Annotated in this window: 36 protein-coding genes and 2 pseudogenes (1 of these 38 cut by a window edge); 14 read left to right on the top strand and 24 right to left on the bottom strand. The window is 74.6% G+C overall.

The annotated features are described in order from the left end of the window. The first annotated feature begins 31 nt into the window (after positions 1–31). From IE98_RS43005 to IE98_RS0124495, 5 genes and pseudogenes are all read left to right on the top strand, one after another. A pseudogene (locus IE98_RS43005) lies at positions 32–1,678 on the top strand (amidohydrolase). A 345-nt stretch (positions 1,679–2,023) separates the two neighbouring features. Then, entirely contained in the window at positions 2,024–2,968 is a 945-nt protein-coding gene (locus tag IE98_RS0124510; RefSeq protein ID WP_030272382.1) for a hypothetical protein, read from the top strand. A 115-nt stretch (positions 2,969–3,083) separates the two neighbouring features. Further along, a complete protein-coding gene (locus IE98_RS49375) occupies positions 3,084–3,227 on the top strand; it encodes a hypothetical protein (protein WP_159401041.1) in 144 nt (47 codons plus the stop codon). A gap of 97 nt (positions 3,228–3,324) precedes the next feature. Beyond that, a complete protein-coding gene (locus tag IE98_RS0124500; protein WP_030272380.1) occupies positions 3,325–4,002 on the top strand; it encodes a DUF6445 family protein in 678 nt (225 codons plus the stop codon). A 126-nt stretch (positions 4,003–4,128) separates the two neighbouring features. Beyond that, positions 4,129–4,905: a polysaccharide deacetylase family protein gene (locus tag IE98_RS0124495; RefSeq protein WP_030272378.1), complete on the top strand. Its 777-nt coding sequence runs from the start codon at positions 4,129–4,131 to the stop codon at positions 4,903–4,905. Between the two features lie 77 nt (positions 4,906–4,982). On the opposite strand, the gene IE98_RS0124490 is transcribed toward IE98_RS0124495, so the two are convergent. From IE98_RS0124490 to IE98_RS0124445, 10 genes are all read right to left on the bottom strand, one after another. Further along, positions 4,983–6,731 (bottom strand): discoidin domain-containing protein, encoded by a 1,749-nt coding sequence (locus IE98_RS0124490; RefSeq protein WP_052390913.1) that lies wholly within the window; start codon positions 6,729–6,731, stop codon positions 4,983–4,985. Positions 6,732–6,888: 157 nt separating this feature from the next. Continuing rightward, positions 6,889–7,905, bottom strand: coding sequence for a LacI family DNA-binding transcriptional regulator (locus tag IE98_RS0124485; RefSeq protein ID WP_234443656.1), 1,017 nt, complete (start codon positions 7,903–7,905; stop codon positions 6,889–6,891). Positions 7,906–8,096: 191 nt separating this feature from the next. Next, positions 8,097–9,152 (bottom strand): LacI family DNA-binding transcriptional regulator, encoded by a 1,056-nt coding sequence (locus IE98_RS0124480; RefSeq protein ID WP_030272371.1) that lies wholly within the window; start codon positions 9,150–9,152, stop codon positions 8,097–8,099. A gap of 430 nt (positions 9,153–9,582) precedes the next feature. After that, positions 9,583–9,948, bottom strand: a complete 366-nt coding sequence (locus tag IE98_RS46700) for a hypothetical protein (RefSeq protein ID WP_078661255.1) — start codon at positions 9,946–9,948, stop codon at positions 9,583–9,585. Continuing rightward, the gene (locus IE98_RS43000; protein WP_052390911.1) at positions 9,936–10,532 is read right to left on the bottom strand and encodes a Rieske 2Fe-2S domain-containing protein; all 597 of its coding nucleotides are present in this window, start codon (positions 10,530–10,532) and stop codon (positions 9,936–9,938) included. The genes IE98_RS46700 and IE98_RS43000 overlap by 13 nt, the downstream gene beginning before the upstream one ends. Further along, positions 10,529–11,146, bottom strand: coding sequence for a 4Fe-4S dicluster domain-containing protein (locus IE98_RS0124465; protein ID WP_030272366.1), 618 nt, complete (start codon positions 11,144–11,146; stop codon positions 10,529–10,531). The genes IE98_RS43000 and IE98_RS0124465 overlap by 4 nt, the downstream gene beginning before the upstream one ends. A gap of 4 nt (positions 11,147–11,150) precedes the next feature. After that, on the bottom strand, positions 11,151–13,448 hold the full coding sequence (locus IE98_RS0124460) for a molybdopterin oxidoreductase family protein (protein WP_030272364.1): 2,298 nt from the start codon (positions 13,446–13,448) through the stop codon (positions 11,151–11,153). Further along, positions 13,445–14,530, bottom strand: a complete 1,086-nt coding sequence (locus IE98_RS0124455; protein ID WP_030272362.1) for a hypothetical protein — start codon at positions 14,528–14,530, stop codon at positions 13,445–13,447. The genes IE98_RS0124460 and IE98_RS0124455 overlap by 4 nt, the downstream gene beginning before the upstream one ends. A 122-nt stretch (positions 14,531–14,652) precedes the next feature. After that, a complete protein-coding gene (locus tag IE98_RS0124450) occupies positions 14,653–16,611 on the bottom strand; it encodes a hypothetical protein (protein ID WP_052390910.1) in 1,959 nt (652 codons plus the stop codon). Positions 16,612–16,734: 123 nt separating this feature from the next. Next, entirely contained in the window at positions 16,735–18,813 is a 2,079-nt protein-coding gene (locus IE98_RS0124445) for a SpoIIE family protein phosphatase (protein WP_030272357.1), read from the bottom strand. Between the two features lie 151 nt (positions 18,814–18,964). Here IE98_RS0124445 and IE98_RS0124440 point away from each other — a divergent pair, with 151 nt between their 5' ends. Next, the gene (locus IE98_RS0124440) at positions 18,965–20,638 is read left to right on the top strand and encodes a SpoIIE family protein phosphatase (protein ID WP_052390909.1); all 1,674 of its coding nucleotides are present in this window, start codon (positions 18,965–18,967) and stop codon (positions 20,636–20,638) included. Positions 20,639–20,684: 46 nt separating this feature from the next. Here IE98_RS0124440 and IE98_RS0124435 read toward each other — a convergent pair whose 3' ends face one another. Then, positions 20,685–22,766, bottom strand: a complete 2,082-nt coding sequence (locus tag IE98_RS0124435) for an MDR family MFS transporter (RefSeq protein WP_043174995.1) — start codon at positions 22,764–22,766, stop codon at positions 20,685–20,687. Positions 22,767–22,869: 103 nt separating this feature from the next. Here IE98_RS0124435 and IE98_RS0124430 point away from each other — a divergent pair, with 103 nt between their 5' ends. Together IE98_RS0124430 and IE98_RS0124425 are read left to right on the top strand one after the other, a co-directional pair. Beyond that, on the top strand, positions 22,870–23,397 hold the full coding sequence (locus IE98_RS0124430) for a 2'-5' RNA ligase family protein (RefSeq protein ID WP_030272349.1): 528 nt from the start codon (positions 22,870–22,872) through the stop codon (positions 23,395–23,397). Positions 23,398–23,463: 66 nt separating this feature from the next. Then, positions 23,464–25,035, top strand: a complete 1,572-nt coding sequence (locus tag IE98_RS0124425; RefSeq protein ID WP_052390908.1) for an ATP-dependent DNA ligase — start codon at positions 23,464–23,466, stop codon at positions 25,033–25,035. A 9-nt stretch (positions 25,036–25,044) separates the two neighbouring features. On the opposite strand, the gene IE98_RS0124420 is transcribed toward IE98_RS0124425, so the two are convergent. Then, entirely contained in the window at positions 25,045–25,992 is a 948-nt protein-coding gene (locus IE98_RS0124420) for a pseudouridine synthase (protein WP_030272343.1), read from the bottom strand. Positions 25,993–26,109: 117 nt separating this feature from the next. Here IE98_RS0124420 and IE98_RS46695 point away from each other — a divergent pair, with 117 nt between their 5' ends. Next, a complete protein-coding gene (locus IE98_RS46695; RefSeq protein ID WP_159401040.1) occupies positions 26,110–29,829 on the top strand; it encodes a SpoIIE family protein phosphatase in 3,720 nt (1,239 codons plus the stop codon). Between the two features lie 129 nt (positions 29,830–29,958). Continuing rightward, complete coding sequence (locus tag IE98_RS0124405) at positions 29,959–30,246, top strand: hypothetical protein (protein ID WP_030272341.1); 288 nt, start codon at positions 29,959–29,961, stop codon at positions 30,244–30,246. An 82-nt stretch (positions 30,247–30,328) separates the two neighbouring features. On the opposite strand, the gene IE98_RS0124400 is transcribed toward IE98_RS0124405, so the two are convergent. The 5 genes from IE98_RS0124400 to IE98_RS0124380 are packed head-to-tail and all read right to left on the bottom strand — an operon-like array spanning position 30,329 to position 36,147. Further along, on the bottom strand, positions 30,329–31,096 hold the full coding sequence (locus IE98_RS0124400; protein WP_030272339.1) for a 3-oxoacyl-ACP reductase: 768 nt from the start codon (positions 31,094–31,096) through the stop codon (positions 30,329–30,331). A 5-nt stretch (positions 31,097–31,101) separates the two neighbouring features. Next, complete coding sequence (locus IE98_RS0124395) at positions 31,102–32,466, bottom strand: aldehyde dehydrogenase family protein (protein ID WP_030272337.1); 1,365 nt, start codon at positions 32,464–32,466, stop codon at positions 31,102–31,104. Between the two features lie 53 nt (positions 32,467–32,519). Next, entirely contained in the window at positions 32,520–33,218 is a 699-nt protein-coding gene (locus IE98_RS0124390) for a gamma-glutamyl-gamma-aminobutyrate hydrolase family protein (RefSeq protein WP_030272335.1), read from the bottom strand. After that, complete coding sequence (locus tag IE98_RS0124385; protein ID WP_030272333.1) at positions 33,215–34,573, bottom strand: glutamine synthetase family protein; 1,359 nt, start codon at positions 34,571–34,573, stop codon at positions 33,215–33,217. The genes IE98_RS0124390 and IE98_RS0124385 overlap by 4 nt, the downstream gene beginning before the upstream one ends. After that, complete coding sequence (locus IE98_RS0124380) at positions 34,570–36,147, bottom strand: amino acid permease (protein WP_078661251.1); 1,578 nt, start codon at positions 36,145–36,147, stop codon at positions 34,570–34,572. The genes IE98_RS0124385 and IE98_RS0124380 overlap by 4 nt, the downstream gene beginning before the upstream one ends. A gap of 219 nt (positions 36,148–36,366) precedes the next feature. Here IE98_RS0124380 and IE98_RS0124375 point away from each other — a divergent pair, with 219 nt between their 5' ends. Beyond that, entirely contained in the window at positions 36,367–37,098 is a 732-nt protein-coding gene (locus IE98_RS0124375) for a FadR/GntR family transcriptional regulator (protein ID WP_030272329.1), read from the top strand. 77 nt (positions 37,099–37,175) lie between these two features. Here the strand turns inward: IE98_RS0124375 and IE98_RS0124370 are convergent, their stop codons facing one another. The 4 genes from IE98_RS0124370 to IE98_RS42990 form a co-directional block, all read right to left on the bottom strand. Then, positions 37,176–38,336 (bottom strand): acyl-CoA dehydrogenase family protein, encoded by a 1,161-nt coding sequence (locus tag IE98_RS0124370; protein ID WP_030272327.1) that lies wholly within the window; start codon positions 38,334–38,336, stop codon positions 37,176–37,178. Positions 38,337–38,344: 8 nt separating this feature from the next. Continuing rightward, positions 38,345–39,538, bottom strand: a complete 1,194-nt coding sequence (locus IE98_RS0124365; RefSeq protein ID WP_052390907.1) for a CaiB/BaiF CoA transferase family protein — start codon at positions 39,536–39,538, stop codon at positions 38,345–38,347. A 168-nt stretch (positions 39,539–39,706) separates the two neighbouring features. Then, on the bottom strand, positions 39,707–40,216 hold the full coding sequence (locus tag IE98_RS0124360; protein WP_052390906.1) for a YbaK/EbsC family protein: 510 nt from the start codon (positions 40,214–40,216) through the stop codon (positions 39,707–39,709). Positions 40,217–40,393: 177 nt separating this feature from the next. Further along, entirely contained in the window at positions 40,394–41,404 is a 1,011-nt protein-coding gene (locus tag IE98_RS42990; protein WP_199922955.1) for a DUF6777 domain-containing protein, read from the bottom strand. Positions 41,405–42,162: 758 nt separating this feature from the next. Here IE98_RS42990 and IE98_RS0124350 point away from each other — a divergent pair. Continuing rightward, positions 42,163–43,530 (top strand): streptophobe family protein, encoded by a 1,368-nt coding sequence (locus IE98_RS0124350; protein ID WP_063748997.1) that lies wholly within the window; start codon positions 42,163–42,165, stop codon positions 43,528–43,530. A 337-nt stretch (positions 43,531–43,867) separates the two neighbouring features. On the opposite strand, the pseudogene IE98_RS0124345 reads toward IE98_RS0124350, so the two are convergent. The 3 genes and pseudogenes from IE98_RS0124345 to IE98_RS0124335 all read right to left on the bottom strand — a co-directional run. Next, positions 43,868–44,708, bottom strand: a pseudogene (locus IE98_RS0124345) (serine/threonine-protein kinase); the annotation flags it as partial. Next, a complete protein-coding gene (locus IE98_RS0124340) occupies positions 44,705–45,235 on the bottom strand; it encodes a hypothetical protein (protein ID WP_043174992.1) in 531 nt (176 codons plus the stop codon). The pseudogene IE98_RS0124345 and the gene IE98_RS0124340, both read right to left, overlap by 4 nt. A 6-nt stretch (positions 45,236–45,241) precedes the next feature. Beyond that, positions 45,242–47,593 (bottom strand): FHA domain-containing protein, encoded by a 2,352-nt coding sequence (locus IE98_RS0124335; protein WP_030272314.1) that lies wholly within the window; start codon positions 47,591–47,593, stop codon positions 45,242–45,244. 192 nt (positions 47,594–47,785) lie between these two features. Here IE98_RS0124335 and IE98_RS0124330 point away from each other — a divergent pair, with 192 nt between their 5' ends. Both IE98_RS0124330 and IE98_RS0124325 read left to right on the top strand, forming a co-directional pair. Further along, positions 47,786–48,061, top strand: coding sequence for a hypothetical protein (locus IE98_RS0124330; protein WP_030272312.1), 276 nt, complete (start codon positions 47,786–47,788; stop codon positions 48,059–48,061). Then, a protein-coding gene (locus IE98_RS0124325) for a PQQ-binding-like beta-propeller repeat protein (RefSeq protein WP_234443654.1) crosses the window boundary here: on the top strand, positions 48,042–48,936 show its 5' portion. Its footprint extends 503 nt past the window's final position; only the first 895 of its 1,398 coding nucleotides appear in the window; its start codon is at positions 48,042–48,044; its stop codon lies off the right edge, out of view. Before IE98_RS0124330 ends, IE98_RS0124325 begins: the two co-directional genes overlap by 20 nt.

Genomic DNA, 48,936 nt, shown 5'->3' with positions numbered 1-48,936 from the left:
CCGGCCCCCTCCCCCGCCCCCTGGAGCCCCCATGCCCGACCGCACCGCCGATCTCGTCCTGACCGGAGGCCCGGTCCACACCGTCGACCCCGCCCGGCCGTTCGCCACCTCGGTCGCCGTCCGGGACGAGCGGATCGTCGCGGTCGGGCACGACGAGGTGCACGACCTGATCGGTCCCGGCACGGAGGTCGTCGACCTGCACGGACGCCTGCTCGTCCCCGGATTCCAGGACGCCCACGTCCACCCCGTCGGCGCCGGGGTCGAACTCGGCCAGTGCGACCTCGGCGGCGCCACCGGCGTGGCCGACCTCCTCGACCGGATCCGCGCCTGGGCCGACGCCCACCCCGACCGGCCCTGGATCACCGGCGGCGGCTGGTCGATGGAGGCCTTCCCCGGCGGCACTCCCGACCGGACCCTGCTCGACCGGATCGTGCCCGACCGGCCGGTCTTCCTCGTCAACCGCGACCACCACGGCGCCTGGGTCAACACCCGCGCCCTGGAGATCGCCGGAGTGACCGGCAGGACACCCGGTCCCGCCGACGGCCGCATCGAGCGGGACGCCGACGGCGAACCCGGCGGCATGCTCCAGGAGGGCGCCATGGAACTGGTCACCCGGCACGTCCCCCGCGTCACCCTCGACGAGCAGGTGGCCGGACTGCTGCGGGCCCAGCAGGTCCTGCACTCCCACGGCATCACCGCCTGGCAGGACGCCCTGCTCGACGAGCACGCCTCGACGGCCGACCCCGCCCCGGCCTACCGGCGGGCCGCGCTGGACGGCCTGCTGACCGCCCGGGTCCGCGGCGCCCTCTGGTGGGACCGCAAGTCCGGCCTCGGACAGCTCGACCGGCTGCTGGAACGCCGCGACACCTTCACCGTCGGCCGGGTCAGGGCGCACACCGTCAAGATCATGCAGGACGGGATCGCCGAGAACGGCACCGCCGCCCTGCTCGGTCCGTACCTCACCACCTGCGGCTGTGCCTCCGACAACACCGGGATCTCCTTCGTCGACCCGGCGGAGCTCACCCGGATCGTCACCCGGCTGGACCGGGAGGGCTTCCGGGTGCACTTCCACGCCCTCGGAGACCGGGCCGTGCGGGAGGCGCTGGACGCCGTCGAAGCCGCCACGGCCGCCAACGGGCGCCGCGGCAACCGCCACCACCTGGCCCACCTCCAGGTGGTCGACAGCGCCGACGTCCCGCGCTTCCGCGAACTCGGCGCGACCGCCAACATCCAGGCCCTGTGGGCCACCCACGAACCCCAGATGGACGAGCTGACCATCCCGTTCCTCGGCTCCGAACGCGCCGCCCGCCAGTACCCGTTCGGGGACCTGCTGCGCAGCGGCGCCGTGCTGGCCGCGGGCAGCGACTGGCCGGTGTCCAGCCCCGATCCGCTCGCGGCGCTCCACAACGCCGTCAACCGGCAGGAACCCGGCAGCGGCCGGCCGGTGTTCCTCCCCTAACAGCGCATCTCCCTGCACGCGGCACTGACCGCCTACACCGCGGGCAGCGCGTACGTGAACCACCTGGACGACACCGGCGTCATCGCCCCGGGCCGGCTCGCCGACCTCACCGTCCTGGACCGCGACATCTTCGCCCGCCCCGTCGAGGAGATCGCCCGCGCCCGCGTCCAGCAGACCTTCGTCGGCGGCCACCGGGTCCACGCAGCACCCGACGCCTGACCCACCCCCGGCACGCCCCGCCGCACACCACTCCGGCGGGCGTGCCGGGTCCCCCCGCACGGTCCCGGCGGTCAAGGTCCGCACAGCACCTCACCACCCCGGCGGAGCCTGCCCGGCCCGGCCGGACGACGCCCGGCGCCGGCCGCGCTGCACCGGCGCGGGCGGACGCGACCGCCCGACCCGGGGCGGCGGTTCGGCACGCCTCGATCCGGAAGGTCCGGCACATCCGGCAGGTCCGGCCGGTCCGCCGGTCGGCCGGTCGGCCGGTCGGCCGTGGACGGGGGCGAACCAGTCCGGGCCGAGGGGCTGTCGAAACCCCGCGCCGTGCCTCTAGGCTCCGCCGGCATGCCGATCTTTGGACGACGCAGAACCCCCGCCCCCCGCCTCACCCCCGAGCTGGACGACAGCGATCTCGGCCGCGTGCTGGCACAGTTGACGGAGCCTCAGTTCCACGGCCGACTGGAGCTGTCCGCCGTCCTGGTCGAGCAGGCGCTCCGGGACGCGGGGGCGGACTGGGACCGCCGGACCCTGCGACTGTCGGTGCTCGCCGAGGCGGCCTCGCCCGCCCTGGTCCAGGTGTGGCGACGGCAGCGGCCGCGGGAGGCCGACCCGCTGGTGTTCGACGCCTGGGTGGCCCTGGCGCAGGCCCGTCGGGAGGGCCGGGCAGGCGACCACCGGAGCCTGGTGCGCCGCTGCCACGACGCGGCCGGGGCCCGCCCGGAGGACCCCGCCCCGTGGCTGGCGCTGCTGGGCGTCCTGCGGCTGCTGCGCCGTCCGGCCGAGGAGGTGTATCCGGTCTGCCGCGAGATCGGTGCACGCGACCCGTGGAACCGCACCGCGCACCTGGAGATGCTCGGCTACCTCTCCCCCGCGGAGTGCGGTTCCCACGCGCAGGAGCTCGACTTCGTCGACGCGGTCCGGGCCGCCGCGCCGGCCGGCTCCCCGGTGGCGGGGCTCGAACTGGCGCTGCTGCTGGGCCGGTACCGGGCCGCCGTGGACGCCGGTGGGGTGGGGGCGCTGGGTGCCCGACGCCGCTGGGACCGGGCGGACGCGGCAGCCGCGCTGGACCGGGCCCGGGGCTGGACCGAGCCGGGCGCCCTCGGCCACGCCGACGCCGTGGCCGACCTCAACGTCCTCGCGTACGACCTGGTCCGGGCGGGCCGTCTCCAGGAGGCGGCCGGGGTCTTCGCGTCCATCGGCCCGACGGTCACGGCCTGGCCGTGGCGGCTCGACGGTGAGCCGCTGCAGCAGTTCACCTACCGGCGCGACCAGGTTCTCGCACCCCGGTGACCCCGACCGGGGCGCGGCACCCGGTCGACCTCGGAGCGAGGCCGCTCGCGCCCACGCCTCCGCCCCGCCCGAGGACCCCTTTGACCCGGGCCGCGCCGCCCGCGAGCACGCTCCGGTGACCGCCGAGACCACCCTCGCCGGGGCCGACGCGGACCTCCGCGCCGGGACGCTGTTCTGCGCCGGGTTCGCCCTGGTCGGCCCGGCCCTGCTCGGCCTCACCGGGCTGGGCGCCGTCACGGCCGTGCGGTGGCTGCTCTGACGCGGCGTCCGCAGACCGGCGCCTTGAGCTCGGCTTGACGCACAATTGACCTGATCACGGGCGAGCGCCGCCGAGGCCCGTCGCTACCGTCGGGGCCATGTCACCCCTCCCCCGGACGCCGGCGATCCCGGTGCTGCCGTACCGCAAGCCGACCCGTGGCCGCGACTACTGGGTCTTCGACGACGTGCTGCCCGACGCGGAGGCCGTCCGGGCCCGCACGCTGGCCCGCGAGGACTGGAGCGAGGGGTACCCGCACAAGCCGGAGACCTGGCCCGGCCTGCGCACCATGCCCGGCCTGGAGCCGGACGAACTCGCCCACGTCGAGGCCCTGGTGATGCAGGCCACCGGTGCCCGCCGGATCTGGCCGGAGACCGGCCCGGGCGGCGCCACCGTCAACCACAACTGCATCCAGGTGGTCGGCCGGGACGAGTGCGAGCCGCGTCCGCACACCGACTCCCGGCTGGTCTGCCGCTACGCCGCCGTGCTCTACCTCAACCCCGCGGCCCCCAAGGACTGCGGCACCAGCTTCTACCGCCAGCAGATGCCGAACGGCGCGCTCGGCGGCAACATCGTCGCGGCCCCGCACAACAACCTGGTCGACGCCCTGGGCACCCGTTTCGTCCCCTCGAACGCCTTCGTCGAGGACGTCGCCGTCCCGCACCGCTTCAACCGGCTGCTGCTCTACAGCGCCAACATCATCCACACCGCGACCGGTTACTGGGGCAGCACCCTGGAGGACAAGCGGATGACCGCGGTCTTCTTCTGGATGGCCTGACCCCCGGGCCGGCACCGACCAGCACCCGGCCCCGCACGGACCCCGACCGCATACCCGGTATGTAAGGTCCCCTAGGGTCTTCTCGAACGCGTCCCCGTCCGGGGCGCGCCCGAGGGGAGGGGCTCCATGCCGTCGGCCAGGAAGAGGCTTCGCGGGCGCACGATACCGGCTCTGCTCACGGCGGCGGCGACCGCCCTGGCGGTGAGCGGCTGCGCCTCGTACGACACCACCACGCCGAAGGAGTCCCGCGACCGGGCCTCGGAGGTCTCCCGGGACGCCGCCGTGCCGGGCGTCGACTGCCGGAAGGCCACCTGTGTGGCGCTGACCTTCGACGCCGGCCCGAGCGAGTACACGCCGAAGCTGCTCGACGTCCTCAGGCAGGAGAACGCGCACGCGACCTTCTTCATGCTCGGCAAGAACCACGTCGAGAAGCACCCGGAGACCGTCCGGCGGATCGTCGCCGAGGGGCACGAGCCGGCCAACCACACCTGGACGCACCGGATCCTCACCGACATCGCGCCGGACGAGGCGCGCAAGGAGATCTCCCTCACCCAGGACGCGGTGCAGCGGATCACCGGCGTGCGGCCGGTGCTGATGCGTCCGCCACAGGGCCGCACCGACGAGGACGTGTCCAGGATCTGCGCCGAACTCGGCGTCGCCCAGGTGCTGTGGAGCGTCACCGCCAAGGACTACGACACCGACGACTCGGCACTGATCCGGCAGCGGGTGCTCGACCAGGTCCGCCGTGACGGCATCATCCTGCTGCACGACATCTACCCGGGCACCGTCCCGGCCGTGCCGGGCATCCTCGCCGAACTCCACCGCCGCGGCTACACCGTGGTGACGGTCTCACAGCTGCTCGCCCCGGCGTCCCCGGAGCCCGGCGCGGTGTACCGCCCCTGACGGCCGGCCGGGCGGCGCCGGCCCGGACCTCGCGACGAGGCCCGGGCCGGCGCCCGCTCCCGCCGGCGCGGGGCGACCTACTGGTACACGCGGACGTAGTCCACGAGCATCTTCTGCGGCAGCACGGTGGTGGCGTCCGGCGCGCCCGGCCAGTCACCGCCCACCGCGTTGTTGAGGATCAGGTAGAACGGGTGGTCGTACACCCAGGGGCCTCGGGTGGTCTCCAGGGCGGTGCGGTCCACGGTGAAGAAGGCGTTGCCGTCCACGTAGAACGTCATGTGGGCGGAGTCCCAGTCCACCGCGTAGGTGTGGAAGGCGTTGGCGAAGTCGGTGCCGGCCAGCGTGTACGGCGAGCCGTACCCGCCCGCGCCGTTGTAGGCGGGCGCGTGCAGCGTCGAGTACACCGAGTCGGCGACCTTGCCGACGTGCTCCATGACGTCGATCTCACCCGAGTACGGCCACGGCGTACCCGTCTTGAAGTTGGAGCCGAGCATCCAGAACGCCGGCCACAGGCCCTGGGTGCCGGTCACCTTGATCCGCGCCTCGGCGTGGCCGTAGGTGAAGTCGAAGTGGCCCGAGGTGTTGATCCGGCCCGAGGTGTACTGGCAGACGGTGCTGCCGGAGAGCGGGTCGCGCGGGCAGGCCGATCCGGGAGTGACCTCCTTGCGGGCCTCGATCACCAGGTTGCCGGTGCCGTCCTGGTACAGGTTCTTGTTGCCGGTGGTGTAGTACTCCAGCTCGTTGTTGACGCCCGCGCCGGGGTCGTTGGTCCACTTGCCGGCGTCCGGCGCCGTGCCGTTGGAGCCGTTGAACTCGTCGCTGAAGACCAGCCGGCCGGCCGGGAAGGACGGGTTCGGCGGCAGCGGCGGCGGGGTGACGGGGCTGCCACCGGTGCCGAACACCTGGAACTCCCAGAGCGAGTAGCCGTACTGGCTGACCCGGGCGGTGCCGTACATCCGGACGTAGCGGCCGGTTCCGTTCAGGTTGGAGATCGTCTCCTTGAAGCCCTTGCCGGTGGTCGTGGACCAGATGTCCGTCCAGTTGACGGCGTCGCCCGAGACCTGCAGCTTGTACGCGGTGGCGTAGGCCGGGTCCCACTGCAGGACGACCTTGTGGACGGTGGCCGTGGCACCGAGGTCGATGTAGATCCAGCCCGGGTCGCTCCAGGCGGAGGTGGCCCAGCGGGTGGCCGGGTCCTGGTCGACCGCCTTGCTCGGCGTGCAGTTGCCGCAGCCGCCGTCGTTCTGGCTGCTGGAGGCCACCGCGGGCTTGTCGTAGGAGAGTTGGACGTCACCGCCGCCGGTGCCGCCGCCCGGGGCGCCGTAGACCTGGAACTCCCAGAGCGAGTAGCCGTACTGGGTGGCGCGGGCGGTGCCGTACATCCGGACGTAGCGGCCGGTGCCGTTGACGGTGAGGTTCTGGGTGCCGCCGGTGCCGCTCGCGGTGGTGTAGACGTCCGTCCAGGTGCTGCCGTCGGCCGAGGTCTGCAGCTTGAAGCCGGTCGCGTAGGCCGCCTCCCACTGCAGGACGACCCGGCTGACGGTGGCCGTGGCGCCGAGGTCGACCTGCAGCCACTGCGGGTCGCCGAAGGCGCTCGACCAGCGGGTGCCGGCGTTGCCGTCGACGGCGGCCGAGGCGGGGAAGGCCACGCCGTTCTCGGTGGAGGAGGCGGTGACGGTCTTGCCCTGCGAGAGCAGGCTCTCCGCCGCCGGGGCGGCCGGCGCGAACGGTACGAGCAGGGCGCCGAGGGCCAGGACGAGGGCGGTGAGCAACCGGGTCAGCACCCGGTGGGGGCGCGCCGCGGCGGCCGGTGGTGCGGTGGTCATGGGGAACTCCAGCTGGGTGGGGGTGGTGCGGAGTCGGTACTGCGGTGCACGGGTGGGGCGGTGCGGCCGGCGCGGGCGGTCCGCGGGCCGGCGGCTGCGTGCGGGTGTGGTCCATGGCCGTCCTCGGGGTGGGGTTGGGACGGGCGGGCGGTCGCGGTCAGGCGGAGTCGCGCAGGACCAGCGCGGTGGGCAGCACCAGCGCCGGTCCGACCTCCTCCCCTGCGGCCAACCGCTGCACCAGGCGGACGAGTTGGCGGCCGAGCTGCTCGATGGGCTGGTGCACGGTGGTGAGTGCGGGTTCCGCGGTGCGGGCACAGTCCACGTCGTCGAAGCCGACCACGGCGACGTCCTCGGGCACCCGGCGCCCGGCCCGGCGGAGCGCCTCCAGCGCCCCCACGGCCATCAGGTCGGAGGCGGCGAACAGGCCGTCGATCCGCGGCTCCTCCGCCAGCAGCCGGGCGGTGGCGGCCCGCCCGCCCTCGACGGTGAAGTCGGCCTCGGCGACCAGCGGACGGCGGTGCACCCGGCCGGTCTCCCGCAGGTAGGCGCCCAGCCGGTCCTGCCCGGCCGGGGTGGACGAGGGCCCCGCGACGGTGGCGATCCGGGTGCGGCCGATCTTCTTCAGGTACCGGACGGCGGCGGCCGCGCCGCCCGCGTTGTCTACGCCCACATAGGGCAACTGCACATCGCCGTAGGCCCGTTCGCAGCAGACCACGGGGACGCCGGTGCCGGCGAGCAGACCCGGCAGCGGGTCGCGGTCGTGCACCGAGGCGAGCACCACGCCGTCCACGTGACCGCCCCGCACGAACTGCTCGATCCGCCGCCGGCCGGCCGCCGACCCGGCCAGCAGGATCACCAACTGTTCGTCGGAATCCTCGAGTTCCGCGGTGGCCCCGTGGATCAGCGCAGGGAAGAAGCCCTCCGAGAAGACCTGCCCCGTGCCCTCCGGCAGCACCAGCGCGTAGGAGCCGGTGCGGCGGCTCACCAGCGAACGGCCGGCCTGGTTGGGCACGTACTGCAGGTCGGCGACGGCCCGCAGCACCGCCGACCGGCGGCGTTCGCTGACGGGGTGCGACCCGCTGACCACCCGGGAGGCGGTGGCCCGGGACACCCCGGCCCGCTGGGCCACGTCCTCCAGGGTCGGCCGGTGCCACTCCGGGGCGATCAGGTCCACGAGCCGTCCTCCTCAGGACCGACGATGTCGAGAGAGCGCTCTCTCACCAGCGCCACGAGAGTGCCCCCGAAAAACCTCCGGTGTCAATGGGCGTGCACCTGACTACTGCCCAGAATCGAGAAAACGCTCTCCGAGTCGGGCGCACCTCAGGGGCGCGCGGGTGATCCCACCACGGCCTCCGAGGACACCCCTCAGGCGGACTGCCGCACGACCAGCGTCGGCCGGAACACCACCATCGGCATCGTCTTCGCCGGCTCCGCGATCTGCCGCAGCACCAGCCGCGCCATCTCGGCCGCCATGTCCTCCACCGGCTGCCGCACGGTGGTCAGCTGCGGGTCGCACGCCAGCGCCGCGCTGCTGTCGTCGAACCCGACCACCGCCACGTCCTCCGGCACGCGCCGTCCGCTGCGCGACAGCACCGGCAGCGCCCCGAGGGCCATCAGGTCGGAGGCGATGAACACCGCGTCCAGGTCCGGGTCGCACTCCAGCAGTGCCCGCATCGCGGTCGCCCCGCCGTCCTGGGTGAAGTCGCCCTCGACGTGGACGGCATCGCCGCGGCCGTGCGCGGCCAGCGCCTCGCGGAAGCCGTCGAGCCGCTCGCGGCTGGCCGGCATGTCCAGCGGTCCGCTGATCGTGGCGATCCGCTGCCGCCCGAGGCCGACCAGGTGGTCGACGGCCAGCCGTACGCCCTCGCGCTGGTCCACGTCCACGTAGGCGATCGAGGCGGAGGAGGCCGGCCGGGAGGCCAGCACGGCGGGGATGCGCGCCTCGGTGAGCCACTGCGGCAGCGGGTCCGCGGCGTGCGAGGAGACCAGGATGACGCCGTCGACGTGGCCCTGCCGGAGGTACCGCTGCAGCTGGCCGCGCGACTCGGCGTCGTCCGCCAGCATCAGCACCATCGCCATGCCCTGCGGGCGCAGCACCTGGATCACGCCGCTCACGACCCGGCCGAAGTGCGGGTCGGTGAACATCCGGCCGACGAACGGGTCGAGCGGCTGGCCGCGGCGCTCCGCCTCGGACACCACCAGCGCCACCGAGTTGGTGCGCCGGGTGACGAGCGAGCGGGCGGCGGAGTTCGGCACGTAGTTGGTCGCGGCGACGGCCTCCTCGACGATCCGGCGCAGCTCCGGGTCGACGGTGGACTTGCCGTTCACCACGCGGGAGACGGTCGCCCGGGACACGCCGGCCACCTTCGCGACGTGCTCCAGTGTCACGGGTCTGGTCGAGGGAGGCAGATCGGTGGTCACGCTGCCAGTTATACCCCGTGGGGCGCGGCGGCCCGCCCCCGCCTCCCGAACCGGCCGTTCGGGTGCCGCCCGGCCGGCCCGGCCGCGCCGTCGGCGACCGGCCCACGGGCCGGATCGGCGTCCACGGGCTCGACGACCTCCGCCGGCGGCTCGCCGTCACCGCCGGGTGGCCGGTGAACGCGGCGGTGACCGCGCTGGACGAGGCCTGCGGGACGGTCTGGGCGGCCCTCCGGTCGGGCGGGCTCGTCGCGCTCGACGCCGTGGCCGGCGCGGTGCTGCTGCGCACCGCCCTCACGGTGGACGGCGTCCGTGTCTCGCCGCTCTCGCTGGCCGCGACCGCGGCGGGACGGCCGGTCGTCGGCACGGTGGACGGGCGCATCCTCGACCGCGCTGCCCGGCTGAGCCCGCCGCCCGGCCGTCCCGGGGCCGGCTACCGGTCCTGGCGCGGCGCGTACCACCAGACGCCGAGCACCACCAGGAAGGAGAGCGCGGAGAACCCGGTGCACCACCAGGCGGTACCGGTGCGGCCCTCCATCCAGGCGTCGGTGGCCACCGTCAGGGCCCAGAGCTGGCCGATCACGACGGTGCAGGCCAGGGCGACCCGGGCGCTGAGCATCGCGGAGCGCTCCGGCTCGTGCTCGCCGCCCGCGCCGGGCCCGGGGCCGGGGGCGTGCACCCGCGGGTCGGCGTAGCCGCTGGTCGCCCGGATCTGTGGATAGCGTTCGTGCAGCGGCCGGTTGAGGCCGGGCTGCTCGCTGCCGGCGTGGTACTCCCCGGGGGCGGTCACGAGCCGCAGCCGATCCGGTCGGCCAGGTCCGGGTCCTGTTCGCGCAGCCCGCGGCAGAGACCGGCCTGCGGCTCCTCGCCGGAGCGGGCGGTGCCGACGGCCCAGACCGCGCCACGGGCGTCCTCGACCAGCAGCACCCTGGGCAGCGGCCGCGGCGGCGGTCCGGCCGTCACCTCGCCGGTGCGGATGTCGAACTCGCCCTCGTGGCAGGGGCAGTACAGGTCGCCGTCGCGGCCGTGGTCGGGGCGGCGGACGACACCGCAGGCGAGGTGGGTGCAGATCGTCGACCAGCCGACCAGGGTGCCGTCGGAGAGCCGGGCGGCAATCGCCCGGTCGTCCTCGCCGGGGTAGGAGAAGGAGACGGCCTGGCCGCGGCCCATCCGGTCGGCGATCCGCAGCGGGGTGGCGGTGCCGTCGCCGTGCCGGGGCAGCACGCCGGCGGCGACGACGGTGGAGCCGACGGCGAGGCCGCCGGAGACGGTGGCGACGATCCGCAGGTAGTCGCGGCGGGTGGTGAGGGAGTCGGCGGAGATCCGGTCGACCAGGGACGCGTGTTCGAGCGATGCGCCCTCGGTGTCCGTCGGGTCGGTCATCGCGCCGCTCCGTTCCCGGGCGCGGGGCGCCCGTTGACCTCGACGAGCGGCAGCAGTCCGCCCGGGACGGGTGCGCGGCGCTCGGCCGGCACGACGACGGCGACGCCGGTGGCCACCTCGGCGGTGCCGAAGGAGAAGTGCGTGGAGACCTCGACGCCGGGCCGCTCGGCCTGGAGCTCCTCGACCGTGCCGTAGAAGAGGGCGCCGGTCGGGCAGACGGTGGCGCACATCGGGGCCAGGCCGCGGGAGGTGCGGTCGTAGCAGAGGTTGCACTTCATCTGCAGCTTGGCGTCGAGGTCGATCTTGGGGACGCCGAACGGGCAGGCGTTGACGCAGTTGGCGCAGCCGATGCAGCGGGTGGGGTCGGCCTCCTGGACGACGCCGTCGGCGGTGATCAGGATCGCGTCGGCCGGGCAGACCTGCGCGCAGGGCGCGACCGGGTCCTCGCAGTGCATGCAGAGGGTGGGCAGCGAGGCCACCGAGTGGCCCTCGTCGGGATAGTCGAGGTGGATCATCGACTTGCCGCGGTGCGAGTCGCACTCGCGGCAGGCGGAGACGCAGGCCTGGCAGCCTATGCAGCGTCCGGGGTCGATGAAGACGGTCCTGCCGAGCATCCGGTCATCCCCTCTCGGCGGTGCCGCGTCCCTGCGGGGCGGTCGGCGGCAGCGGGTCGGTGCGCGAGGCCTGGGCCTCGGGGTAGGCGGTGCGCCCGGGCGCGACGGGCGGTGCGGGCACCTCGTCGAGGGCCTCGGCCCGTTCGATCCGCACCGCGCACACCTTGTACTCGGGGATCTTGGAACGCGGGTCGAGGGCGTCGATCGTCAGCTGGTTGGCGGCGACGGGGTACGGCCAGTGGTAGGGCACGAAGACGTGGTCGGCCCGGATCGCCTCGGTGACCAGGGCGGGCAGCACGGTCGCGCCGCGGCGGGTGACGACGCGGACGGCGTCGCCGGTGCGGAAGCCGTGCGAGGGGTGCACCTCGACCCAGGGCCGCGGGGTCTGCTCGACGAGTCCGCCGAGCCGCCGGGTCTGGTTGCCGGAGAGGTAGTGCGCGACGGTGCGTCCGGTGGTCAGCGTCATCGGGTACTCGTCGTCGTACGGGTCGGCGGGCGGGTGCCACTCGACGACCTGCAGGTGGACCTTCCCGTCCGGGTGGTAGGTGCGGCCGTCCTCGAACAGCCGCGGGGTGCCGGGGTGGTCGACGGAGGGGCAGGGCCAGGCGATGCCGCCGGTCTCCTCCAGTCGCTCGTAGGTGATGCCGTGGTAGTCGACGACGGTGCCGGCCGAGGCACGGCGCAGTTCGTCGAAGACCTCGCGGGAGCCGGCGAAGCGGAACTTGTCGCCGGCGCCGAGGCGTTCGGCGAGTTCGCAGAGCACCCGGGTGTCGGTGAGCACGCCGGGCGGCGGGTCCTGGGCCTTGTTGTGCTTGACCACCCTGGCCTCGGCGTTGGCCATCACGCCCTCGTCCTCGGCCCAGGTGGTGACCGGCAGCACCACGTGCGCGTCGGCGGCGGTCTCGGAGAGGAAGAAGTCGAGCTGGACGTGGAAGTCGAGGGTGCCGTACCCCTCCTTCACCACGGAGTGGTTCGGCAGCGAGACGAAGGGGTTGTTGCAGACGCCGAGCAGGCCGCGGATCTCGCGGCGCCGCATCTGGTGCACCATCTCCATCATCGAGGTTCCGGCAGGGGGCAGTTCGGTCTCGTCGATGCCCCAGATCGCGCTGATCTGCCGGCGGTGCTCCGGGTCGAGGATGGAGCGTCCGCCGGGCAGCAGGTCGGCCTTCTGCCCGTGCTCGCGGCCGCCCTGGCCGTTGCCCTGGCCGGTGATGGTGCCGTAGCCGCAGCCCGGGCGGCCCAGGTTGCCGGTGGCGGTGCAGAGGTTGATGACGGAGAGGCAGTTCTCGACGCCCTGGGTGTGGTGCTCGATGCCGCGGGCGTGCCAGGCCATGGCCCGCGGCGCGCTGCCGAACAGCCGTGCCACCTGGACGACCTGTTCGGCGGGGACGCCGCAGATCTCCGCGGCCCGCTCGGGGGTGTACGCGGCGACGGCCGCCCGGACCTCGTCCCAGCCGGTGGTGTGCCCGGCGAGGAAGGCCTCGTCGGTGAGGCCCTCGCGGACGACGGTGTTCAGCACCGCGTTGAAGAAGGCGGAGTCGGTGCCGGAGCGCAGCGCCACGTGCACGTCGGCGGTGCGGGCGATCGCGGTCTGCCGCGGGTCGACGACGATCAGGACGGCGCCGCGGTCCCGGGCGCCCCACACGTACTGGGTCATCACCGGGAAGCACTCGCCGACGTTGGCCCCGGCGATCAGCAGGCAGTCGGTCTGCAGGATGTCGGCGAAGGGGTTGGCGGCGCGGTCGATGCCGAAGGCCAGTTTGTTGGCGCCGGCGGCGCTGACCATGCAGAGCCGGCCGTTGTAGTCGACGTGCCGGGTGCGCAGCGCGATCCGGGCGAACTTGCCGACCAGGTAGGTCTTCTCGGAGAAGAGGCTGGCGCCGCCGAGCATGCCGAAGGCGTCCCGGCCGTGCTCGGCCTGGATCGCGCGGATCCGTTCGGCAACGTGGTCGAGGGCCTCGTCCCAGCCGACCTCGCGGAAGGGCTCGTCGCGGGAGCGGCGCAGCAGCGGGGCGGTGAGCCGGTCGGGGTGGTTGACCTGCTGGTAGGCGTTGATTCCCTTGGGGCAGAGCCGCATCCGGTTGATGTCGTGGTTGCGGGGTTCGACGCCGAAGACCTTGCCGCCGGCGACGCGCAGGTACATGCCGCACTGGACGCCGCAGAAGCAGCAGTGGGTGGGCACCAGGGTCTCGTCGCCGAGGTCGGCGCGCCAGCCGGCCGCGGGCAGGCCGCCCGCGTCGCGGAAGCCGCGGGTGCCGGGGGGTGCGATCACGGGGTCGATGCGGCGGGCGGAGTCGGTCACCGGAAGCCCCGTTTCACCTGGGAGAGGTAGGCGCCGCCGCGCAGCACCCGTTTGCAGCGGGGGCAGGTCTCCGCCCAGCTGTCGAAGTCGAGGTGGAGGTCGCGCATGGTGCCGCGGAGGTTGGCGATGTACGCGGCGGTGTCGATCGGCCGGCCGCAGTTGCGGCAGTGCAGGATCTCGCCGTCGGTGCGGGAGACCAGTTTGAACAGCTGCATGCCGACGGCGGCCGGGCGCTGCACGATGTGGAAGAACTTGCCGAACGGCAGGTAGACAAGGGTGAGCACGACGGACGCCATGTGCAGCACGGACAGGAACTGGTAGCCGCCGCCCTGGAGGGCGATCTCGGAGAAGGTGAGCAGCAGTCCGGTGACGGAGACGGTGATCAGGGCGAGCAGCGGGACGAGGTCGTAGCCGAAGCGCTGCCCGGTGACGGCCTGCCGGTCGCGCATCCGGCGCCACAGGAAGTAGCCGCTGCCGCCGATCACCATCACGGCGGCCAGGTCGAGTCCGTGGTAGAGCGCCCAGCCGAGGGCGCTGTCGTAGGTGAAGCCGAAGACCTCGATGCCCCACAGCCGCATCCGGTAGCCGGGGCCGTCCGGGCCGACGGCGGTGAAGGTGAACCAGCCCCAGGTCAGCGGGAAGGTGATGGCGGCGGCCAGCAGGCAGCCCCAGAACAGGAGTTGGTGGGCGGCCCAGCGGGCGTGCGAGCGGGCGCCGAGGAACTTCTGGACGCCGAGGTAGGTCACGGCGAGCCGGGGCAGGGCGGTGGGCAGCCGGCGCAGGTTGTGCCAGGACAGGGCGGCGCGCCATCCCTGGCGGAACAGGCGGGCGGCCGCGGGGGCGGAGATCCAGACGGTGTAGCGGTGGACGACGCCGAAGGTCAGGAAGACGGTGGCGACGGCGTAGGGCACCAACGCGGAGTCGAAGTCGCGCAGTCCGCGGCTGCCGAGCACGATCGCGAGGATCAGCAGGACGCAGGCACCGCTCGCGGCGAGGGAGGCCCGCAGGGCGACCCGTCCCGGTGCCGCCGGCTCGGGCGGCGGCGCCGGCGGTGCCGCCTCCGGCAGGCTGGTCGTGGCCACCCGGGCCTCCCGTCGTCGTGTCCGGCCGTGTCCGCAGGGATCCCGACGACCGTATGCGGCGCGGGCGTTCGCGGCCCGCCGGGGCGGCCGGGCGGGTGAGCGGCGGCGGAGCCCGCGGGCCGTCAGGGCAGCGGGCGGACGGGTGTGCCGTCGGCGCGGGCGCCCTCCACGGTGGGCCGGTCCGGGCCGGGCCGGTCGACCACCAGGGTGCGGTCGCGGACGGAGCGGTCGGCGGCGCCCGGCTCGTGCACGGTGAGGCTGACGACGCGGCGGCTGGCGGCGACGAGCAGCAGGTCCTGCCCGTCGGGGGCGTGCCACCTGCTCCAGGCCACGGCGTCCTGGTCGAAGCGGCTGCAGCCGCGGCCCTCGGCGTAGCCCGTCCTGGCGGCGTCGGTGCCGGGCAGCAGCAGTTCGGTGGCGGCGGAGCCGGTGCCGTTCCAGCGGTCGGTGCGCAGGCAGACCCAGGTGGCGGTGCCGGCCAGCTGGGGCAGCGGCTGGACGGCGAAGGCCCAGGCGTTCAGCGCCTTGACGCCGGCGGCACGCTCGGGGAGGGCGCAGACGGTGCGCGCCCAGGTGGTCAGTGCCTCCGTCCCGGTGGCCTCGCGGGGTGCGCGGGGTGCGCGGGCGGCGCCGGTGGCGGGCGGCGGGGTGTAGGTGAGGTGGGCGGGGGCGAGGCCGCCGAGGTCGGCGAGCAGGAAGGCGTGGTCCTCGGCGACGTCCCGGGAGGAGCGCAGTTGCAGGGCGGTGAGGTCGGGGCAGCTGCCGGCCGGGGGTGCGGGCACCGGGTCGGTGACGCCGTCGCGGCGGCCGAGCGGGCGGGCGGGCGTGTCCGGGGCGCGGAGGCTGCGGAGCGAGGCCTCGGCGACCCAGGGGGCGAGCAGGTAGCGGACGGCGTCGCCGGTGCGGTGCAGCACCAGGGCGGCGGCGGTGGTGACGTCGGAGTCGTCGGCCCGGGCGAGCTGCAGGCCGCGGCCGTCCGTCCAGCGGGCGATCCGGCCGCCGTCGGAGAGCAGGACGACCTCGTCGCCGTCGACGGTGCCGGCGTAGAGCAGGTGCGGCGGTGCGGCGGGCGGTCCGCCGGCGGTGCCGGGTTCGAGGCCGGCGGGGGCGGCGCCGTCCCAGGCGGCGAGGGCGCGGCCGAGCAGGGCCCGGTCGCCGGTGCGGTCGCCGCGGGCGGGCCAGGCGGAGTGGTCGAGCCGGGCGGTGCGGCGCCACAGCCCGGGGTCGGCCCGTACGAGCGCGTCGGGGCGGGGCGCGGCGGCGACCCGGTCGGGGCTGCCCGGCAGCCGGAGCGCGGGTGCGCGGGACTCGTGCCGGACGAGCTGGACGCCCGCGGCGAGGGGCAGGAGCAGCAGCGCGGCGGCGGCGACCCGGGCGGCCCGCCGGCGGCGGATCAGGTCGCCGGGCTGGACGCGGACGGTGCACGGGTCGAAGCGCTCGCCGTCCCCGTGCCCGGCGAGTTCGGCGGGGACGGCGACGGCCTCGCGGCGGGCCCGGTCGGGGCGGGTCTCGCCGGCCCGGAGGAGGAGGGCGCGGACTTCGGCGGGCGGCAGGCCGTCCACGGCGCGCAGCGCGTAGGCGGCGCGTCCGGCGGGGCTCAGCGCGGCGAGGGCGCGGTCCAGTGCGACGGCCTCGGGGCCGCCGTCCACCGTGGTCAGCCGCAGGCCCCAGACCTGCGGCAGCAGCCGGACGGCCCGGTCGCCGGGCCGGTGGGCGGCGGCGAGGGCGCGCCGCACCACGCGGTCGCGCAGCTCCTCGTAGAGCTCCTCGGCCGGGCCGCGGCGGGCGGCGGGGTGCCAGGGCGGTCCGGCGAGGGCGCGCTGGGTGACGGCGTGGGCGCGCAGCAGGCGCCGGCGGCGGTCGGCCCCGGCGGGCAGCACCAGGTAGGCGATCCGGGCGAGGCGGCGGTAGTTGACGACCAGGACCTCCTCGGCGTCGCTGAGCACCGCGGCCCCGCGCGGCGGGCCGCCGGGGAGCGGCCCCGGAGGCTCTGCGGCGGCCGGCTCGGTCGCGTCCGGCTCGGGCGGGCGGGGCGCGGCGACGGGCCGCGGCGCGGGGCGGCGCAGGGTGGGGCGGTCCATGGGAGCGGGCTCCGGTGGCTAGGGCTTGTCTGACGGTCCCGTCGCGCGCGCGGCGGAGTGGTCGGACGGGCCCCGCGGTCCGGGCGGCAGCCGGGGTGGACTGCAGATCATCCAACGAGTCGATCATGCGATGGTTGCGGCCCGCACCGGGTCGGGGACGGGCTGCTCGGACCAGACGGTCTTGCCGCGTCCGCCGTACCGGGTGCCCCAGCGGCGGCTCAGGTGCATCACCAGGAACAGGCCGCGGCCGCCCTCGTCCCCGCTGCGGGCGAGCCGCATGTGCGGGGCGGCGGAGTTGCTGTCGGAGACCTCGCAGAGCAGGCCGCGGTCGCGGATCAGCCGCAGCCGCACCGGCCCGCGGCCGTAGCGGATCGCATTGGTGACCAGCTCGCTGACGATCAGTTCGGTGTCGGCGGCGATCGACTCCAGCCCCCATGCGGCGAGCTGCTGGGCGACGAGGGTGCGCGCGGTGGAGACCACGGCCGGGTCGGCGGGCAGCGTCCACAGGGCGACCCGGTCGCTGCCGAACAGCTTCGTCCGGGCGAGCAGCAGCAGCGCGTCCTCGTCGAGCCGGTGCGGGACGGCGGCGTACGCGACGTCGTCGCACAGCTCGCGCAGGCTGCGGTCGGGGTGGGCCAGCAGCCGGCGCAGCCGGTCCCGGGCGGACCGGTCCGCGGCGTCGGGGCCGGCGGTGAGGCCGCGGGTGTGCAGGGCGAGCAGGCTGCCCTCGGGCAGTTCGACGGAGACCGCCTCGTAGCCCTCGCCGCCGCCGCGGCCGAGCGCCGGGCCGACGGGCACCTCGAAGTCGAGCAGGCCGCCGTCGCGGGCGATCGGCACCAGCGGCGGGTGCCCGGCGGCGGCCGCGCTGCACCGGCCGGTCACCGGGTCGTAGACCAGGTAGAGGCAGCTGGCGGCGACGGGCGGCTCGCCCGGCTCCGGGACGGTCTCCTCGGCCAGCCGCCGCACGGTCTCGTCGAGGACGCCGAGCAGTTCGTCGGCCGGGAGGTCCTGCCGGGCCAGGGTCTGCACGACGGTGCGCAGCTGGCCCATGGTGGCGGCCGCCTCGACGCCGCGTCCCACGACGGTGCCGCAGACCAGGGCGACCCGGCCGCCGGAGAGCGGGACGACGTCGAACCAGTCGGCCCCGGCGTCGCCGGACAGGTGCAGGTAGGCAGTGTCGACGGCGGGCAGGTCGGGCGGGCGGACGGGCAGCAGCCTGCGCTGCAGCGCGGTCGCGATGGTCCGCTCGTGCAGGTACTGCCAGGCCCGGTGGACGCTGAGCGTCGTCCGGTCGGCCAGCTCCCCCGCCAGTTCGAGGTCGTCCTCGTCGAACGGCGTCTCGGTGGTCGTCCGGATGAAGGCGGCGAGACCCAGGGCGGTGCCGTGCACGGTGAGCGGCGCGACGATCAGCGAGCGGGCGCCGGCCTCGGCGAGCCGCTGGGCGCGCAGCGGGTCGGCCGCGAGCAGCGGCTCGTCCGGGGTGAGCCGGGCGATCAGCCGGGGGTGGTGGTCGTGCAGGCTCTGGGTGAGCACGGTCGGGAACTGCAGCGAGGTCAGCTCGCCCTTCGGCGTCGCGCTCCGGAAGTCCTCGACGGAGCGCAGCACCACCCGGCGCAGCGGCGCGTCGGCGGCGACCGGGCCGGGCTGCAGCCGCTGGCCGCGCAGCACGTCGTCCAGCAGGTCGACGATCACGATGTCGGCGAAGCGCCCGATCACCACCTCGGCGAGCTCGCCGACGGTCGCGGAGGCGTCCAGGGTGGAGCCGATCAGCCGCTGCGCGTCGTGCAGGATCGACAGCCGGTCGGCGGTGGCCTGCTGCTCGGTGACGTCCTCGACCATCACGGCGAGTCCGAGGACCCGGCCGCCGGGGGCGCTGAGCCGGAAGACCGACAGCGAGACGACCATCCGTCGGCCCGAGGCGTGCGGGAGCGTGCCGGAGACCCGGAAGCCCCGGACCGAGTTGCCGGTCGCCAGGACGGACCGGGCGACCTCGGTCAGCTTCTCGTGCGGGAATCCCGGGGCGAACTCCTCCACCGTCCGGCCGACCACCGCGTCCGGCGGCATGCCGCGCATACCGCGCGCGGCGCTGTTGAAGCGCACCACCCGCAGATTCGGGTCGAGCACGAACAGGCCGGCCGGGGCACGGGTGAAGAGTGCCTCCAGCAGAGCGGCGTCGGTGCGGTCGCGGTCGTTCGGCTGCACAGGTGCACCCCTCTCCGGGCCTAGGGCTCGCTCTCCACCTTGTCAGCGCGCGGCCGCGCGGCAAGTCGGCACCGGGCCGGGTGCGGATGCAGCAGCCCGGCCCGCCCGCGACGATGGAGGGCAGACCTGCTGCCGGAAGGCGGTGACGCCCGTGGCCGACGACCGTGTGTGGCGCGCCCTGCCGTCCCCCGTCCGCGAGCTGCTGGAGGGCACCCCCGGCGCGGTCGGCGTCCTCGACACCCAGCTGCGGTACGTGTACGTCAACTCCGCCCTGGCCCGGATGAACGGCGCCCCGGCCGCCGACCACATCGGCCGCACCATCGCCGAGGTCGTGCCCGGCATCGACGCCCGGCTCGACGTCCTGCGGGCGGTGCTCGCCGACGGCGTCCCCCGCGAGACCACCTCCAGCGGTCAGACCCGGGTGCCCTCGCCGCTCGCCCGGCGCTACTTCCACGGCGCCTACCACCGCCTGGAGGTGGACGGCACGGTCATCGGCATCGCCGGCATCGTGCTGGAGGTGACCGCCTCCCGGCAGCAGCAGAACGAACTGGAGCGGGCCCGGGAACGGCTGTCCATGCTCGACAGCGCCTCCACCCGGATCGGCACCACCCTCGACATGGACACCACCTGCGTCGAGCTCGCCCGCTTCCTCGTCCCCGAGCTCGGCGACGCCGCCTCGGTGGACGTGCTGCCGCCCGAGGAGGCCCCCTCCGGGCAAACCGTGCCGGGCGTCCTGCGGCTGCGCCGTGCCTCCCTGGTCGCCGTGCCCGACCTGGAGGAGACGGCGGCGGCCCTCGGCAAGGCCGGCGAGCACATCGACCACCAGCCCGGCTCGGCCGCCCGTCGCGCGTTGGAGACCGGGCGGCCGGTGATCGAGAACATGCCGACCGACGACCGGCTCGGCCGGGCCGCGGCGCACCCGGACCGGCTGGCTGCGCTGCGCCGCGGCGGGGTGCACTCCGGCCTGGTGGTGCCGCTGGTGGCACGCGGCCGCGCCCTCGGCACGGTCACGCTGATCCGGGCCGGCGAGTCGCCGCTGTTCACCCCGGAGGACACCGTGGTGGTGTCGGACCTGGCGCTGCGGGCCGCCGTCAGCATCGACAACGCCCGGCGCTTCACCCGCGAGCACGGCATCGCCCTCGACCTGCAGCGCGCCCTCCTCGCCGAGCCCGGCGCCCCCCACCCGGGCCTCGAAGTGGCCTTCCGCTACCGGCCCGCCGGGGCGAGCGCCCTGGTCGGCGGCGACTTCTACGAGACGGTGGCCCGCCCGGACGGCAGCACCCTGCTGGCGATCGGCGACGTGATGGGGCACAGCCTGGAGGCCGCCGTCGAGATGAGCCACTACCAGGCGATGCTGCGGATGGTCGCCGCCGGGAACCTGCCGCCGGGCCGCGTCCTGGACCGGATGGACCGGCTGACCGCGCCGCTCGCCACCGGCCGCCCGGCGACCTGCCTCGCGGTGGTGATGTCCCCGCGGACCGGCACCTGCACCTTCGCCAGCGCCGGGCACCTGCCGCCCGCCCTGGTCGCGCCCGACGGATCGGTCCGGCTGCTGCAGGTCGAGCCGGGGCCGCCGCTGGCCGCCGGGTTCGGCGGGTACCCCGAGGCGACGGCGCAGTGCCCGCCCGGCCACCACCTGCTGCTCTACACCGACGGCCTGGTCGAGCGCCGCGACGAGGCCATCGACGACTCGCTCGCCCGCCTCACCCACCTGCGCCTCCCGCCGCACGCCGGCGGCGAACAGCTCCTCGACGCCGTCCTCACCGGTCTCTCCCCCACCGCCGACGACGACGTCGCCCTGCTGGCGGCCACCCTGCGGGACTGAGCGGCCCGGCACTCGGGCAGGCGGCCCCGCACCATGAGGACGGTTCCTAGCGCTTGCCGGCCCCCACCGTGTCGCCCGGTTCACGGGACGGGAGGCCCTCGGTGAGGTCCTCCGCGATGAGGCGTTTGGCGATGGTGTGGACGGCGGCGCGGAGTTCGGCGCTGCGGGGGCGGCCGGCCTCCTGTTCGAGCTGGTCGTTGAGCCACTGGGCCCAGGCGCCGCCGATCAGCTCGGCCTCCCGCTGCCCCGCCTCGGTGTGCATGAAGTAGCCGTTCACCCGGGTCAGCCAGCCCTCGCCGACGGCCCGGTCGAAGACCGGTTCGAGCACCTCGCCGGGCAGTCGCCGACGGGCCGCGATCAGGGTGAGCGAGGCGTGGCCGACCGTCCGGGTGAAGAGCTCGACCTGCATGACGGCCCAGGCCACGGCGATGTCCAGCCGGGTGCCGGAGCGGGCGACGACGTCCCGGGCGGTGTCCTGGTCGGTGCCGCGGATGATCTTGGCGACGGAGAGTTCGAGCACCCGCGCCGAGTCCCCGGAGACCGGGGAGGCGAAGCCCTCGCCCATGTCGGTGGAGGAGGCCCGGGTGGAGTCGCGGAGCTTCACCTGCTTGAGGAAGAGCGCGACGACGAAGCCGACCGCGGCCACCGGCACCGTCCACAGGAAGACGGTGTGCAGGGCGTCCGCGTAGGCGTCGACGATCGGCGCGGCCTGGTCGGCGGGCAGCGCGTGCAGGTCCTTCGGGTTCTGCGCGGCCTGCGCCAGGACGGCCGGGTCGGCGCCGGTGAGCCGGACGGAGGTGGCGATGCCGTCGGCGAGCCGGTCACCGAGGGTGTTGGTGTAGATGGTGCCGAAGACGGCCGTGCCGAAGGAGCTGCCGAGGGTGCGGAAGAACGTGACGCCCGAGGTGGAGGTGCCCAGGTCGGCGTAGTCGACGGTGTTCTGCACGGCGATGGTGAGCACCTGCATGCACAGGCCGATGCCCGCGCCGAGCACCAGCATGGAGAGCGACTGCTGCCAGCTCGGGGTGTCCGCGTCCATCAGCGACAGCAGGTACAGGCCGACGCCCATGACGGCCGAGCCGACGATCGGGAAGATCCGGTAGCGGCCGGTGCGGCTGACCATCGTTCCGCTGAACACCGAGGCGATCAGCAGGCCGAAGACCATCGGCAGGGTCCGCACCCCGGAGATCGTGGCCGAGTCCCCGTCGACGTACTGCAGGAAGGTCGGCAGGAAGGTCATCGCGCCGAGCATCGCGAAGCCGACGATGAAGCTCAGCACCGCGCAGACGGTGAAGACCGGGTTGCGGAACAGCCGCATCGGCAGCATCGGCTCGGCGGCCCGGGTCTCGACCCAGCAGAACAGGCCGAGGGCGGCGGCCCCGCCGACGAACAGGCCGAGGATGACCGGCGAGCTCCAGGCGTACTCGTTGCCGCCCCAGCTGGTCGCCAGGATCACCGCGCTCGCGCCGACCGCGACCAGGGCGATGCCCAGGTAGTCGATCACCGGGCGGCCGGGGGCCCGCACCGAGGGGATCGTCCGGGCCGCGGCGAGCACCACCACGATCGCGATCGGCACGTTGACGTAGAACGCCCAGCGCCAGGTCAGGTGGTCGGTGAACAGGCCGCCGAGCAGCGGGCCGATGACGGTGGCCACACCGAACACCGCACCGATCGCGCCCTGGTACTTGCCGCGTTCGCGGAGCGGGATCACGTCGGCGATCAGCGCCATCGAGGTGACCATCAGGCCGCCCGCGCCGACGCCCTGCATGGCCCGCCAGGCGATCAGCATCAGCATGTTGGTGGACAGGCCGCACAGGAACGAGCCGGTGATGAAGACGACCGCCGACACCTGGAAGACCAGCTTGCGGCCGAACAGGTCGCCGAACTTGCCGACCAGGGCCGTGGTCACCGTCTCGGCGAGCAGGTACGAGGTGACCACCCAGGACATGTGCTGGGCGCCGCCGAGGTCGGAGACGATCGTCGGCAGCGCGGTGCCGACGATCGTCTGGTCGAGGGCGGCCAGCAGCATCCCGAGCATGATCGTGACGAAGACGACGTTGCGCTGCCGCCGGTCCAGGACGGGCGGCGCGGCGGCCGGGGCCGGCGGGCTGCTCTCGGTGGTGGTCACTCTCGCATGGTCGCCCGGCGGACGGCCGGGCGCCCGCGTAGGGCCGCCGCGGCGGTGAACCCCCGTCGGCGGGGGCGCCGCGGCCTGGCCGTAGCGTGGGCGCATGCAGACCGTCGAGCTGACCTGCGCGCCCGCCCTCGACGCGGCGGTGCGCGGGGTCTGGCAGCAGCTCTCCGGGGCCGGCCTCCCGAGCCTCGCCCACAACACCCACCCCGGGCACCGGCCGCACCTCACCCTGGCCTCCTGCGGGGCGGCGCCCGAGGGGGCACTCGACGCGGTGGGCGAACTGCTGGCCGAGGCGCTGCCGCTGCCCGTCCGGCTGACCGGCCTGCTGTCGTTCTCGGCGCGCAGCCGCCGACGGGTGCTGAGCTGGGCGGTGGTCCCGACCTTCGAACTGGTCGACCTGCACCGCCGCGTCTGGCTCCTGCTGGACGGCGCCGCGGACCCCAACCCGCACTACCTGCCCGGCCGCTGGGCCCCGCACATCGGCCTGACCCGCCGGCTGGAGCCCGAGGAGCTGGCCCTCGCCCACACGGTGGTCGGCCGCCACCCGGACCTGACCGGCGCCTTCGACGCGGGCCGCAGCTACGACACCCTGACCGGCGCCGCCGTGCCCCTCGGCCCGCTCTGACCGGTCCGCGGCCGGGCCCGACCGCCCGGGACCGGGACCCGGCGGCGGCCCCGCAGCCGGGGCAGGATGGCAGGCAGTGACCCGCCGCGGGAGGAGTCGGCCGTGCTGGAACGCGTAGCCCGGGCCTCGGAGGCCGTCGCCGCCGAACCCGGCCGGACGGCGAAGATCGTCCTGCTCGCGGACTGCCTGCGGGACCTCGGCCCGCAGGAGGCCCCGGCGGCGGCCGCGCTGCTCTCCGGCGAGTCCCGCCGGATGCGGATCGGCGTCGGCTACGCGGCGCTGCGCGAACTGCCGCCGCCGGCCGCGGCGGCCACCCTCGGGACGGCCGAGACCGAGGCGCTGCTCGGCGACCTCGCGGCGGTGCACGGCCGCGGCGCGCAGGGCGCCCGGCGGGCGCTGCTCGACACGCTGTTCGGACGGGCCACCGCACCCGAGCAGCGGCTGCTGCGCGGCGTGCTGGTCGGCGAACTGCGGCAGGGCGCGCTGGACGGCGTCATGGCGGAGGCCGTAGCCAGGGCCGCCGGGGTACCGGCCCCGGCGGTGCGACGGGCGCTGATGTTCCGCGGCTCGGCCCGGGCGGTCGCCGAGGCGGCGCTCACCGGCGGGGCGGCGGCGCTGACCGCCTTCGGGCTGGAGGTCGGCCGGCCGGTCCGGCCGATGCTGGCCTCCTCCGCGCCGGGCGTCGCCGAGGCGCTGGCGAAGGTCTCCCCCGCCGCCCTGGAGTGGAAGCTCGACGGCATCCGGGTGCAGGTGCACCGGTCCGGCGACGAGGTGGGGGTGTTCACCCGCAGCCTGGACGACATCACCGCCCGGGTGCCCGAACTCGTCGAGGCCGCGCTGGCCCTGCCCGTCCGCACCGCCGTCCTGGACGGTGAGGCGATCGCCCTGGGCCCGGACGGCAGACCGAGGCCCTTCCAGGTGACGGCCGCCCGCACCGCCTCCCGGCAGGACCCGGAACGGCTGCGCGCCGAGGTGCCGCTGCACCCCTACTTCTTCGACCTGCTGCACCTCGACGGCGCCGACCTCGCGGACGAGCCGGGCGAGCGCCGCTGGGCCGCCCTCACCGGTCTGGTCGACGCACCGCGGCGGGTGCCACGGCTGGTCACCGCCGACCCCGGGGAGGCCGCCGGCTTCCTGGCCGACGCGCTCGGCCACGGCCACGAGGGGGTGGTCGTCAAGGACCCCGCGGCGCGGTACGAGGCGGGCCGCCGCGGCGCGGGGTGGATCAAGGTGAAGCCGCACCACACCCTGGACCTGGTGGTGCTCGCCGCCGAATGGGGCACCGGGCGGCGCCGCGGGTGGCTGAGCAACCTGCACCTGGGGGCGCGCTCCGGCGGCGCGGCCGGCCTGCCGGAGTGGGTGATGCTCGGCAAGACCTTCAAGGGGCTGACCGACGAACTGCTGGCCTGGCAGACCCGGGAACTGCTCGCCCGGGAGACCGGGCGCGGCGACTACGACGTGCAGGTGCGGCCGGAACTCGTGGTGGAGGTCGCCTTCGACGGCCTGCAGCGCAGCCCCCGCTACCCGGCCGGACTCGCCCTGCGGTTCGCCCGCGTGGTCCGCTACCGCCCCGACAAGACCGCTGCCGAGGCCGACACCGTCGCCGCCGTACGGGCGCTGGCTGCCGACGTGACGTGAGCAGCGCCGCTAGCCGTTGTCCCAGGTTGCGGGGGAGGTCCAGGCGGCCAGGGTGCGGCGGCTCTCGAAGTGCAGTGGCTCCTTGCTGACCGGGTCGGTGAACTCCAGGACCGCGGCGAGCAGTTGGAGCGGACGGCGGAAGTCGTCCGGGGCCGGCTCGGCGAGCACCCGCGGGTAGAGCGGGTCGCCGAGGATCGGCAGGCCGAGCGAGGCCATGTGCAGCCGCAGCTGGTGGGTGCGGCCGGTGTGCGGGTGCAGCCGGTAGCGGCCGAGGCCCTCGCGGTGCTCGGCGAGCTCGATCCGGCTCTCGCTGTTGGGCTCCCCCGGGACCTCGAAGGCCGCGAGCTTGCCGCGCTCCTTGACGATCCGGCTGCGCACGGTGACCGGCATCGGCCGCTGCGCGTCGTGCCGGGCGATCGCCTCGTACTCCTTGCGGACCGTGCGGTGTTCGAACAGGCCCTGGTAGGCGCCTCGCAGGTCGGGGCGGACGACGAACAGCACCAGCCCGGCGGTGAGCCGGTCGAGCCGGTGGGCGGGGCTGAGGCCGGGCAGGCCGAGGTCGCGGCGCAGCCGGGCGAGGGCCGTCTCGGTGACGTGCCGGCCGCGCGGGGTGGTGGCGAGGAAGTGCGGCTTGTCGGCCACGACGATCCGCTCGTCCCGGTGCAGCACGTCGACGGCGAAGGGCACCGGGGTCTCCGGCTCCAGCTCCCGGTGGAACCAGACGTGGGTGCCGGGCCGGTAGGGGTCGTCGGCGGCGAGCGGCCCGTCGGCGGTGACGAAGACGCCCGACCGCAGCATCGCCGCCACCCGCCCGGGGCCGACCGCCGGGCCGTAGCGCTCCAGCAGGTACGCGCCGGCGGTGGGCCACCGCCCGTCCGGCGGCAGCCGGAGCCGGACCGCGTCGATGCCGTCCCGCTGCGGCAGCGGGCTCGCCGGAATGCCTGACCTGCGTCTCACCGTGCGAACCCTATCGGCCGTACCGGGCCGCCGTACGGCCGTGCGCTCCTCTGGGCGGGCTCCGGATGCCATGGGAGGATGGCAGGGCGGAAGGCCGATCTCTGGACGGTGCCTGGCATGGACAATCCCGAGCAGGGCACGAGCTCCCCGAATCGCCGGGATCCGGCTGCCGAGGGGCCCGACGGGCACGCCCGCGACGGGCTGCTCATGGTGCCGATCGCGACGGCGCTGATCGCCGAGGACGGGCGCATCCTGCACTGGAGCCGCGACGCCGAGACCCTGCTCGGCTACACCACCGAGGAGGCGATCGGCGAGTTCGCCGCGAACCTGCTGATCACCGAGGACCAGCGGGGCGACGTGCTGACCCTCTTCGACCACATCGTCAGCGGTCGGGCCTGGTCCGGGGTGTTCCCGGTGAAGCACCGCGAGGGCCACCACGTGAACCTGGAGTTCCGCACCCACCCCATCGCCGGGCCGGACGGGCGGCCGCTCGTCCTCGCGGTGGCCTCGGACGTCACCGCGCTGCGCCGCCTGCAGGCGGACCTGGCCGTGCTGGACGGCTTCTTCACCCAGTCGCCGGTCGGCATGGCGGTGTACGACTCGGAGCTGCGGTTCGTCCGGCTGAACAGCGCGCTGGCGAAGATCAACGGCCTGCCGGTCGCCGAGCACCTCGGCCGGCGGGTCACCGAGGTGCTGCCCGGGATCAACGGCCGCGAGGTCGAGGCGGTGATGCGCAAGGTCCTGGACGGCGGGCCGCCGGTGGTCGACTCCCGTTCGCACGGCCGCACCCCGAGCGACCCGACGCACGACCACGCCTGGTCGGCGTCGTACTTCCGGCTGGACGAGCCCGGCGGCCAGGTGCTGGGGGTCAGCTCGACCATCGTCGACGTCACCGAGCGGTACCGGGCCGAGCACGCCGCGGCGATGGCCCGCGAGCGGCTCACCGTGCTGGCGGAGGCCACCGTCTCCATCGGCACCACGCTGGACCTGCGGCAGACCGCGCGGGAGCTCGCCGAGGTGATCGTGCCGCGGCTGGCCGACGCGGTCGGCGTGTTCGCCCTGGAACACCTCGTCTCGGGCGCGGAGGCGACCGCCGCGGAGGAAGGGCTGCGGGTGCGCCGGCTCGCGGTGGCCACCGCCGACCCGGAGCACCCGATCGGCGAACTGCCGACCGAGGCGGTGTACCGGATCCCGCCCGGGTCGGTGTACGAGCAGGCGCTCACCTCGGGCCGGACGATCGTCGCACCCAACTGGGACCTGCCGCTGCTCGCCGACGAGGCCCTCACCGAGCGCGTCCGCGACTACCTCGACGACCGGCCGCGGCCGGTCCGGGTCGCCCCGCTGGTCGCCCGCGGCACCGTGCTCGGCATGGTGGTGTACTCGCGCAGCCCCGACCGGGAGGGCTTCGGCCCGGAGGACAGCACCCTCGGTGACGAACTCGCCTCCCGGGCCGCCGTCGCCATCGACAACGCCCGTCTCTACCTGCACCAGCAGCAGACCGCGCAGGCCCGCGAGCAGGCCCTCACCGAGGCCCGCGCCGCGCAGGAGCGGCTCGCCCTGGTGAACGCCGCCTCGGCCCGGATCGGCACCACCCTCGACCTCGTGCAGACCGCCCGGGAGCTCGCCGAGACGGCCAGCCCGCGGCTCGCGGACACGGTCGTCGTCGAAGTGCTGGACGCCCTGGTGCGCGGCGCCGAGACCGCGGCGCCGGGCCGCGCCGACCGCTCCGCCGTGCTGCGCCGGATGGCCTTCCACACCGTGCCGGGCAGCGGCATGAGCCCGGTCTCGCCGGTCGGCAGCGTGCACCGCTTCCACCCGTCGACGCCGTACGCCTGGGTGCTCGCCCACCGCCGTCCGGTGCTGCTGCCGGAACTGGACGAGCCGACGCTGAACTGGTTCAACGACGACCCGGAGCGGGCCGCGGCCGTCCGCGAGCAGCGGGTCCGCTCGGTCATGGTGGTGCCGCTGATCGCCCGCGGCTCCGCCGTCGGCGTCGCCACCTTCTACCGCAGCGTCACCGAGCGCCCGTACGACCAGGAGGACCTGCGCCTCGCCGGCGAGCTCGCCGCCCGCGCCGCCGTCTCCATCGACAACGCGCTGCTCTACACCCGGGAGCGGGACGCCGCCGAGCAGCGCCAGCGCGCCCTGGAGGCGGCCGGCGCCGCGCAGGCCAGGCTCGCCCTGCTGAACGAGGCCTCCACCCGGATCGGCACCACGCTCGACCTGCAGCGCACCGCGCAGGAGCTGATCGACGTGGTGATCCCGCGGTTCGCCGACTTCGTCACCGTCGACCTGCTGGAGTCGGTGCTGGAGGGCGACGAGCCCGAACCCGTCCCCCGGGACGGCTCGGTGATGCTGCGGGCCGTCGCGGTCGGCGAGGTCGGCGCGCACGGCACCATGATCGGCGCGGCCGACCCGGTCGGCGGTGGCTCGCGCTCGGCGCAGCTGTACGCGCAGAGCCTGCGCACCGGCCGGTCGATCCTGGTGCCGCACGTCGACGAGGCGGCGCTGCGCCGGATCGTCGCCCACCCGAACCGGATCGCCCCCAGCCTGGAGGCGGGCGTCCACTCGTACCTGATGGTGCCGCTGCTCGCCCGCGGCACGGTCCTCGGCGGCGTCGAGTTCGTCCGCACCCACAACCCGGAGTCCTTCACCCACGCCGACGTTGCGCTCGCCGAGGAGCTCGCCGCCCGCGCCGCCGTCTGCATCGACAACGCCCGGATCTACCGCCGCGAGCGGGACACCGCGCTCACCCTGCAGCGCAGCCTGCTGCCGCAGGACGTGCACCGCACCCCCGGTCTGGAGATCGCCCACCGCTACCTGCCCAGCAGCGTGATCAGCGAGGTCGGCGGCGACTGGTTCGACGTGGTGCCGCTCAGCGGCGGCCGGGTCGCGCTGATCGTCGGCGACGTGATGGGCCACGGCATCCGGGCCGCCGCCACCATGGGCCAGCTGCGCACCGTCGCCCGGACGCTGATCACCCTGGAGATGGACCCGGCCCGGGTGCTGCGCCGGCTCGACGACGCGGCCGCCGCGATCGGCGAGAGCCAGTTCGCGACCTGCGTCTGCGTGCTCTTCGACCCGGTCGACCGGATCTGCACCGCCGCGACCGCCGGCCACCTGCCACCGGTCATCGCCCGCGCCGACGGCTCCACCGAACTGCTCGAACTGCCGCCCGGCGCGCCGCTCGGCGTCGGCGGCGTGCCCTTCGAGTCGGTGCACACCACCCTCGACGAGGACGCCATCCTCGTCCTCTACACCGACGGCCTGGTCGAACGCCGCGGCCGCGACCTCGACGAGGGCATCGACCTGCTGCGCCGCACCGTCGCCGAGCGCCGCAACTCGCTGGAGCAGACCTGCGACGCGGTGCTGGCCGCGCTCGGCGCCGCCGCCGGGCAGGACGACATCGCGGTGATCATGGCGCACTCGCGGCCGATCGGCAGCGACCGGCTCGCCACGCTCACCCTGGCCGGGGACCGCGCCATGGTCCGGCACGCCCGGCGGTTCGCCCGCGAGACGCTCACCGAATGGGGACTGAACGGGCTCACCGACATGGTCGAGCTGCTGACCAGCGAGCTGATCACCAACGCCCTGGTGCACGCCGGCGCCCCGGTGCAGCTGCGGATGTTCCGCAACCAGGTGCTCACCGTGGAGGTCGCCGACCGGGACCGGCACGAGCCCCGGCTGCGCCGCGCCCGGGCCGAGGACGAGGGCGGCCGCGGCATGCACCTGGTCAACGAGCTGGCGCACCGCTGGGGCGTGCGCGCCACCAAGGACGGCAAGGTCGTCTGGTACGAGCTGGAGCTGCCGCCCGGCGCCGCCCGGGGCGCCGCCTGATCTCACCCGGACGGCGCACGGGCTGCTCCGTCGAGGTGAGGCGGGCGGGTGATCGGGCCGTGTCGGTTCGTACGCGGGCGGTGCGGGCCGCAGGATCGGTGCCGTCCGGCTTCCCGACCAGGAGGACTCATGCGCTCCAGCCTTGCCAGGATCACCACCGCCGCCCTCATCTCCGGCCTCGCCGTCTTCGGCACCGCGGGTGCGGCCGCCGCCCACGGCTCGATCGCCGTCGGCGGCGACGCCAGCTCCACCGACGAGGGTGCCCTCGCCGTCGGGGGCGACGCCGACGCGCTGATCGAGCACGCGCTCGCGGTGGGCGGCGACGCCTCCTCCGGGGAGGCCGCGGCCCTCGCCGTGGGCGGCGACGCCGCCGGCTACGGCATCGGCATCGCGGTCGGCGGGGACTCGTCCTCCTGACCCGTACGACCCGACCCGCGGGACCGGCGACGGCCGGGCGGCCCCTCCCGGGGACGCCCGGCCGTCGCCGGTCCCGTACCCGCTACTGCGGGGTGACGTAGGCGCCGGAGATGCCGCCGTCCACCAGGAAGGTGTTGGCGGTCATGAACGAGGAGTCGTCACTGGCCAGGAAGGCCACCGCGGCGGCGATCTCCTCCGGCTCGGCGAACCGGCCGAGCGGGATGTGCACCAGGCGGCGGGCGGCCCGCTCCGGGTCCTTGGCGAACAGCTCCTGCAGCAGCGGGGTGTTCACCGGCCCCGGGCAGAGCGCGTTGATCCGGATGCCCTCCCTGGCGAACTGCACGCCCAGCTCCCGCGACATCGCCAGCACGCCGCCCTTGGAGGCGGAGTAGGAGATCTGCGAGGTCGCCGCGCCCATCACCGCGACGAACGAGGCGGTGTTGATGATCGAGCCCCTGCCCTGCCGCTGCATGTGCGGGATCGCGTACTTGCAGCACAGGTAGACGCTGGTCAGGTTGACGTCCTGGACGCGCTTCCAGGCCTCCAGGCCGGTGGTCAGGATGGAGTCGTCGTCCGGCGGGGAGATGCCCGCGTTGTTGAACGCGATGTCCAGGCTGCCGTACTCCTCGACCGCCCGCTCGTACATGGCGCGCACCGCCGCCTCGTCGGTGACGTCGGCCTGCACGAACAGACCGCCGACCTCGTTCGCGGCCTTGGCGCCGGTCTCCTCGTCGAGGTCCACGCAGACGACCTTGGCACCCTCGGCGGCGAACCGCCGCGCGGTGGCCAGGCCGATGCCGCTGCCCGCTCCGGTGATGACCGCCACCCGGCCGTCCAGTCGCTTGGTCATACTGGTCACTCCTCCGTGGAGATGAAGACGTTCTTGGTTTCGGTGAAGGCGCTGAGGGCGTCCGGGCCGAGCTCGCGGCCCAGCCCGGACTGCTTGAATCCGCCGAACGGCGTCGAGTACCGCACCGAGGAGTGCGAGTTGACGGACAGGTTGCCCGCCTCCACGCCGCGGGCGACCCGCAGCGCGCGGCCCACGTCGCGCGTCCAGATGGAGCCGGACAGGCCGTAGTCGGTGGCGTTGGCGATCCGCAGGGCGTCCTCCTCGCCGCGGAACGGCACCACCGCCACCACCGGGCCGAAGATCTCCTCGGTGAACGCCCGGTCGTCGTGCCGCACCGGTGCCAGCACCGTCGGCGGGTACCAGAAGCCGGGGCCCTCCGGCGCGCTGCCGCGGAACGCCGCCTCCGTCACGTAGGAGGCCACCCGCTCGCGGTGCGCGGCCGAGATCAGCGGGCCCATCTCGGTCTTCTCGTCCGCCGGGTCGCCGACCCGCACCCCGCGGACGGCCGGCTCCAGCAGCGCCATGAAGTCCTCGAAGACCGACTCCTCGACCAGGATCCGGGAGCGGGCGCAGCAGTCCTGGCCGGCGTTGTCGAAGACCGCGTAGGGCGCGGTGGCGGCGGCCTTCGCCAGATCGGCGTCGGCGAAGACGATGTTGGCGCTCTTGCCGCCGAGTTCGAGGGTCACCGGCTTCACCTGCGCGGCGCAGCCCGCCATGATCTCCTTGCCGACCCGGGTCGAGCCGGTGAAGACCACCTTGCGGACGTCCGGGTGGGTCACGAAGCGCTGCCCGACCACCGGGCCGCGGCCCGGCAGGACCTGCAGCACGCCCTCCGGCAGGCCGGCCTGCAGGGCGAGTTCGGCCAGGCGCAGGGCGGTCAGCGGGGTGAGTTCGGCCGGCTTCAGCACGACGGTGTTGCCCGCGGCGAGCGCCGGGGCGAAGCCCCAGGCGGCAATCGGCATCGGGAAGTTCCACGGCACGATGATGCCGACGACGCCGAGCGGCTCCTGGAAGGTCACGTCGATGCCGCCCGCCACCGGGATCTGGCGGCCGAACAGCCGTTCCGGGGCTGCGGCGTAGTACTCGATGACGTCGCGGGCGTTGCCCGCCTCCCAGCGGGCGTTGCCGACGGTGTGGCCGGCGTTGGCGACCTCCAGGGCGGCCAGGTGTTCGCGGTCGGCGTCGACGGCCGCGGCGAACGCCCGCAGCAGCCGGGCGCGGTCCGCCGGGGCGACCCGGCGCCACGACTCGAAGGCGGCGCGGGCCCGGGCGATCGCGGCGTCCGTCTCCGCGAGGCCCGCCAGGTCGACGGTGGTAATCACCTCCTCGGTCGCCGGGTTGACCACCTCGTAGCGGTCGGGGTCGGTCATCAGGTGCTCCTTGTCGGGTGGAGAAGCGACGCGGGCCGTGGCCGGGCCGGGGTTCATCCGCGGGCGGCCCGGGTCAGGGCCTCGAAGAGGCGGAGGTCGTCGGGGTCGGTCTCGGGGTGCCACTGGACGCCCAGGACGAAGCGGTGGCCGGGGAGTTCGACGGCCTCCACGGTCTCGTCCGCGCTCCAGGCGGTGGGCTGCAGGCCGGTGCCGAGGCGGGCGACGGCCTGGTGGTGGTAGCAGTTGACCTTCGTGTGCTCGCCGAGGATGCCGGCCAGCCGGCTGCCCGGCCGGATCCGCACCGGCTGCTGCACGAACACCGCCGGGACCTGCTGGTGGCTGCCGTCGGGCAGGTGCTGCAGCAGGCTGCCGCCGAGCGCCACGTTGAGCAGTTGCAGGCCGCGGCAGACGCCCAGCAGCGGCAGGTCGTGCGCCAGGGCGGCGGCGAGCACCTCGGACTCCCAGTCGTCGCGGGCCCGGTGGGGCTCCCCCGTGCGCGGGTCGGCGGCGGCGCCGTACCGGGCCGGGTCGATGTCCGAGCCGCCGGCGAGGACGACGCCGTCGAGCGCCTCGATCAGCCGGCCGACGCCGCCCGGCTGCGGGGGCAGCAGGACGGGCGTGCCGCCGGCCCGGGAGACCGCGTCGACGTAGGTCTGCGGGACGAGCGAGACGGTCTGCCGCCAGACCGACCAGGCGGCCTCGTCCTGGTAGCTGGTGATGCCGATCAGCGGACGGTGGGGCACGGGGCTCACAGCCGCTCGAATCCGCGGCGCCGCTCCCAGTCGGTCACCGCCCGGTCGTAGGCGGCGAGTTCGACCCGGCCGGCGTGCGCGTAGTGCCGGACGACATCCTTGCCGAAGGCCTCGGTGGCGGCCTCGCTCGCCTCGAAGGCGTCCACCGCCTCGCGCAGGGTGGCGGGCACCCGGGGCGCGTCGGAGGCGTACGCGTTGCCGGTGAACTCCGGTTCGAGTTCGAGCTGCTGCTCGATGCCGTGCAGTCCGGCGGCGATCAGCGCGGCGACCGCGAGGTAGGGGTTGACGTCGCCGCCGGGGACGCGGTTCTCGAAGCGCAGCGACGGGCCGTGGCCGACCACCCGCAGCGCGCAGGTCCGGTTGTCCCGGCCCCAGGCGACCGCGGTCGGCGCGAAGCTGCCGGGCACGAACCGCTTGTAGGAGTTGATCGTCGGGGCGAGCAGCAGGCTGAACTCACGCAGGCAGGCGAGCTGTCCGGCGAGGAAGTGCTCCATGGTGCGGGAGAAGCCGTACGGGCCGTCGCCCGCCATCACCGGGGCGCCGGCGGCATCGCGCAGGCTCAGGTGGATGTGGCAGGAGTTGCCCTCGCGCTCGTCGTACTTGGCCATGAAGGTGAGGCTGCAGCCCTCCTGGGCGGCGATCTCCTTGGCGCCGGTCTTGTAGACCGCGTGGTTGTCGCAGGTGGTGAGGGCCTCGGCGTACTTGAAGGCGATCTCGTGCTGGCCGAGGTTGCACTCGCCCTTGGCGGACTCCACGGTGAGGCCGGCGCCGGCCATCCCGTTGCGCAGCCGCCGCAGCAGCGGCTCGACCCGGGAGGTGCCGAGCACGGAGTAGTCGACGTTGTACTGGTTGGCCGGGGTGAGGCCGTGGTACGCGCGGTCCCAGGCCTGCTCGTAGGTGTCGCGGAAGACGATGAACTCCAGCTCGGTGCCGGCGAACGCCTGCCAGCCGTAGCCGGCCAGGCGGTCCAGCTGCCGGCGCAGCACCTGCCGCGGCGAGACGGTGACCGGGCGGCCGTCGTGGTGGTGCACGTCGCACTGGACCATCGCGGTGGCCGGGTGCCAGGGCACCATCCGCAGGGTGTCGAGGTCGGGGGTGAGGACGAGGTCGCCGTAGCCGCTCTCCCAGGAGGAGATGGCGTAGCCGTCCACGGTGTTCATGTCGGTGTCGACGGCGAGCAGGTAGCCGCAGCCCTCGGCGGCGCCGGGGACGACGTCGGAGAGGAAGTACTCGGCAGAGAGGCGCTTGCCCTGCAGGCGGCCCTGCATGTCGGTCATGGCGAGGACGACCGTGTCCACGGCGCCGTCGGCGACCAGCTCGCGCAGCCGGTCGAGGGTGAGCCTGGGGCTGCTCATCGGATCTCCAGTTCGGCTTCGAGGGCGGCGAGTTCCTCGGGCGTGCCGTGGACCTTGGGGCCGGTGAACCAGTGCCTGGCGGAGACCAGCCACCACAGGCCGGCGAAGCCGAGGACGACGGCGACCGCGACGGGCGTGTAGTTGAAGCTGACGGCGGTGACGGGGCTGACGGTGGGCAGCATGAACAGCACGGTGATCACGGCCGTCCAGCCGACCGCGACGGTCCCGATGATCCTGCTCCAGCGGCCCAGATGCCAGGGGCCGCGCTGGAAGGCGTCACCCTGGCGCAGTCTGAGGAAAGTCGGGATGACGTACGAGATGTACAGGCCGATCACCGAGATGGAGGTGACCGCGGTGTAGGCGGTGGAGTTCCACAGCGCGGGCAGGCCGAGCAGCAGGGCGCCGCCGGTGGCGAGCCAGACCGCGTTGGTGGGGGTGTGGGTGCGCGGCGAGATCCGGTGCCAGAGGGCGGAGCCGGGCAGCGCGCCGTCCCGGGAGAAGGCGTAGATCATCCGGGAGTTGGCGGTGACGGAGGCCATGCCGCAGAAGAACTGGGCGCCGATCACGATGAGCAGCAGCAGCTTGGCGCCGGTGGTGCCGATCGCGTCGATGAAGATCTGTGCGGGCGGCACGCCGGTCGGGCCGTCGAGGGCGCCCTGGTAGTCCTGGATGGCGAAGGTGATGCCGAGCAGCAGCACCCAGCCGGCGACCAGCGAGACGGTGATCGCGTTGACGATGCCGCGCGGGCCGGAGCGGGCCGCGTCGTGGGTCTCCTCGGTCATGTGCGCGGAGGCGTCGTACCCGGTGAGGGTGTACTGGGCGAGCAGCAGGCCGAGCATGGCGACGTAGAACTGGCTGTGGAAGCCGGTGTTGTTGACGAACTCGGTGAAGACGAAGGACGCCGAGGCGTGCTTGGACGGCAGGATCGCGAGCGCGCCGACGATCACGGTGACGCCGACCAGGTGCCACCAGACGGAGACGTCGTTGAGGCGGGCGACCAGCTTCACGCCGAGGGTGTTGAGCAGGCCGTGCAGCAGCAGGATCACCGCGAAGATCTCCACGGTGTGCACCGGGGTGGCCTCGAAGTCGAACTGCAGGGCGAGGAAGGCGTTGGTGAAGAACGCGGCGCCGTAGTCGACGCCGGCGGTGACGGCGACCTGGCCGAGGAAGTTGAACCAGCCGGTGAACCAGGACCAGGCGGCGCCGCGGCTGCGGGCCAGCTTGGCCGACCAGTAGTAGAGGCCGCCCGCGGTCGGGTAGCTGGAGCAGATCTCGGCCATCGCCAGGCCCACGCAGAGGGTGAGCAGGCCGACCAGCGGCCAGCCCCAGACGATCATCGCCGGGCCGCCGGTGTTCATGCCCATCCCGTAGAGGGTGAGGCAGCCGGAGAGGATCGAGACGATCGAGAAGGAGACGGCGAAGTTGGAGAAGCCGGACATCGAGCGGGTGAGCTCCTGGGCGTAGCCCAGCTCGTGGAGCCGCTGTTCGTCGGCCGAAACCGGCGGGGTCGCCGCCGGAAACACGGATGCGGGAGTGTGGTGCGCTGCCTGGTCGGGTGTGGGGTCGGCGGACATGGGCACCCCTGGGGAGTGAGGCGGGCCTGGACACGCGCAGCCACGGCGGTGTGGGTGCGCCCTCCGAACGTTCAATGGCCCGGAACCAGACCATTGGATGGGCAGCATCGTTCACCCTGGGTTCGGGGCACGTCAAGAGGGCGCGGCGAAGGACCCGGCCGACCGGCGAAGGCCCCCTGCCGACCGGGGCCGGACGTCGGGGCTGGGTACGATGCCCGCGTGGACGAGGCAGGGATCGACTGGCAGGCGGGGGCGATCTTCCGGCCCGTCCGGACGGGCAACGCCTTCGAGGAGACCGTCGAGCGGCTGCTGCAGGCCATCAAGCTCGGCGTCTTCGGCCACGGCGACCGGCTGCCCGCCGAACGCGAGCTCGCCGCCCGGCTCGGCATCGGCCGGGAGACCCTGCGGGAGGCGATCCGCTCGCTGCAGCAGGCCGGCGCGGTCGAGTCCCGCCGCGGGCGCTACGGCGGCACCTTCGTCACCTACCGGATGCCGCCGCCGGACGTCGCCGACCTGCGCAGGGCCGCCAGCGACCTCGGCGGGGAGCTGGAGGACGCGCTGACCTACCGGCTCGTCCTGGAGGCCGGCGCGGCGGAGACGGCGGCCCGCCGCGACCTCACCGCCGACCAGCGCGCCTACCTGCAGCGGCGGCTCGCCGACCTGGAGCAGGCCCCGCCGGAGGAGTACCGGCGCCTCGACTCCCGCTTCCACCTGGCGATCGCGGAACTCACCGGCTCCCGCTCCCTCGCCACCGCGATCGCCGAGGCCCGGATGCGCCTGAACGACCTGCTGAACGCGATCCCGATCCTGGACCGCAACATCGACCACGCCGCCCACCAGCACCGCGACATGGTCGACGCCATCCTCGCCGGCGACGCCGACACCGCCCGCCGCGCGACCGAGGAGCACCTGGCCGCCACGGCCGCCCTGCTCCGCGGCTTCCTGGGCTGACGGGCACCGGAAGCGGTGCCGGACGCAGCGCCGGAGCCCCGCCGGGTGAGTCCGACGGGGCTCCGGGGCGGGCCGGGTCAGCGGTAGGCGGGGATGCCCGTGAGGGCCTGGCCGATGACGAGGGTGTGGATCTCGCTGGTGCCCTCGTAGGTGAGGACGGACTCCAGGTTGTTGGCGTGGCGCAGCGGCGAGTAGTCCAGCGAGATGCCGTTGGCGCCGAGGATCGTGCGGCACTCGCGGGCGACGGCGATCGCCTCGCGGACGTTGTTGAGCTTGCCGACGCTGACCTGCTCGGGGCGGATCCGGCCCTGCTCCTTGAGGCGGCCGAGGTGGATCGCGAGCAGGGCGGCGTTGTTCACCGAGACCGCCATGTCGGCGAACTTCTGCTGGGTGAGCTGGAATCCGCTGATCGGCCGGTCGAACTGGATCCGGTCGCCGCCGTAGGCGAGGGCGGTCTGCAGGCAGTCGCGGGCGGCACCGACCGCGCCGAACAGGATGCCGAACCGCGCCTCGTTGAGGCAGGACAGCGGTGCACCGAGCCCGCGTGCCTCCGGCAGCTGCGCGGAGGCCGGCAGCCGGACGTCGGCGAAGCTGAGCTCGGCGGTGGTGGAGGCCCGCAGCGAGAGCTTCTGCTTGATCTCCCGGGCCTCGAAACCGGGGGTGCCGCGCGGGACGAGGAAGCCGCGGACGCCCTCCTCGGTGGCGGCCCAGACGGTGGCGATGTCGGCGATCGCGCCGTTGGTGATCCACATCTTGGCGCCGTTGAGGATCCAGTCCTCGCCGTCGCGGACGGCCCGGGTGCGCATGCCGGCCGGGTTGGAGCCGAAGTCCGGCTCGGTGAGGCCGAAGCAGCCGATCGCCTCGCCGGCGGCCATCCGCGGCAGCCACTCCTGCTTCTGCTCCTCGGAGCCGTAGCGGTGGATGGAGTACATCGCGAGCGAGCCCTGCACCGAGACGAAGCTGCGGAAGCCGGAGTCGGCGGCCTCCAGCTCCAGGCAGGCGAGGCCGTAGGCGACGGCCTCGGTGCCGGCGCAGCCGTAGCCGTCCAGGTGCATGCCGAGCACGCCGAGCTTGCCGAGCTCGGGGGCGATCTCCCGCGGGAAGTGCGCGTTCTCGAACCACTCGGGCAGGTTCGGGCGGACGTGGTCGGCGAGGAAGCGGGCCACGGTCGCCTGGATCTCCCGCTCCTCGTCGGTGAGCAGCGAGGGGATGTCGAGCAGGTCCAGCGGGTCCTTCATCGGGCCGGTCACGGGAGGTCTCCGTTCGTGGGGTGGTGGGGTGCGTCGAGCCAGGCGAGGAGTTCGTCGGTGTGCTCGCCGAGCCGTGGCGGGGCCAGGCGGTAGGCGGGCGGGGTGCGGGAGAGGCCGATCGGGTTGGCGACCAGGCCCTGGTCGGTGCGGGGCGAGAGTCCGAGGCGTTCGGCGAGTCCGAAGGCGTCGGCGAGGTCGTTGACCGGGCCGCAGGGGACGCCGAGCGGGGTGAGGTGCTCAAACCAGGCGGCGGCGGTCCGTTCGCGCAGGCGGCGGCCGATTTCCCCGGCGAGGTCGTCGACGTGGGCGACGCGGTCGGCGTTGGTGGTGAAGCGCGGGTCGTCGGCGAGGTCGGGGGCGTCGAGGCCGCGGCAGAGGGCGCCGAACTGGCGGTCGTTGCCGACCGCGATCACCAGCGGCCGGTCGGCGGCGCGGAACACCTCGTACGGGGCGATGGAGGGGTGCCGGTTGCCGAGGATGCCGGGCACGCTGCCGGCCAGGGTGTAGCCGGCGGACTGGTTGACCAGGCTGGAGAGCAGCGTGGAGAGCAGGTTGACCTCGACGAGCTGGCCCCGGCCGGTGGTGTCGCGCTCGCGCAGGGCGGCCATGATGCCGAAGGCGGCGTGCAGTCCGGTGAGCACGTCGACGAGGGCCACCCCGGCCTTGACCGGCTGCCCGGGGCCCGGTCCGGTGACGCTCATCAGGCCGCCGACCGCCTGGATCAGCAGGTCGTAGCCGGGCAGCGCGGCACCCTCGCCGGTGCCGAATCCGGTGATCGAGCAGTACACGGCGCGCGGGTTGGCGGCACTGACGTCCTCGTGGGCGAGGCCGTGCTTGGCCATCGTCCCGGGACGGAAGTTCTCCACCACCACGTCGGCGCGCCGGACGAGTTCGAGGGCGCGGCGCCGGTCGTCCTCCTCGCGGAGGTCGAGGGTGAGCGAGCGCTTGTTGCGGTTGACCGAGAGGTAGTAGGTGGCCTGGCCGTCCGGCGCGTAGGGCGGTCCCCAGGCCCGGGTGTCGTCGCCGCCGTCCGGGCGCTCGACCTTGACCACGTCCGCGCCGAGGTCCGCGAGGAGCATCGTGGCGTACGGCGCGGCGAGCACCCGGCCGAAGTCCGCGACCAGTACTCCGGCGAGCGGTGCACGTGGAACTGCTGCGCCGGCGATCGATTCGGTCGGTTCCGTCCCCATCGGCACCTCCTTCGTTCGGTGTGGCGCACATTCTGCGCACCCGAACCGCGGTTTGGCAGGCGACGAAATGGAGTGTCGCCAGGGGGTGGCGCTGGACGTTCCGTCCAGGTCCCCCGCCGGTCGCAGCGGCCGGATGGGCTTGGCGCCCGGATGTCGGGCGGTGGGACGTCAGGCCGCGGGCGGGGCGGTCGAGAGGTCCTCGACCACCTCGGCGCCCGGCAGGTGCGCCATCAGCGCGCCCGGGGCGATCAGCAGCTTGCCCGCCCGGTCCCCGCCGCCGAGCACGATCTCGGTGCGGCCGAGCACCGGCGCGTCGACGTAGACCGGCATGCCGGGCGGCAACGCCACCGGGGTCACGCCGCCGACCTGCATGCCGGTCAGCGCCACCGTCTCCTCGGCGCCCGCGAAGGAGACCCGGCGGGCACCGAGCAGCCGCTTGACCGCCCGGTTGACGTCGAGCCGGCGGGTCGCCTGCACCAGGCAGGCGGCGTAGCCGCGCGGTTCGGTCTTGCCGACCACCAGGATGCAGTTGACGGAGTCCTCCGGCGTGTAGCCGTACTGCTCGCAGAACTGCGCGGTGTCGGCGAACGACGGGTCGATCTCCAGCCAGGTGTACGGCACTCCCCAGCCGTCCAGTACGGCGCGGACCGACCCGGCGATACTCTGCGTGCTCTCCATGCGCCCCGAAGCTACCAGCCGGTCGCCCTGCCGTGGCGGACAGCCCGCCGTGACGCCGCGCCCGGCGGAGCGGTACGGCAACCGGGCCGGGAACGGAGACGGAACGGGGGTTGGGGCCAGGACGGGGACGGCCCGGTGCCGGGCTCCGCGCGTGGCGGCGCCCGGCACGGGGTGGGTTCAGGACTGCGGCGAGACCGGTTCGGCGGCCGACTGCGGGCCCGAGGAGACCCCGGCGGCGGACTCGCCGGACGAACCGGCGCCGCCCGAGGACGGGCCGCCCCCGCCCTTGGAGGCGGGTGCCGAGCTGGGGGCCGAGCTGGGGGCCGAGCTGGGGGCCGACGGCGAGCCGGACTCGGAGCCGGACGGTCCGGAGCTCGGGGGGCTCGACGGCGGCGAGGACGGCGACCCGGAGGACGGGCTGCCGCTCGACGGCGAGCCGGAGGAACCCGAGGTCGACGGGGAGCCGGAGGACGAGGAGGTCGTCGGTGGCATCGTCACGTTCGTGGTGTCGGTGTGCCCCGTCCCACCGGCCGGGCGGCCGAAGGCGGTGCCGTTCGGGTCCACCAGCACGACCGTCTTGATCGGCTGCGGCGCGGGCGTCACGGTGACCACCTGGTGGCCGTTGAAGCCGGCCCAGGGCTGCCCGTTGTAGCTCGCCGGGGCTCCGGGGTCGACCGGCGGCGTCAGCGGGTTGCCGCAGGCGCAGCGGACCCGCGGCACGCCCTGGTTGTCGATCAGGACGGCGGTGCCGGTCTGCAGCACCGCCTGGTAGGCGGTGGCCTGGCCGTTGCTGAAGCCGTGGTTGGTGACGCGGGTGTCGGCGCGCAGCACCACCGGGGTGAGGCTCTTGAGGTAGCCGTCGATCTGGTTGGGCTGGATGCCCTCGACGCCGGCCCAGGCCTTGGCCTTGTCCGGGTTGGCGGCGAGGAATCCGCTCAGCTTGGGCACGTCGCAGCTGGAGACGTTCATGGTGCCGCCGTACAGGCCGACGTCGCCGCCGCTGCGGTTGCCGCCCGTCGGCGGTGCGACGGTCGCCGTTGCGGTCGGGGCGGGGCTCTGGCCGGCGACGGAGTCGGTGAACGGGTCCTGACCGGCGGTGCCCGCCGACTGCAGGGCGACCGGCTGGGCGGCCGCGGTGGAACCGCCCCCGCCGGAGAGCACCAGGCCGAGGACGATGCCCAGCACCACGGCGGCGATGCCGGCGGGCAGGACCGTCCGGGGGTTGCGCCACCAGGCCGTCCGCCGGTGCCCGCCGCGACCGCTGCCGCTCGCGCCGGACCCTCCACCGTCGCCTCCGCCCCCGCCGCCCCCGCCGTCTCCGCCACCACCACCGGTGACGACCGTGCGGGCGTTGCTCGGCGGGCCTCCCCGGCCGCCGCTGCCGCTCGCTCCGCCCGGGCCGCCGGGGTGCGCCCCGGGGCCGGAGGTGGGGCCGGACGGCGGTCCGGAGGGTGTGTCGGGGAACGCGGACGTGTGGCCGGGGCCGGCCGGTCGGTTGCCGGAGGACGGCGGCCCGGAACCCGGGCCGGACAGCGGGCCCGAAGGCGGTCCGACCGGACCGTCGGGCGGGCCGTCGGGCGGGCCGGACGGCTGGTCGGGTGACGGTGGCAGCGGGCTCACGGGTGTTCCTCCCGTTCCTGGGCACCCCCCGCACGCCATTCTCCGCGCGCCCGGCCCGGCCCGCGCGACAGCTCGCAGTCGTCCGGCCACCCGGCCCGCATCACCCGCCGGCCGACCTGCGGTCCCCGGCCCCGGACCGGCGCGCACCCGGCCCCCGGTCCGCCCGGCATCACCACCCCGGGACCGGCCGCCTCCCCCTCCACAGCCCCGGTGCTCCCCCGGCGCGGCAGGCATGCGGTCGCGGCTCGCGGGCTCGCCGTCCGCCGTCCGCTGGCGGAGGCTGGGAAGGAGACCCCACCGGACAGCCGACCCGGCAGGAGCCGATTGTGCGGACGAGCAGCGGGCCCGGCGCCCGTACCAGCGGCGGGCCGGCGGCCCGCACCGGCGGACCCGCGGGCGAACTGCGGCACTGGGGCGAGGCCCTGACGGCCGTGCTGGCCGCCGTGGTGGCCATGGTCGCGGTGGCCGCGATCGGCCTGTACTTCGCCGGCGCGAACGACCTGCCCTCCGGCGGGTACGGCTCGGTGGTCGCGGCGACGGTGCTGATGGCCTGTGGCGCCTCGGCCAGGGTCGAGGGCGGCGCCGCGTTCGTGGCGGGTGCGAAGGGCGGCATCGAGGCCGTCCCGCTCTCCGTCGCGCTGACCGGCGCGCTGCTGCTCGGCTGGCTCTTCCTGCGTCCGATGCGGCTGCACGCCACGGTGAGCGGCCGCGAGCTGCTGGCCCGGGTGGGCCGGGTCGCCGTGCTGTGGGCGGCCGCGCTGCTGCTGCTGTCGATCCCGGCCGAGAAGAGCTTCGTGGTGTCGACCGGCGAGCCGCTGATCGACGAACTCGGCGGTCTGGTCGGCGGCTCGCCCACGGTCGGCTTCGCGGTGGACACCGGTCGCGCGGTCGGCCTCGGCCTGCTGTGGCTCGCGGTGGTCCTGCTGCTCGCCCTGGCGGTCTCCCGGCGGACCCCGCTGCCGCTGCCGCTGCTGCGCTTCCACAGCACCGTCCGCCCTGCCGCGCACGCGGTGCTGACCCTGCTGCTGGTCTACGTCGCGCTGGCGCTGCCGGCCGGCCTGGTGGAGGCCGCGGTCGGCGGGCACGCCCGGCAGACCCTGGCCGTGGTTTTCCTCGGCCTGCCCAACCTGGCCTGGCTGGCCCTCGGCATCGGCATGGGCGGGTCCTGGCACGGCCACGTCGACGGCACCCTCGGACTGCCGATGCCGCAGCCGCTGGCCGGGGTGCTGAAACAGAACCAGGACGTCCGGCTGGACGCGGCCACCCTCACCGACCAGGACTCCCGGACGTGGCTGCTCGTCGCCCTCGCGGTGGTCGCCCTGCTGCTCACCGGTGTCGGCATGGCGATGCACGCCCCGCCCGGGATCAAGGCCTGGCGGCACGCGGTGCACCTGGCGGTGGCACTGGCCGTGGCGATGCTGCTGATCGGTGTGCTCACCCGGATCTCGGCCGCGTACGGCCTCACCCTGCTCGGCTTCGGCGGCAGCGGCGCGGCGGTGCTGGAACCGGACCTGCTGGTGCTGGTGGCGGTGGGCGCGGTCTGGGGCGCGGTGGCCGGGCTGATCGGCGGCTGGACGGCGGCCCGGGTGCGCCACGACGCCGTGCACGCGGCGGAGCACCCGCCGCAGCCGGGGGAGGAACCGAAGGACGGCGGCCCGGGCGCGTCCGGGGCTCAGTCGCGGTCGGTGCCGTAGACCGGCATGGCCCAGTCCGGCGGCGCCGGTGCCGCGGACGACTCCGGTGCCGCGGGCAGCACCGGGGAGGGCCGGACGGACTCCGGGGAGGCTGCCACGGACTCCGGCGGCCCGGCCGCCGCCGCGGGCTCCTCGGCCGGCGCAGGTTCCTCGGCCGGCGCAGGTTCCTCGGCCTCCGCGGGCTCCTCGGCCTCCGCGGGCTCTTCGGCCGGCGCGGACTCCGGCGGCGCCGACGTCCCCGGTGCCGCGAGCCCGGGCGGCGCGGCGGACTCCGGCAGCTGCGGGACGAGTTCGGTCGGGGTCGGCACCGGGATCGCCGCGACGTGCTCCACCCCGTGCAGGGCGCCGACGAAGGCCAGGCAGCTGTCGTACCGCTCGTCCGGCGTCTTGGCGAGGGCCCGGATCAGCACGTCGTCCAGGGCGGCGGGCAGGTTGGGGCGGTGCTCGCTGAGGTGCGGCGGCGGGTCGTTGAGGTGCGCCCACAGCTGGGCGAGGTCGTCGTCCCGCTGGTAGGGCGGGTTGCCGGAGAGCATCTCGTAGACCACGCAGGCGAGGCTGTAGACGTCGCAGCGGCCGTCCACCGGCTTGCCGTTGATCTGTTCGGGGGCGACGTAGTCCAGGGTGCCGACGAACTGGCCGACGGTGGTCAGGCCGGAGAGCGAGAGGGACTTCTTGGTGAGTCCGAAGTCGGTGAGGTAGACGTGCTCGGGGTGCTCGGAGTCGGTGCCCTCGGCGACCAGGATGTTGCCGGGCTTCACGTCGCGGTGGACGAGGTCGTGGCCGTGCGCGGCGTCCAGCGCGGAGGCGACCTGGGTGGTGATCCGCACGGTCTGGCGCAGCGAGAGCGGTCCCTCGCGGTCGAGCAGGACGCGCAGGTCGCGGCCGCTGACGTAGCGCATGGCGATGTAGAGCAGGCCGTCGGCCTCGCCGGCCTCGTAGACCGGCACGATGTGCGGGTGGTCGATGGCCGCGGCGGCCTTGGACTCGCGGGCGAAGCGCTCGCGGAAGACGTCGTTGCGGGCGAGGTCGGGGGCGAGCAGTTTGACCGCGACCGTCCGGCCGAGGCGGAGGTCCTCGGCGCGGTAGACCACGGCCATGCCGCCGCGGCCGATCAGCTGGTCCAGCCGGTAGGCGGCGAGTTGGTGGCCGGTGAGGTCGGTCGGTGCGGCGGTCGTCATGCGGCGTCACCCCGGGTGCCGGCCGCGGACCTCTTGGCGGCGGGCGGGTCGACGGTGGCGTAGGTCTGCATCCGGGTGCCGTCGCTGAAGAACCAGCGGCCCTGGTCGAGGTCGAGCAGCCAGGCGGAGGACCCGTCGATGACGGCGCCGAGCCGCAGGTTGCGGCTGCGGTCGCGGAAGGTCTCCAGGTCGATCAGGCCGTCCGCGTAGTCGCCGACCAGGCGGCGGTAGGTCGCCAGGGCCTTCTCCAGGGCGGCGAGCAGGGGGCGCGGGTCCTCCATCGGGGTCAGTGGGTGGTCGGTGCCGGACGGCGGGTGCGGCAGGGTGACGAGCAGCCGCCCGTCGACCCAGGCCGACCAGCCGTTGGAGCAGACGATCCGCGCCCAGTTCCCGCTGCTGTCGGCGAGCCGGACGGGCAGCAGCGGGTCCAGCCGTACGGACGGCCGGGACGGGTCCGGGCCCGCCCACGTCTGCAGCCCGTCGGCGGGCGCGACGTGGGTGGGCTGGAACTCGTACGGCGCGGTCATCGGCGGTCACCTCCGCATCACGGCGGGTTCGTGACGGCGCAGCAGACGCAGGACGAGCAGGCCGAAGAGGACGCTCAGCACCACCATCATCCCCATGTCGAGCAGCCAGACCGAGGCCTCGTGGCGGAAGAGCGGGTCGGCGGTGAGCGGTTTGGGCACGGAGGCGTGCAGGTCGACGGTGGAGGCCATCGCGGCGAAGGCCCAGCGGGAGGGCACCAGCCAGGAGAGCTGGGCGAGCACGGGGGTGCTGTTGAGCTGGATCAGGGCGCCGCAGAACACCACTTGGACGATGGCGACCAGCACCAGCAGCGGCATGGTCACCTCCTCCTTCTTCACCAGGGCGGAGATGAGGAGGCCGAGCATCATGGCGGTGAAGGCGAGCAGGGCGACGGCCAGGGTGATCTCCAGCAGCGGTGGCATGAGGACGCCGCCGCCTCCCTGGGGCCGCAGGTCGACGCCGAGCAGCGCGACCATGGTGAGCACCACCGCCTGGACGACGGTGACGGTGCCGAGCACGATGATCTTGGACCAGAGGTACGCCGATCTGGACAGGCCGACGGCGCGTTCTCGCTGGTAGATGACGCGTTCCTTGACGAGTTCGCGCACCGAGTTGGCGGCGCCGGTGAGCACCGCGCCGACGCAGAGGATCAGCAGGGCGTTGAAGACGCTGTCCTCGGCGAGCTTCTTGCCGGCCAGTGCCCTGGCCATCACGCCCATCACGAACGGCAGCGCGATCATGACCGCGAGGAAGGTGCGGTCGGCGGTGAGCGCGGTGGCGTAGCGCCGGACGAGGGTGCCGACCTGGTGGTGCCAGCGCTGCGGGCGCGGCGGCTTGGGGGCCGGCGTCTCGGCGGCGGCCGGGGTGGTGCCCGGGGCCGGGCCGGGGCGGTCCATGGCGCCGGCGATGTAGCGGCGGTAGGAGGGCGAGGAGCGGAACTGGCCGGCCCAGTCGCGCTCGGTGTCGTTCTCGAAGGCGTCGAAGGCGTCCGGCCACTGCTGGAAGCCGAAGAAGTCGAGGGTCTCGCCGGGCGGGCCGTAGAACGCGATCCGGCCACCGGGGGCGAGCAGCAGCAACCGGTCGCACACGTCGAGGCTGAGCACGCTGTGCGTGACGACGATGACGGTGCGGCCGTCGTCGGCGAGGTTGCGGAGCATCTGCATGACCGAGCGGTCCATGCCGGGGTCGAGGCCGGAGGTCGGCTCGTCGAGGAAGAGCAGCGAGGGCTTGGTGAGCAGCTCCAGGGCGACGCTGACGCGTTTGCGCTGGCCGCCGGAGAGGCTGGAGATCACCTGGTCGGCGCGCTTCTCCAGACCGAGTTCGGTGATCACCTCCTCGACCCTGGCCTCCCGTTCGGCGGCGGCGGTGTCGTCGGGGAAGCGCAGTTCGGCCGCGTAGCGCAGGGCGCGGCGCACCTGCAGCTGGGTGTGCAGGATGTCGTCCTGCGGGACGAGTCCGATCCGGCGGCGCAACTCCGCGTAGTCGCGGTAGAGGTCGCGGCCGTCGTAGCGGACGGTGCCCTCGTTCGCGGGGCGCAGCCCGGTGAGGGCGTTGAGCAGGGTGGACTTGCCGGCGCCGCTCGGGCCGGCCACGGCGAGCAGCATCTTCTGGCCGACCGGGAAGGTGACCGAGTCGAGCAGGCGGCGGCCGCCGTCCACGGTGACGCCGAGGCCGTCCACGTCGAGGTCGACGTCGCCGGTGTCGACGAACTGCTGCAGTTCGTCGCCGACCAGGCAGAACACCGAGTGGCCGATGCCGATCAGGTCGCCCTCGCCGACCAGGGCGTCGAGCACCGGCTGGCCGTTGAGGTAGGTGCCGTTGTGGCTGCCGAGGTCGACGATCTCCCAGCGGCCGTCGGAGCGGGCGCGCAGTTCGGCGTGCCTGCGGGAGACCGACAGGTCGCCGACGACCAGCTCGTTGTCGAGGGCGCGGCCGATGTGGACGACCTTCGCCGGGAGCGGACGGACGGTGGTCGGCGGCCGCATCGAGCCGGTGATGGAGGTGAGTGCGGACGGCCGGCGGTCGGCCACGGGCCGGGCGGGCAGCTCGCGCAGGGTGCAGCGGGGTCCGTCGGCGGCGCTGCCGAACCTCATTTCGCTGCCGGCGCCGACGTCGAGGTGCCGGATCCGGTGACCGTCGGTGTAGGTGCCGTTGGTGGACCCGGTGTCGTCGAGCTCCCAGTGGTCGCCGTCGGCGTGCAGCACGGCGTGGTGCCAGGACACCCGGGGGTCGCTGAGGAAGACCTCGCTCGTCGGGTCGCGGCCGACGTGGTAGGTGCGGCTCGGGCTGATGACCTGCGAGTCGCCTTCGGTCTCGAGTACCAGCTGCGGCGCGGTGAGCGCGGCGGGTCGCTCTCCCATACCGCCGATGGTAGCCGCGCCCCGGGAGGCACGCCCGGTGCCGCCGCGGCGCCCCTGCGACGGGCGGCGGCCGCGGCGCGGGGGCCCGCGACATGCCCACGGCGGGACGATTCGGCCGGAAACAGGTGTGTCACCCGGTATGTCTTGGGGCATGACGAGTTCGTACTGTCGGCCGCACACCGGGGAGGCTCCGTGAACACCTGGGCGACCTGGACCACGCAGGGCATCCTCGCCGGCACCGGAGGGGTGCGAACGGTCGAGCTGGGCGTCATCAAGGGCGATCTGACGGTCCACACGACGTGGATCGACGGGGAGGTCCGGCTGACGGTCCAGTACAGCGGGGCGCTGGACTGGTTCACCGTGGAGGGCAGCCCGGTGGCCGCCGGGGACGAGTCGGCCGCTCGCGAGCTGCACCAACGCATGGTGGAGGCGGTGAAGGCCGGCGGCGGTGCGACAGCTCCGAGCTGACCGGCGGGTGCTGCTGCCCGCGGTCGCCGCGGCCCTGGCCGCCCTGGTCGCCGGGTGCACCTCCGGCGGCGGCGCGGCGGTCAGCACGGCCGCGCCGTCCACGGTGGTCGCCGGTGCGGCCTCGCCGACCCCGCTGCGGGCCGGGGACTGGCCGACCTACCACCGCGACGCACTGCGCACCGGCACGGCCCCCGACGCCGCCCCGGTCGGACCGCTCGGTACGGCCTGGACGACGAAGCTCGACGGCGCCGTGTACGGGCAGCCGCTGGTGGTCGGCGACAAGGTGCTCGCCGCGACCGAGAACAACACCGTGTACGGGCTGGACGCGTCGAGCGGTGCGGTGGTGTGGAGCCGTCACCTGGGCGCCCCGGCGCGGGCGGCCGAACTGCCGTGCGGCAACATCGACCCGCTCGGGATCACCGGCACACCGGTCTACGACCCGGCGACGGGCCGGGTCTTCGCGGTCGGCGAACTCGCGGGCGGGCGGCACGTGCTGGCCGGGCTCGACGCGGCGACCGGGGCGCTGGAGGTCCAGCGCGAGGTCGAGCCGCCGAAGGGCGATCCGCTCGCCCACCAGCAGCGCTCGGCGCTCGCGCTGTGGAACGGCCGGGTGGTGATCGCGTTCGGCGGTCTGTTCGGCGACTGCGGCGACTACGTCGGCAGCGTGGTGTCGGTGCCCACCAGCGGCGCCGGGACGGTGCTGTCCTACGCGGTGCCGACCGGCCGCGAGGGCGGGATCTGGGCGAGCGGCGGGCCGGTGGTGGACGGCGACCGGCTGCTGGTGGCGGTCGGCAACGGCGAGTCGACGGGCGGCACGTACGACGGCTCGGACTCGGTGCTGGCGCTCTCCCCCGAACTGCAGCGGGTCGACTGGT

This window comes from Streptomyces sp. NRRL B-24484 (assembly GCF_000717715.1).
GTDB lineage: Bacteria > Actinomycetota > Actinomycetes > Streptomycetales > Streptomycetaceae > Kitasatospora.
The sequence above is the reverse complement of the archived record's forward strand: the minus strand, read 5'-3'. Positions and strand labels throughout refer to the sequence as shown.

Coding starts and splice junctions, on each gene's coding strand:
- IE98_RS0124510 (WP_030272382.1), top strand. CDS start 2,024: ATGCCGATCTTTGGACGACGCAGAACCCCCGCCCCCCGCCTCACCCCC.
- IE98_RS0124500 (WP_030272380.1), top strand. CDS start 3,325: ATGTCACCCCTCCCCCGGACGCCGGCGATCCCGGTGCTGCCGTACCGC.
- IE98_RS0124495 (WP_030272378.1), top strand. CDS start 4,129: ATGCCGTCGGCCAGGAAGAGGCTTCGCGGGCGCACGATACCGGCTCTG.
- IE98_RS0124490 (WP_052390913.1), bottom strand. CDS start 6,731: ATGACCACCGCACCACCGGCCGCCGCGGCGCGCCCCCACCGGGTGCTG.
- IE98_RS43000 (WP_052390911.1), bottom strand. CDS start 10,532: ATGACCGACCCGACGGACACCGAGGGCGCATCGCTCGAACACGCGTCC.
- IE98_RS0124465 (WP_030272366.1), bottom strand. CDS start 11,146: ATGCTCGGCAGGACCGTCTTCATCGACCCCGGACGCTGCATAGGCTGC.
- IE98_RS0124450 (WP_052390910.1), bottom strand. CDS start 16,611: ATGGACCGCCCCACCCTGCGCCGCCCCGCGCCGCGGCCCGTCGCCGCG.
- IE98_RS0124430 (WP_030272349.1), top strand. CDS start 22,870: ATGCAGACCGTCGAGCTGACCTGCGCGCCCGCCCTCGACGCGGCGGTG.
- IE98_RS0124425 (WP_052390908.1), top strand. CDS start 23,464: ATGGCAGGCAGTGACCCGCCGCGGGAGGAGTCGGCCGTGCTGGAACGC.
- IE98_RS46695 (WP_159401040.1), top strand. CDS start 26,110: ATGGACAATCCCGAGCAGGGCACGAGCTCCCCGAATCGCCGGGATCCG.
- IE98_RS0124405 (WP_030272341.1), top strand. CDS start 29,959: ATGCGCTCCAGCCTTGCCAGGATCACCACCGCCGCCCTCATCTCCGGC.
- IE98_RS0124400 (WP_030272339.1), bottom strand. CDS start 31,096: ATGACCAAGCGACTGGACGGCCGGGTGGCGGTCATCACCGGAGCGGGC.
- IE98_RS0124395 (WP_030272337.1), bottom strand. CDS start 32,466: ATGACCGACCCCGACCGCTACGAGGTGGTCAACCCGGCGACCGAGGAG.
- IE98_RS0124385 (WP_030272333.1), bottom strand. CDS start 34,573: ATGAGCAGCCCCAGGCTCACCCTCGACCGGCTGCGCGAGCTGGTCGCC.
- IE98_RS0124380 (WP_078661251.1), bottom strand. CDS start 36,147: ATGTCCGCCGACCCCACACCCGACCAGGCAGCGCACCACACTCCCGCA.
- IE98_RS0124370 (WP_030272327.1), bottom strand. CDS start 38,336: ATGAAGGACCCGCTGGACCTGCTCGACATCCCCTCGCTGCTCACCGAC.
- IE98_RS0124365 (WP_052390907.1), bottom strand. CDS start 39,538: ATGGGGACGGAACCGACCGAATCGATCGCCGGCGCAGCAGTTCCACGT.
- IE98_RS0124360 (WP_052390906.1), bottom strand. CDS start 40,216: ATGGAGAGCACGCAGAGTATCGCCGGGTCGGTCCGCGCCGTACTGGAC.
- IE98_RS0124340 (WP_043174992.1), bottom strand. CDS start 45,235: ATGACCGCGCCGTACGAGTTCCAGCCCACCCACGTCGCGCCCGCCGAC.
- IE98_RS0124335 (WP_030272314.1), bottom strand. CDS start 47,593: ATGGGAGAGCGACCCGCCGCGCTCACCGCGCCGCAGCTGGTACTCGAG.